The organism is Rathayibacter sp. VKM Ac-2926, assembly GCF_022815565.1.
In the GTDB taxonomy this organism is placed as follows: Bacteria; Actinomycetota; Actinomycetes; order Actinomycetales; family Microbacteriaceae; genus Rathayibacter; species Rathayibacter festucae.
Genome location: NZ_JALGRS010000020.1, coordinates 1 through 45,066, shown reverse-complemented (window position 1 = coordinate 45,066; position 45,066 = coordinate 1). Strand labels below are relative to the sequence as shown.

The window sequence follows — 45,066 nt, the reverse complement described above, 5'->3', positions numbered from 1 at the left end:
AGCCAGCCACAAGATCCTTTCCCCGCCCTGCACTGGCGCCGAAGGCGCCCCCTCCGCTCGATACGCCCGCTCCGCGGGCTACTCGATCAGCATGCCTTCACCCGAGCGATCCCGGCGACTCCAGGCCTGTTCCGCGAGCCGGACGGCGCCCGCCACCACCCCCGGCACGCGATCCGAACCCCGGCTCGCCATCCCACGCGAATCCAGCGAGCCCGGGCCCGTTCCGCGAGCCCGAGCTCACCCTCCGGCACGCGAACCGCCCCCCGGCCCACCGAGCTCAGAAGAATCTCGCAGCGCGGATGAACGCTCGCGGGGGCCGGGCAGTACCCCTCTTCGAGTCGCCGATCTGCGGCGACCGGAAGTCTCGAGGAGTTCATGATGAGCAGGACCTTGAAAGTCGGCATCACCGCTGTCGCCGTCGCGAGCGTGATGGCCGTCGCCCCCGTGCTGGCCGGCGCGAGCACTGTCGCTCCCGCCGCCGCGACCAGCGATGCCAGCAGCGCTCTGGTCAGCGCCGCCCGCTCGGTGGCCGCCAAGCTGCGCGTCGTCGGTCTCGCCGACGAGGGCACGGCGCTCGTGCAGTTCAACCCCCTCAAGCCCGGCACGGTCTCCGGCAGTGTCGCCGTCACCGGTCTGACCGGCGGCGACACCGCGCTCGTCGGCATCGACTACCGCGTCCAGGACGGCGAGCTCTACGGCGTCGGGAACACCGCGGCGAGCGCCGGCGTCTACTCCATCGACGCGACCACCGGCGTGGCCACCCCGGTCACCCGCCTCACCGTGGCGCTCAGCGGCACCACCTTCGGCGTCGACTTCAACCCGGCCGCGAACGCCCTCCGCGTGATCAGCGACACCGGCCAGAACCTCCGCCAGCCGTTCGCGACTCCGGGTGCCGCGACCGTGGCCGACGGCGCGCTCAGCTACGCCGCGCCCGCCGTCGCCACCGGCGTCAACGGAGCCGCGTACACGAACAACGATCTCGACCCGAACACGGCGACGACCCTGTTCGTCCTCGACACGGCGCTCGACCAGATCGCGATCCAGTCCCCCGCCAACGCCGGCACGCTGGCGCCGACCGGGAAGCTCGGCGTCGACGCCGCGGGTGTCACCGGCTTCGACATCTACTCCGTCCTGCGCAACGGCGGCTCGATCGGCTCGATCGGCCTGGCCGCGGTGAACGGCTCGCTCTACGAGGTGGGCGTGCTCAACGGCACGGCCACCCGCCTCGGCACGATCGGCGCGGACGTCACCGACATCGCGATCCCGCTCGTCCAGCGCTGACCCCACCGGTCAGGCACGGCACCGACGCCGGCCGGCGCTCCACGAGGAGTGCCGGCCGGCGTCCTGCTCGGCATCGACGTCACTGCTCCGAGGGGGCCGTGCGCGCCCGGAGGACGCCGAGGGCGACGAGCCCGGCGGCGAGGCCGGCCAGGGCGAGCCCGGCGACGCCGACCGCGCCGGAGAGCTGCTCGGCCCCGACCGTCGTCGCGCGGACGCTCGTGATGCTGCCGGCGACGAGCGCGCTGAGGATCGTGCCGCCGGCGGCGATGCCGACCGCGGTCGCGAGCTCGCTCGCCGTGTCCACGAGGGCCGCGCCGACGGAGGTGCGCTCGGCCGGGAGCCCGCGGAGCACGTTCGTCCCCGCGACGACGCCGACCACGCGCATCCCCGCCGCGACGAGCACGAGGGCGACCAGCACCCCGCCGTAGCCGAAGCGGCCGAGCAGCCCGAAGACGGCGAGCCCGGCGACCACGGCGCCCGCGCTCAGCGCGGCGGCGCGCTCGAGGCCGACGCGCGCGACGAAGGGGCCGACGAAGCGACCGCCGGCGAGGAGGACGACGACCTGCGGGAGCAGGCCGAGCGCCGCGGCGGCCGGACTCCAGCCCCAGGCGAGCTGCAGCTGGAGCGTGACCAGGTAGGACAGCCCGCCGACGGCGAGACCGGTCGCGGCCTTGAACGCCAGTCCGCTGGAGACGAGCGGCAGGGCCACGAGGCGCAGGTCCAGCAGCGGATGCCGGGCGGTGCGCTGGCGGAGCACGAAGCCGGTCCCCGCGAGGACCGCCGTCGCCACGGCCGCCCACGGCGCCCACGGTCCGATCCCGGTCCCGGCGCCGTCGGTGCCCGTGGATCCGGTGCCGACGAGCAGCGTCGGCGCGACGAGGGCGGCCGCGATCGTCACCGTGCCGAGCAGCGCGCCGACGACGTCGACCGGGTCGCGGTGCAGGTCGTCCGGGGCATCGGCCGGCACGCCCAGGCGGATGCCGATCAGCGCGAGCACCGCGATCGGCACGTTCGCGAGCAGGAGCACCTGCCACGGCGCGACCGCCAGCACGAGACCACCGGCGGTGGGGCCGACCGCGAGTCCGACGAGCCCGGCGGTCGAGACGACGGTCAGCGCCCGGACCCGGAGGTCGTCGGTCCCGAACAGGCGGAAGGCGAGCGCCATCGACCCGGGCGTGGTCATCGCCGCCGCGACCCCCATCACGGCCCGGACGGCGATGAGCTGCTCCGTCGTCGTCACGGCCGCGGTCGCCAGGCTCGCGGCGGCGAGCACCACCAGGCCGGCGAGCATCACCCTGCGGCGTCCGAAGCGGTCGGCGATCGCGCCGAAGAGAATCATGAGGCCGCCGAACGCGACCGAGTAGGCACCCGTCACCCACTGCAGGCCCGCCGTCGACGCGTGCAGCTCGCGACCGAGCGTCGGCAGGGCGACGTTCAGGACCGAGTTGTCGAGCATCTCGAACAGGAAGACGGCCGAGAGGCCGGCGAGGGCGATCCAGGCGTCGCGCAGGCGGCGGGGAGCCGTGTCTCGCGGGGCGGATCGGGGGGTGTCGAGCACCATGGGCGCACTCCTTCACAGGGAAGAAGTGGCGGATCTCTCGATGCCGCGTGCGCGTGCAGACCGGCGCGGCCTGCGTTTTACCTCAGATGCGACGACCGTACACCCGACACGGGGGTGCGCGCGACGAGCGCCCCGCGGCACCTTCTGCTGAGGACCGGAAGTCGCCCGGGCGGGGATACCGTCGTGAGCGGGCCGAGCGGGTGGCGCTCGGCGAGACGAGGAGCGAGCGCATGCTCACCAGACATCGGGACCGCGAGCCCGTGATCCATCCGACCGCGTCCGTCGCGTCGTCCGCCGTGATCGTCGGCGCCGTCCGCCTCGGGCCGGGCGCTCGCGTCCTCCACGGAGCGGTGCTCTCGGCGGAGGACGGCGAGATCGTCGTCGGCGAGGACACGATCGTGATGGAGAACGCTCTGATCCGCGCCCGGGCGGGCCACCCGGTGAGCATCGGGGCGGCCGTCATGATCGGCCCGCACGCGCACGTGAACGGCAGCACCGTCGAGGACGAGGCGTTCATCGCCACGGGCGCCTCCCTCTTCCCCGGCAGCCGCATCGGCGCCGGCGCCGAGGTCCGGATCAACGCGGTCGTGCAGGTGAACACCGTCGTCGAGCCGGGCGCCGTGGTCCCGATCGGCTGGGTCGCGGTGGGGACGCCGGCGACGACCCTCCCGCCGGAGCGCCACGACGAGATCTGGGCGATCCAGCGCGGGCTCGACTTCGTCGGGACCGTCTACGGCGTCGGCCCCGGAGTGTCGATGCGGGAGCTCATGCGGCAGCAGTCGGAGTTCTACGGCGCCCACCTCGGCGATCAGGAGATCGACGGCCGCGAGCGCTGAGGGCCCCGTCCTCCCGCGGGCGGATCTTCATACGCCCGCGGTGCGGGCTACTCGATCAGCATGAAGCGCAGCCGACCGGCCCCATGCTGGTCGAGCAGCCCCGCAGGGGCGTATCGAGACCCACCGTCGCCAGCACGGTTGCGGGAAGCGGCTCAGCGCTCGGGCAGGCGCGCGGTGGTCCAGGCCAGGGCGTCCGCGACGGCGGCGGAGTCCGGGCCGACGACGGTGCCGTGGTCGAGGCCGGGATAGGGGCGCGCCTCCAGGGCGGTGCCGTCGGCGGCGGCGGCCCAGCGCTCCAGCGAGGCGGGGGCGACGACGTCGTCGGCCTCGCCCCAGGCGACGAAGGTCGGGGTCCCGGGCGCGGTCGCGGCCGTGTTGTCCGCGAGGCGGCGCCGGAGCAGCGAGGCCGAGTCGCGGACGCCGACCGGGACCGTCCCCGCGGCGACCTGCTCCAGCCCGGCCGTGAGCTCGGCGGTCGGCGGGTCGCCGAGGCAGCCGGCCGCGACGGCCTCGAGGACGGGGGCGAGCGCCGGGTCGAAGCCCTTCGTCGCGGAGTCGTCGCCGTACCAAGCGTCGTAGCCCGCGGCGATCCAGCCGCCGAGCAGCGCGGCCGCGACCGGGGGTGCCATCGGCGCGATCAGCTCGCCGGGATCGACGGCGGGCGCGAAGGCGGCCACCGCGCGCACGGTCAGCTCGGGCGCGTACGACGCGACGGTGCTCGCCGTCCAGAGCGCCGCGTGCCCGCCCTGCGAGTGGCCCCAGACCGCGAAGCCGGCGTCGAGTGCGCCGCCGGACAGCTCTCGGGTCGCGCGCACGGCGTCGAGCGACGCGCGCGCCTCCCCCTCGCCGACCAGATAGGGCATCGGCCGGTCCGTGCGCGGATCCGCGAGGTCCGGCGCGACGACGGTCCACCCTCCGCGCAGGAGCTCGTCGAGCCCGGGCACAGCCCCGCCGGTGAGCCAGCCGGGGATCGCGCTCGGCGAGCAGCCGGCCTGCGCGCCGGTCGTCCCGTGCTCCCAGACGAGGATCCGCCCCGCGGCGGCGCCGGCGGTGGTCGGGCTGATCACCAGCGCGTGCGAGGAGACCGCGCGGTCCTGCACGTCGAGCGTGCGGAAGGTGACGCTCTGCACGACCGAGCCGGCCGGCGCCTCCCCCGCCCACGGCCCGACGTCGAGGACCGTCCCTGGCGGCGACGGGTCGGCGGACGACGGCGCGGGCTCCGGCGCCGCCACGCAGCCCGCGACGCCCAGGAGCACCCCGACGGCGAGCAGCGCGACGCCGAGCCCCCGCGCCCGCCCACCCGCGCGACCCGCCCTCACGCGTCGAGGGACCCCGAGACCAGCCCGGCCTTCCACGAGATCGTGCCGTGCTCGAAGTCCTGCACCGTCGTGCCCGCGGCGTTCACGTACTGGCCCGCCAGCGGGAAGCCGTAGGCCGGCCGCCATGCGGTCAGGATGTCGCCGAGCACGAGCCAGGTCCCCGTCGGCGGGTTCGAGAAGACGCGCACGCCGGTCGGGCCGTTCTGCATCCCGTCGGCGAACGGCCCCGACGGCGGCAGCGCGACCTGCCGCCAGAGCACGCCGGCGGCGACCGGCGAGCTCCACCAGCCGGTCGGCGTCTCGAAGCGGGTGCCGGACACGTGGTCGCGCCCGAGAGCGGTCGGCCCCACGGTGAAGACGGGGCTCACCGCCGCGCCGAGGGCGGAGTCGGCGTGCGCGTCGAATCGGACGACCTCGTCGCGCGCGGGGACGCCGTTCTGGAGCATCCACTGCACCGCGAAGGCCGCCTGCTTCGGCGCGTTCGCCGTGTCGAAGACGCCGAAGGTGTCGGAGGCCCCCTGGTCCTTCAGCTCGTGCAGGTACATCGGCCCGGCGAAGGACATCTCGGCCCACTGCGTCACACCCGACGACAGGAACCGCGCCTGCGGATCGGTGCCCAGGACGCTCGGGTAGCCGTACTCCGTCGCCCAGATCTGCGACGACCCCGCTCCGGCCGCCCGCAGCGACGCCGCGAAGCCGATCACCTGGCGCACCGGGGTGAGGTCCCAGCGGGCGCTCTCGGCGAGCGTGCCGTCCATGTCGTAGGGGTGGAAGGCGTAGTGGTCCACCTTCGTCGCGACGATGCCCGCGGCGATCATCCGGCGGAGGAACTCCGGCGCGAGCATGTCGCCCGCGGCGGTCGATCCCGGCCCGAGACCGCCGCAGACGGTCAGGGTCCCGGGGGCCGCCGCGCGGATCTCCTCGACGGCCGCCTTCACGAGCGAGGTGAAGAACACCGGATCCGGCCCGGGCCAGAAGTACTCCTTGCCGTTGGGCTCGTTCCAGATCTCGTAGGCGAAGATCCGCCCCTTGTAGCGGGTCGCTGCGGCCTTGACGAAGCGGCGCCAGGTGGGGAGCGAGGCGGGCCGGTTGTGCGGCTGCCCCTCCTTCTTCTGCGCCGCGGCCCAGTACGGGGCGCTGCCGAGCACGGCCAGCACCGACAGCCCCCGGGCGCGGGCGCCGTCGACGATCGGATCGAACAGCGACCAGTCGAAGGTGCCGCTCTTCTGCTCGGCGAAGAACCAGGAGAGGTCGAAGCGGAGGGAGTTCGCGCCCACCGCGACCATCCAGTCGAGGCTGCGGGTGCGCGACTCCGCCGTCTCCCAGAGGATCCCGGAGTTGACCGAGAAGCCCGCCCCCGAGCGGGGCGCGATCGCGCGGGGCGCGGCGGCGGCCGCGGCGCTCGGCAGCGCTCCCGCCGAGAGCGCGAGCGTGGACAGCCCCGCGGCGGAGATCAGTCCGCGGCGGGAGAATCGTGGTGCGTCGGACGGTCTGCTCGATGCCATGGCGCTGCTCCTCCACCGGTGCGCCGAGAGCTCTCCCCCGGCCGTGTCCCCCGATCATTCCCGCTCCCCGCGGATCCCGCCCCCGCGCGGATCCGGCCGCGCAGGGCGCTCCCGAGGGGCGCCGCCTCGGTAGCATCGATCCGGGTCGACGCGGGCGGACCCGTCGAGGGCCCGATGCGAGGAGGATCCGTGGCCGAGAGACCGGGAATCGACGCCGGCAGGCGCGAACGGCTCCCCGAAACACCTGTGCCGGCCGGCGCGACGCCCGCCGAGATTGGCGGATTCGGGCGCCGCCCTGTCGCAGCGGCACGCCCAGGCGCCGCCCGAAGGGCCGCTCGAGGAGCCGCCCGATGAGCGCCGCGGAGACCGCCGCCGAGCCGTCGCTCCGCCGCCGGCGCTCCCCGCGGATCCTGCTGGTCTGCGAGGGCAACATCTGCCGGTCGCCCGCGGCCGAGCTCCTCCTCGAGTCCCTGCTCGACGGCGTGCCGGTGCGGATCGCGAGCGCGGGGCTCGGCGCCGCGCTCGATCGGCCGATGCCCGAGCCGATGCGCGCGGCGATCGCGGACTGGGGCGTCGACGCGCACGCCCTCGACGAGCACCGCGGCCGGCAGCTCACCCCTGAGCTGCTCGAGCGCTCCGATCTGGTGCTCACCATGACCCGGGAGCAGCGCACCGCGGTCGTGCGCCTCGCCCCGGCCCTCCTCTCCCGCGCCTTCACCCTCGCCGAGCTCGCCCGCCTGGCCGACGGCGCCCGCCCCGGCGACTCGACCGACCCCGGCACCCGGCTCCGGCAGCTGCTCGCCAGCGTGCAGGCCCGGCGTCCGCTCGCCCAGGCGGCCGCCGCCGCCGAGGACATCGCCGACCCCTACCGCCGGTCCCACGACTCCTACGAGCAGGCGGCCACGGCGATCCGGGACGCGCTCGAGCGGGCCGCACCGGCGCTCCGGGCAGCGCTCACGCCGGGCGACGGCGTCCCAGCTTCCGCAGCCGCAGCGCCGGTCGCTCCACCCCCAGGAACACCACCGACGCCAGAGCGACGGTCGTAGCGAGCACGACAGCGGCACCGGTCACCAGCCCGACCGGGGTGTCCGGGAAGTCGACGCCGGCGCGGTCCAGGAAGAGGATCACCGGCATGTGCAGCAGGTAGATGCTGAGCGAGGTCTTGCCCAGCCAGAGCAGCACCGGGTTGTCGACGAGGTGCGAGACCCGCCAGACCGAGTGGCCGTCCTTGACCGGCAGCGCGAGCAGCAGGATCACCCCGAGCGACGCGATCGCCACGCCCGCGCTGATGAACCGCGGCACGAGCAGGTAGGCGGCCACCACCGCGACGAGCCCGACCGCGATCGCGATCCAGCCCGAGCGCCGGGCCGTGCGCAGCCCGCGCGGCCCGACCGCCTCGCGCTCGACGGCGATCCAGACGACGATCGCGATCATCCCCCAGCCGAAGCCGTCGGCCCAGACGGGCAGGCTGCGGCTGAAGACCGCGAGGGCGTTCGGCCCCCACTCCGAGGAGCCGTACTCGAGGCCCGACGCCTGCTGCCAGAGCGTGCCGGCGGTCTTCGAGACCAGGCCCACCGCGACGAGGACCGCTCCCGGTGCCGCCGCGACCGCGTAGCGACCGAGCCGCGGAGCGACCCGGCCGAGGACCAGGACGCAGACCGCCACCAGCGGCGGCAGCAGCAGGTAGTAGGCGAGCTCGATGGTCAGCGTCCAGGCGGGCGCGATGCCGGTCTGGATCTGGGAGGGGAGGTAGGACTGCTGGAGGCTGAGGTGCAGCAGCACGCGCCACGGGTCCTCGAAGCGGCCGATCGCGCTGTCGCCCGCACCGTCGCGGACGGCGTCGTAGGCGTTGGTGAGGTAGAGGGTGCCGCTGAGCCAGGCCACGACGAAGCCGACGGTCGCTCCCGGGAAGACGCGCAGCACCCGCGAGAGCGCGTAGTCGCCGAGCTTCCCGCGCATGCTCGTCCCGGCGACGACCGCCCGGGCGAACGGCCAGTAGATCAGGAAGCCGCTCAGCACGAAGAAGGAGACGACCGCCTGCGCGGTGACCTCGAGCCCCGTCCCGCGGAGGGCGCCGGGCGCCCAGTGCGAGCCGACGTGCGCGACGATGATGCAGATCGCCAGGCCGCCGCGGAAGCCGTCGAGGCCGATGACGCGCAGGGGGCGGCGGACGGGGGTCCGCTGAGTGGTGGCGGTCATGGCTGACGCTCCTGTCGGGGGGACGGCTGCGGAGTCGCGAGGGCGGCGGCGGTCCGCACTCCGGCCACCGGATCGGCGAGTGGCGGCGCGGGGGGAGCCACGCTGCAGAGCTGGGTCAGCAGCAGGCCGAAGGCGAGCGTCAGCGGGGTCATCGTGACGACCGGGAAGTCGACCTGGAAGGCGAAGAAGACCGTCCCGGCGTAGACCGCGAGGGCGAGGTCCGAGCCGGACCCCGAGCCCGCCCGCCGCGACCGCCGGACCGCGACGACCAGCACCACGAGCAGCAGCGCCACGAAGAGCAGCCCCGAGAGGATCCCCGCGCGCCAGACGATCAGCAGCGGCGTGTTGGCGACGTGGTTGAGCGAGTAGCCGTAGGCCGCGTCGGTGAACTCCCGCAGGTCCCAGCCCCGGCCGAACCACCAGTGCCCGGCCATCTGCCCGGGGTAGTTCGCCAGCGCGTCGACGCGGTCCGAGACGCCCGCGGTGCGCGAGTCGAAGGAGTCGACGAAGCGGTCGCGGAGCGCCGGCACCCAGTAGAGGCTCCCGAGCGCGAGGATCCCGCCCGCGACGGACGCGGCGCGGGCGCCCGCCGAGCGGTGCGAGACCACGAGCGTCACGGCGAGGCCGAGCACCAGCGCGCCCATCGCGCCGCGGGAGAACGTCCCGACGATCGCCGCGCCGAGCAGCGCGAGCACCAGGATCCGCGGCCGGCCGCGCAGCTGAGCGCCGGCGATCCCGAAGGCGAAGAGGAAGAACAGCCCCGCGACGTTCGGGTCGACGTAGAGCCCGCTGACCCGGGTGAGCGAGGAGCCGTCCACCGTCACGGTCCGCAGGTTGCCGACCGCCGAGGTGTCGCCGTAGCCGAAGAGGGCGAGCGAGTTGAGCAGCTGCCCGCCCGGATCGAGCACCACTATGACCAGCGCGGTCGCCGCGCCGATCACCGCGCCCGCGACGAAGGCCCGCAGCACCGTCCGCCGCATCCGCTCGTCGGCGACGAGCGCGAGGATCGTGATGCCGGCCGCGAGCGCCCAGCGGAGGTAGGTGAGCAGGGCCCCGATCCCGTCGAAGGTCACCACCATCGAGAAGGCCGAGACGATCAGGAAGGCCATCAGCACGCCGAGCACCGCGGTGCTCTGCGGGCTGGAGCGGGGCCGCAGGCAGAGCACGGTCACGGCGAACCAGACGGCGAGCGCCAGCACGGCGTAGGTCCCGGTGCCGGGGACGGTGGCGAACGGCGCCGCGCCGAGCACCCCGCCGAGGGCGACGGCCGAGAGCGCGGGGACGCGGACGGCGAGGTGGAGCAGCAGCGGCGCGCTGCAGAGCAGGATCGCCACCGCGGTCGTCGCGACGCCGCCGCGGACGACGGCGAGCAGCAGCGCCGCCAGCGCGACGAGCGCGTAGGCGACGGCCGCGAGCACCGGCAGCGGTCGCCGGCTCACGGCGCCAGCCAGTCCTGGACCGCCCGGAGCGGGCGCTCCTGCCGCCAGTGCTCGATGTTCTGCTCGTAGACGTCGTCGCCGAGGCGGCGGGCGAGCGCGGAGTCGAGGAGGAGCCGGCGCGCCTGCTCGATGAAGCCCTCCCTGGTCTTCTCCACCGGGAGATCGAAGAGGGAGTCCAGGCTCCCCACGGCGGCGGGCGTGCCGACGACCGGCATCCCGCGCGCGACGGCGTCGAGGATCTTCACCCGCACGCCTCCGCCCGTGGCGATCGAGGCGAGGATCCCGCGGCAGGACGCGAGCGTCGCGTCGAGGTCGTCGACGAAGCCGAGCTCGCGGACCCCCTCCGTCACGGGCAGCGGCCGCTCGCCGTGCCCGATGACGAGCAGCTCGGCGCCGGGGATGCCCGCGCGGATGGCGGGCCACCACTGCAGCAGCAGGCGCACGCCCTCCTCGTTCGGCGGCCAGCGGCGGTCGCCGACGAAGGCGACCCGCGGCGCGGCGAGGTCGCGCCGGTGGCGGGGCACCGGCGGGAGGGTGACGTCCAGCCAGCGCGTCCGCCGCACTCCCCGGCGGGCGAAGTCGTCCGCCTCGTCGGCGTCGTAGGTGGCGACCGCGACCGCCTCGCGCACCGCCCGCAGCTCGTCGCGGAGGATCATGCCGCTCTGCAGGCGCCCGAGGTTCCCGCGCGCCGCGCCCCAGACCAGCGACTCCGACACGACGGTGTTGATGTACAGCTTCTTCTGCACGCCGGAGCGGAAGTACGGCTCGGCGAGGTAGGTGTGGTCGGCGACGACCCGGTCGGCGTCGCTCGCGGTGATGGCGGCGCGCAGCTCGGGCAGGTCGAAGCGCTCGTGCACCAGGCTCCGCCCGCGCGCGAGCGCCCCGGCGACGAGGCGCACCGGCGACGGCGGCGACTTCTTCACGAGCGTGTTCCCGTTCCGCACGCCCGACTCGCGCGAGAGCGCGATGTAGCGGACGGGCCCGAGCTGCTGCGCGAGCGAGTAGACGAGCGAGAACATCATCATGTCCCCGGTGCGCTCGAGCTCGGGGTCCTTGGCGACGAGGAACTCGGTGACGCCGCTCATGCGGATCCCTCCCCTGTCGCGCCCGGGACGGGAGCCGCGGCCGGCGCGACCGCCGGCGGGTCGACGCGGGCGCCGTCGGCGTCCGGCGGCCCGCCCGCCCGCCGGTAGGAGTCGTGCACGACGACGGCGAAGGCGCCGACCAGGAGCACCTCGCCGACGACGGCCGCGAGCGCCGCGGCCGTCCCGCCGGCGACGCCCGCGAGCACCGCGATCGCCAGGCACGCGGCGCGCAGCAGCAGGGCCGCCCCCGCGCCGAGGATGCGGCGCCGGTCGGCGCCCAGCACGTACAGCGCGGTGACCCACGCGTTCGAGACGGAGCGCAGACCGGCGAACGGGGCCAGCACGAGCAGCAGCACGCCGACCTGCGCGGTCCGCTGGTCCAGGAGCAGGACGCCGCCCACTCCCGCGGTGCCGAGCGCCATCACCGCGCCCAGCCCCAGCACGAGCCCGAGCGGCGGACCGCCGTGCCGGCGCCCGCCCGCGTCCCGCAGCGACGCCGTGTACTGCTGGCCGAGCAGCTGCCCGACGATCGACGCCGCGAGCACCAGCTGCGAGGCGGTCGCGTAGGCGCCGACGACCTCGTCGCCGAGCAGGAGGCCGAGGAGGAGGATGTCGCCCTGCAGGTAGAGCGCCGTGACGACCGCGTCGACGACGAGCAGCAGCTGCCCGCGCGCGCCCCGCGGCCAGCGCGGCCGGACCCCGCGGATCCCGCGCACGGCGACGACCGCGACGACGAGGTAGGGCAGGACGTAGGCGAGCATCAGCAGCTCGAGCGGGAGACCCCGCCCCGCGAGCAGCCAGAGCCCGACCGCCGCCAGGATCGAGCCGACCTGCCGGGCGGCGTCCCAGCGGGTCGGCAGCATCGGCTCGCCGTCGCGCAGCGCCCGGCTCTTGACCGCGTTGAACAGCATCTCGCCGCCGGCGATCAGCAGGGCGAGCCCGGCGACGAACGACCAGGCGTAGACCATCGCGCCCAGCGCGAACAGGGCGAGGCCGAGCAGCGTGCGGGCGCTGCGCTCCGCCGCGTAGGTCGCCGCGTCCACGCGGACGCTGCGCACCAGGAAGATGTTCTCGGACGGAGCGGCGAGCACCGCTGCGGCGGCGAACGCCATCGCGTAGAGGCCGTAGTCGCCGAGGCCGACGGTCGCCACCAGGAACAGCATCCAGGCCAGCCCGGAGCCGCGGCCCAGCACCATCCAGCCGCTCGCGCCGGCGAGGGCGAGGATCCGCCGGCGCCCCTGCCCCGCGGCGGCCGTCCCGGTCACGAGCGGGCGCCCTCGAGCAGCGCGGACCAGCGACGGGCGAACACCGCGAAGGCCGCCGCGCTGGTGAGCCGCTCCGCGAGGCCGGCCGAGCGCTCCGCGAGCGCGCCGATCGCCGCGTCGTCGGGCACCACGGCGTTGACCCGCTCGGCCAGCTCGCGCACGCCGCCCTCGACCACCTCGGCCTCGTCGCTGAGACCCGGGTGGCCGAGGGCGATGATCGGCGTCCGGTAGGCGAGGGCCCGCGCGACGACGCTCGACGCGACGTGGATCGTGGGACCGTAGGCGCCGCGCCGGCCGTAGGGCAGCACGATCGCCCGGACGCCGGCGAAGAAGCGGTCCTCGTCCTCGCCCTCCACGCCGCCCAGCACCCGCACGCCCGGCACCGGCTCCAGCGCCTCGGTGCCGCGCCCCGCCACCACGATCTCGATGGCCGGATCGACGGCCTCGCGGAGCGCGGCGAGCTGGTCGAAGCCCTTGCCGCGGTAGACGTAGCCGAACAGCCCGATCGCGAGCGGGCGCTCCGCCGCCGGGGCGACGGCCGGCTTGACCGGGGCGGGCAGGAAGGCGACGTCGACGTCGCGGACGCGCAGCTCCTCCTCGATCGCCGCCGCCCCCGACGCGGTGAGGGCGAAGAGCGAGACGCCGCGCAGCACGCGCCGCTCGAGCAGGCGGTGCAGCCGCATCAGCGGGAAGTGGATCGCGTGGGTCGCGAAGTGGCTGCGGCCGACGAGCGCGGTGCAGAACGGCGTCCAGACCGCGAGCGGAGCGTCGTGCAGCGTGGCGGTGACGACGCTCGCCCGCGCGCGCACCCGACGGCTCGCGAGCAGCCAGAACGGCACGATCACGCCGCCGCTGTGCTCGGTGTGGACGATCACCGGACCGGTGGCCGCCGCGATCGCCCGCAGGACCTCGCGGCGGGCCCGGCGGACCTCGGCCACGCCGTCCGCCCCGGCCCCGCCGTGCCGCACCTCGACGACCGCGCCGGCCACCTCGCGGGCCCGGGCGATGAGGTCGTCGGCGTAGTCGCTCACTCCGCTGGAGCCGGTGCGCGGGGCGACGTAGACGAGGGTGACGTCCGACCAGCCCTCGGCGACCTCGTGCTCGCGGATCATCGCCGCCCTCTCGTGCATCAGTAGAACAGCCGTCGGAAGCGGGTCGAGTAGGCGAGCGAGGAGGTGCGCTGCCCGCGGACGACGGCGGGCACGCCCGCGACGATCGTCATCGCCGCCACGTCCGTGCGCACCAGCGAGCACGCACCGACGACGGCGCCGCGGCCGATCGAGACCCCCGCGACCACGGTCGTGCGCGAGGCCAGCCAGGCGTGGTCGCCGATGGTCACCGGCTCCTCGACGGCCTCGAAGGTGTCGGACTGCGGCAGGTGGTACGCGGTGATGATGTGGGTGTCGCTCGCGATCGCGACGTCGTCGCCGATCGTGATCCCGCCCCGCGCGTCGAAGAAGCAGCGGAAGCCGATCGAGCAGTTCTCGCCGATCACCAGGCGGTCGATGTCGAGGATCGAGGTGCCGCGGCCGATCGAGGTGCCTGCGCCGATCCTCGCGCCCCACAGCCGCAGCACGCCCAGGCGCACGAGGTGGGAGGGGACGTGCGTGGCGACGATGTTGAAGGCGGCGATCCCGAGCTGCCGCCAGGCGCGGCCGGCGATCCCGGTCACGAGGGCATCAGCTCCCGCTTCGAGTCGTCCGCACTGGCCGCGGGCTCCTCCGGGCGGACCTGCGCGATCGCCTCGACGTAGGCGCGGCTCTCGTAGCCGTAGGCGCGGCCGCGGTCGTCGGTCGCGGCGAGCAGATTCACCACGACGCCCACGAGCGGGGCGTGCACGCGCTGCAGGGCGTCCTTCGCGTTGGTGAGCTGCGGCCGCTTGACGAGCGACGAGCCGACGACGAAGAGCACCGCGTCAGCCGCCCGCGCGAGCACGAGCGAGTCGGCGACGGGGAGCACGGGCGGGGCGTCGAGGACCACGTAGTCGGCCTCGGCGTGCAGCTCCTGCAGGATGCGGTCGAAGGTCGGCGAGGCGAGCAGCTCCGCCGGGTTCGGCGGGGTGCGGCCGGACGCGAGCACGCGGAGCGAGCCGCTCTCGCCGACCGGCTGGAGGAGGTCCTTCGCGGCGGTCCGGCCCAGCAGCGCGTCGGTGAGGCCGACGCCGGTCTCGAGCCCCAGCCGCTCCGACAGCCGCGAGACCCGCAGGTCCGCGTCGACGAGGATCACGGACTTCCCGGCCGCGGCGAGGCTCGCGGCGAGGCTGAGCGAGATCGTCGACTTCCCCTCGCCGGGGATCGAGGAGGTGACCAGGATGATCCGCCGCGGCGACCCGCCGATGTCGACGAAGGTGAGGTTGGTGCGCAGCGCCCGGATCGCCTCGCCGAAGGAGGAGCGCAGCGCCGCCTCCTCGATCAGCGGGACGGTGCCGAGATTGCGGGTCCGCGGGATCGTCCCGAGCAGCGGCACGCCGAGCAGCGCCTCCGCCTGGGCCGCCTGCCGCACCCGCTGGTCGAGCGCGTTCAGGAGGAGAGCCAGCCCGACGCCGAGCAGGATCCCGGCGAGCCCGCCCGCGATGAGGACGAGCGGGATCGAGGGCCACGACGGCGCCGCGGGCGGTGCGGCCTCCTCCAGGGGCGTGACCGTGACGACGGGGTCGCGTCCGGCGAGCGGCCGCTCGAGCGTCTCGGTGATCGTCGAGGAGAGCGAGGACGCGACCGCGTTCACGAGGTCGGCGGCCTCCTCGGCCGACCCGGACTCCGCCGAGAGGTTGATGATCAGGCTGTCGAGCTCGACCGTGGAGGACACCCGCGTCGCCAGCTCCGCGGAGGTGGTCTGCAGCCCGAGGTCCTCGATGACCGCGTCGAGCACGATCGGCAGCGTCGCCACCGCGGCGTAGGACTCCACGCGGCTCTGCGTGTAGGTGGACCCCTGCAGCAGATCGGTCGCGGAGCCCGAGGCCTGGTTCGAGACGAACAGCCGCGCGGTCGCGGTGTACTGCGGCGCCGTGAGCAGCAGCGCCCCGCAGCCGGTCAGCAGGCCGACGGCGAGCACGCTCACCACGAGCGCCCAGTAGCGCTGCCAGATCTGCACGAGTTCTCGGAGGTTCATGGGGCTTCTCTCGTCGTGTCCCGGAGCACCGTGTCAGCCCTCGAGAGCGGCGCGGACGCGCTCGGAGACGATCGGTGCGATGGCGGTGGCGTAGTCGTCGGTGATGTGCTGCTCGTCCGCTCGGACGAGGGTGCCGCCGGCGAACGCCGGGCACAGGTCGGCGCTGGCGCAGAACAGGTCGCGGGTCTCCACCAGCCGGGCGGAGGGGGACGCCGCCACGGCCTCGGTGACGGCGTCGAGCTGCGAGAACCAGGTCTCGCTGACCGGCGCCGCGCAGTCGGACGGCGAGGCGACGCGGGTGTAGCAGGTCGCCACCGCCTGGCCTCGGGGCGGCGTCATCAGCACGACGGTCCGGGCGTCGCCGACCTCGGCGAGGCTCCGCTCGAGGCCCTCGGTCCAGCGCGCCTGCGCGGTCGAGCGGTCCTCCGGGATCAGCTGGAGCATCTCGACCTCGGCGTCCGAGACGATCACGGCGGCGGGCCGGAGCGCCGCGATGCGCTCCAGCGTCCAGCGGCGGTGGTCGTCGCAGGTCGCGGGGAAGCCGGGGGCCGGATCGGCGGTGACGGTCCCGGTGACCGGCAGGTCGGCGAACGGGCAGAGCGCTCCCGTCAGCAGCCGCACCCGGTAGCCCTGCTCGTTGAGCGAGCCCGCGAGCGCGGGCACCCAGGCGAGGGCGACGGAGTCGCCGACGACGACGGCGGTCCTCGGGAGCGACGCGTCGCCGATCACGCAGTCGTCCTCGTTCGCCGCGTCCACCGTGATGCAGGTCCGGGCGAGGGCGCCGCCGAAGGCCGCGTCCCCCGCGTCGATCGCCTCCGCGACCGGCTCCGGCCAGGAGACCGCCGACGAGGCGGCACCGAGCGCGGCGGTGACCTGATCGAGCCCGTCGAGCCCCTCGGGCACGGCCGGCGCGGCGCCCGGCTCGACGGCCGTCGACGCGGAGACCCCGGCGACGGCGACGCTGTCGCGCGGGAGCACGAGCACGACGGCGGTCGTCACGAGCGCCGCGGCAGCGAGGCCGAGCGCGACCCAGCGGGGCCAGCCCTCGCTCCCGCGCCGGTCGGTGCGGCGGGCCCGCGGCTCGAGCCATCGGCTGCGGCGCACGGGCTCCTCGATGCCGTAGTGGCTCGCGGTGGCGAGGACGAGGGCGAGCGGGATCGCTCCGGCGAGGTACCAGGGCGAGTCGTGGCCGACGAGCGCGGCGAGGAAGACGAAGACCGGCCAGTGCCAGAGGTAGAGCGAGTAGGAGATCCGTCCGAGGAACCGCGAGACCGGGTTGCTCAAGAGGACGACGTGGGAGGGTCCGCCCTCTCCGGCGACGATGATCGCCGCGGTCGCCAGGGTCGGCAGCAGCGCCGCGACGCCCGGGTACGGGGTCTGCGGAGTGAGCACGAACGACCCGGTGACGAGCACCGCGACGCCCAGCCAGCCGAGCACCGGGCGCAGCCGGTCCGGGATCCGGCGCCAGTGCGCCGCCCCGAGGAACAGGAGCGCCCCGAGGGCCAGCTCCCACGCGCGGGTCAGCGTCGAGAGGTAGGCGACCCCCGGCGACGACTCGGACTGCACGACGCCCCAGGCGAAGGAGGCCGCCGCGACGACGGCGACCAGCGCGACGACCGCGCGCGACGACGGCGGCCAGACCCACGGATCCGCCGGCCCGCGCCGGCGCCGGGCGACCGCGCGCGCGATCCCGAAGCCGACCAGGACCAGCAGCGGCCAGACGAGGTAGAACTGCTCCTCGACCGCCAGCGACCAGTAGTGCAGCAGCGGCGACTGCGGCGCCCAGGTGGCGAAGTAGTCGGTGCCGTTCAGGACGAAGTTCCAGTTCGCGCTGACCAGCGCCGCCCAGACCCCGTCGACGAGGATCGACTCCGCCCGGGCCCGGCCGAAGACCAGGAAGCCGGCCAGCACCGTCACCGCGATGACGACCGCGGCGGCCGGGGCGAGCCGACGGAACCGGCGGACGTAGAAGGTCGGCAGCGAGATCCGGCGCGAGCGGGTGTACTCCTTCACCAGGAGCCCCGTGATCAGGAATCCGGAGAGCACGAAGAACGCGTCGAGGGCGACGAAGCCGCCGATCGGCACCTCCGCGAAGTGGGTGAGGAGGATCAGCACGACGGCGAGCGCGCGGAGTCCCTCGAGGTCCGCGCGGTAGCTCGAGCCACCCGGCGAACGCGGCGCGGTGAAGGGTCTGGACACCGTGCACCTCGCGTTCTCGATGGGGTCGGGAAGGCATTCACGGCGCGCCGATACGACCGACGGAATGTCCTGTTTCTCGCTGTCGACGACGACTCGGCATCACTGTAGTGCGACGCCTTCTTCACGCCTACCATCGCATTCGCCCGGTATGCCCTCTCGAAGAGCGAAGAGGAGCGATCGGTGAATCCGCGGAGCAGACGGGTGACCATGACACGCCATTCCGACGACGAGCAGTCCGACCGGAGAGAACCTCTCGAGCGGGTGACGGTGCTCCATGTCTGCGAGCGCTTCGGCGGCGGTCTCGCCGACGCGATCTCGAGCTTCGCCGCGGCCGATGCGGGGATCCGCCACGTCCTGCTCTACGCCGCCAGTCCGGAGGTTCCGCTGCCGGTCTCGGCGCACGCGCTCTTCGACGAGGTCCTCGAGCTGCCGGCCGGCCACCTCGCCCGCGTGCTCGCCGTGCGCGGCGCCATCCGCCGCACCCGCGCCACGATCGTGCACTCCCACTCCGCATTCGCGGGTCTCTACGCCCGCCTCGCCGTCTCGCGGCACAGCACGGCCCAGGTGCACTCGCCGCACTGCTTCCCCTTCGAGCGGGCGGATCGCGGGCCGTCGGCGCTCCGTGCGTTCCACCTGATCGAGTGGGTCCTGGCGCGCAACACCAGCCTCTTCGTGACCTGCTCCGAGAACGAGCTGCGCCGCGCGCGGGCGCTCGGCGGCGCCCCCGCCACCTGGGTGGTGAACTGCGCCAACGGCGTCCCGGCCCAGTTCATTCGCGACAACATCAGTGATCCCTCACCGGGATCAGAAGATATCGGGCATGATTCCGCACGCATCGTCGGAGTGGGCCGAATAGCCCCGCAGAAGGGCCCGGACATCTTCGCGAAGACCGCGAGGACTATCGCCGGACAAGGAGTTCTGGCGCGATTCCACTGGGTCGGTCGCGGAAACTCGGACGACCTCACGAATGATCTCGAGGAATCGGGTGTCGAGGTGACCGGCTGGCTCTCCAAGGAGAGCGGTCTCTCCGTTCTCGCGGGCGCGAGCGTCTATCTGCACACGGCCCGCTGGGAGGGCTTCCCGGTGTCCCTGCTCGAAGCCGTGGCGCTCGGCGTGCCGGTCGTCGTCCTCCGCCGGCCGTACGCCGAGACGCTCCCCGAGGAGCTGCTCGCGGAGGAGCACGAGCTCGCCGACCGGATCGCCCGCCTCCTCGAGGACGCCGACCTGCGCCGGAGGAACGTCGCCCTGGCCCGCGACGCCCTCTGCTCGCACGTCCCCGGCCGCCAGCGGGAGCAGCTGCAGGACGCCTACCTCTCCCTGACGGCGTCGAAGGCGCGGCCGCGCACCGCGCCGGAGCCGGTCCCCGCCCTGCGCTTCCCCGCCGAGAAGGCCTCCTGACCCGTCGACTTGCGACGTCCTGAGCCCCGATCGGGGGCCGCCCTCTCCCCGGAGCGCCGACCTCCTTGGAAGAGGCGCCCGCCCCCCTGCTGGTCGAGTAGCCCCGCAGGGGCGTATCGAGACCCACCGCCGCCAACAGCCCAGGCCTGCAGCCCCTCGGGCGCCGGACGCGGCCGCGTCAGTGCGCCGCGTCGTACGCGGCCTGCACGTCCGCGGGCACCCGGCCGGAGCGCGGGACCTCGTAGCCGTGCCGCCGCGCCCAGTGCCGGATCGCGGCGAGCATCTCGGGGCTCTTGCGCCCGGCGCTCGCGGCGATCGAGGTCACCCGGGAGCGGGCCGGCGCCTCGGACAGCGGCCGGGCCGCGTCCACGAACGGCGCGAGCGCCCGGTGCAGGTGCCCGATGTTCGCCGCCGACAGGTCGATCTCGTACGCGTCGTCCCCGACGGAGAAGGACACCGTCCCGCCGCGCCCGGCGGCGATGGGCGCACCGGTGAGATCGTCCACGAGCACGACCTGGGAGACCACGGATCGACGACCTTTCACAGGAGGAGCAGTGCGACCGGACGGACGCACGCGCACGTCCATGGAACCAGATGCGGGCGCACGGCGGGGCCCGGCGCGCGTCGACGAGGGGACGGCGGCCGGCGGGAGAGCCGTCGAAAGCTACTAAGAACAGTTTCCGATTAGCACCTTTAGCGGTGTCCTGTGCGATTCGCCCGCGCCGCCGCCGGGTTGTCACGGCGCCCTCAGAAGCAGCGGCCGGGGCGAGCAGTGGCCGGGACGCACGAAGTCAACTAAGTTGACTTCACTGCTCGACCGCCTAGAAGGAGGACGCATGTCCACGACCGCCCCACTCACCGCCCAGAGCTCGATCGGGGAATGGCTGAACCACCCCGAGGGCTCCGCACTCATCCGCGACGTGCTCGGCGGCGCCGCCGGCGGCTTCGACGAGGCGAAGCTGGCGCCGGTTCGCTCGCTGCCGCTGCAGCAGCTGGTCGCGCTGAGTCAGGGGCAGCTCCCGCAGAGCGTCGTCGACGATCTGGTGCTGCGGGCGAACGGCGGCGTCATGCCCGAGGCCGTGGAGAGCACGGGCTGGCGCGAGAGCGTCACCGCCGGGCGCTTCGCCGGGAGGACCGTGATCGTCACCGGCGCGGCGTCCGGGATCGGCCGCGCCACCGCCTCCCGCATCGCCCGCGAGGGCGGCCGGGTCGTCGCCGTGGACATCTCGGCCGAGCGGCTCCAGGAGTTCGCGGCCTCGCTGCCGGACGCCGAGATCGTGCCCGTCGCCGGCGACATCACGAAGCAGGACGACATCGACGCGATCGTCGCGGCGGCCGGCGAGCGGATCGACGGCCTCGCCAACATCGCCGGCATCAACGACGACTTCTCCCCCGCCCACGAGACCTCGGACGCGGTGTGGGACCGGGTGATCGCCATCAACCTCACCGGCGGCTTCAAGCTCTCCCGAGCCGTGCTCCCCGCGATGCTCGCGGCCGCGGCCGGATCGATCGTCAACGTCGCCTCCGAGGCGGGACTGCGCGGCAACGCGTCCGGCAACGCCTACACGGTCTCCAAGCACGGCGTCGTCGGTCTCACCAGGAGCGCCGCGTTCATGTACGCGGGCAGCGGGATCCGCGTGAACGCCGTCGCGCCCGGCGGTGTCGCCACCGGCATCCCCTTCCCGCCGAACGTCTCCGAGGCCGGCAGCGCCCGGCTCGCCCCGTTCCAGAGCGCGATCCCCTCCGTCGCGTCGGCGGAGCAGCTGGCGGCGTCGATCACCTTCCTGCTCAGCGACGACGGCGTGAACATCAACGGGGCGATCCTGCCCAGCGACGGCGGCTGGTCCGTGCAGTAGTCAGGCGGACGCCGGCGGGCCGGACCGGTCCGCGGGAGTGAGCAGGCCCTGCAGCGCGTCGCCGTAGCGCTCGACGATCTGCTCGTGGTCGGTGGCGAGGAGCACCTCGTCGCCGACCACCCACATCGAGTGCAGCAGCCCGCCGACGAGCGCCGCGGCCAGCCGTGCGCGCAGGTCCGCGTCCGGCCCCGTCATGCGGGCCCGCAGCGGAGCCACGAACGCCTCCTCATGCACGGCGTGCAGCCGGGCGCCGATCGCGGGCTCGCTCCCCCCGCGCACCAGCGCGAGGAACACGGCCTGCGTGTCGCGCTCGTCCGCGAGCAGGGAGGCGACGAAGCTGCGCCCGAAGTCCCGCAGCGGCACGTCCAGCTCCGGGCGGTCCTGGATGCTCACCTGCATCACGTCGAGGAACAGCGCCTCCTTCGACCCGAACCGGCGGACGACGACGGCGGGATCCACCTGCGCCTCCGCCGCGATCTCGCGGACGGTGACCCGCGAGTAGCCGCGCTCCCGGAACAGCCGCTCCCCCGCCGCGCGGATGCTCGCGCTGAGGGCGGCAGGAGAACGGCGAGGCACGGTGGTCGATCGTATCCGAACGGCTGCACCGGCCCTCCGGCGATGACAGCCGCTCCCGCACGACTCCCCACTCCGGCGGAGCGAGGCGCCGGCCCTCCGCCGGAGCGCGACCCCGCTGGGGGCGCGACAGGCACGGACGACCCGGTGCCCGACTGCGGAGTCGGCGCGAGCCCGATGCTCGTCGTCGTCACGAGGACACCACCCCTGTTCCGACGACCACGGTCAGGAGGGCCGACGGTACCGGGCGCCTCCGGCTGGTCCAAGACGGCCTCTTTCCGAGCACCGCCCTGCCCGGCGGTCGATTCGGACGACAGCACGGCGAGGAAGGGACCGTCCGCGTCGATTCGGTCACCCGCTCAGGGAAGGGCGGGCCGGCGGGCGTGATGCAACCGAGACGGGCGACAGCTGAACGGCGGATGTGGAACAGCCCCCGGCGCTGATAGACATCAGCCAGATGCCCTGCGAGCCCGCAGTCGATGCCTCTCCTCCCGCTTCTCGGGACGGGGACAGGCGGCGGACGGCGGCTCGACGACCCGCATCGCGCCCGCCACCACCGATCGAAAGAGCACTGCGATGACGCCTTCCCTCTCCCGTCCCCTCGCCTCCGGCCTCGCCGCTCTGGCGCTGACCGGCGGCCTGCTCGCCGGCGCGGCTCCGGCCTTCGCCGCGAGCGCGCCGCCGGCGATGACGACCGCCTCCGAGGCCGCCGTCTACGAGCCCGCGAACCTCAGCCCCGGATCGCAGCTCGTCAAGGGACAGGGACTCCTCTCCGCGAACGGCGCCGTCCGCTTCGTGCTCCAGGACGACGGCAACGCGGTCGTCTACAACGCGGGCCGGGCGACCTGGAGCTCCGGCACCCAGGGCCGCGGCGAGCGCCTCGTCATGCAGACCGACGGCAACCTCGTCATCTACGACGCCGCCGGCCGCCCCGTCTGGTTCACCGGCACGAACGACTTCGGCTCCACCCTGTGGATCCAGGACGACGGCAACCTCGTCGTCTACCGCTACAGCGGCTCCCCCGCCTGGGCCAGCAGCGTCAACGGACGCATCGCCGCCCCGGACGACCCGATCCTCGAGTCCGGGCAGACCCTCTTCGCCGACCAGCAGCTGACCGCCGGACCCGAGAAGGCGGTGATGCAGGCCGACGGCAACTTCGTCCTCTACGGCCCGCAGGGAGCGCGCTGGTCCACCGGGACCAGCGGCGTCGGCAACCGCCTCGTCATGCAGACCGACGGCAACGCCGTGGTCTACGGCGACGGCGAATCGGTGAAGTGGGCGTCGGGCACCGCGGGGAACCCGGGGGCCGAGCTGTACCTCGGCGGCGACGGCCTCGTCATCGACGGCCCGCGCGGACCCGTCTGGACGAGCCTCAGCCAGACCCGCCGCGACACGCTGCGGGACGGCAGCGTGCTCGTCAGCGGCGACCAGCTGACCTCGACGAGCGGCTTCTGGCGCGCCGTGATGCAGGCCGACGGCAACTTCGTGGTCTACGGACCCCGCGGCGCCGACTGGTCCACGGGCACGTCGATCCGCGGCAGCTTCCTCACTCTGATCGGCGACGGCTTCCTCGTGATGAACGCGCCGGGCACCCAGGAGGGCGAGGGCCACTGGGGCAACGTCCCCGACGTCCTCTTCAGCACCGGCCCGTTCCGCCTCGTCATGCAGAACGACGGCAACCTCGTCGAGTACGACGCGACCGATCGCGTCATCTGGGCCAGCCGCCGCTGACCCCGGCGCTCCGCGCGAGCGCGAAGGCCCGCCTCCCGACCCGGGGGCGGGCCTTCGTGGCCTGCCGCGTCCCCCGGGCGCTGCGCCGCCCCCTGCTGACCGAGGAGCGACCGCAGGGCGCGCATCGAGATCCGGCGTCACCGCGAGGGGTGGGTCTCGAGACGCCGCTGCGCGGCTACTCGACCAGCATGCAGGGCCGCGCGTCGGCTGCGGGCGCCCGGGGAGGTCGGACGCCGCAGACCCGACGTCGACCGAAGTGGGCAGGGTCGCCTCAGCGCGCCAGCAGCCCGAACGACCCGATGACGACCGGCACCACCGCGACGGCCAGCAGGAGGTAGGACAGCACGAGCCCCACCGTCGACTCGCGGCGAGGACCCTCGCGTCGTCGCGCCACGTGGCCGACGACGACGCCGGCCAGCGGGAGGACGTACTGCAGCGTCGTCGCGATCCCGATCACCAGGGGATCGCCCCGCCACAGGTGAGCCACCGCCAGGTATCCGATCGCGTACGACGCGACGGCGAGAACGCCCAGCACGAGCGAGGCCCGCGTCCACCCGCGTCCGGTCCGCCGTGCGGTGCCCGTCTCCTTCATCACACTCATGCCTCCACTGTACGAAGCGACCCTCGCTGTCCACTGGCTCGGACCCGCACGAGGGCGAGGCGGAGGCGCGACGGCTCCCTCACTCGAGCCAGCCGGCGATAGCGCCGACCACGCGGTCGAGATCGGACTCGAGCAGGAAATGCCCGCCGTCGACGAGCTCGACCCGCGCGTGGGGTGCGTCGCGCGCGAAGGCCCGAGCACCGGCCGCGGCGAAGATCTCGTCGTTGCGCCCCCAGACGGCGAGGACGGGGACCCGGGACGTGCGGAGCCAGGCCTGCACGGCGGGGTACAGCTCGCGATTGGTGGCGTAGTCGCGGAAGAGGGCCAGCTGCACGTCGTCCTGCCCGGGGCGGGCGAGGAGCGCGAGGTCGTGCTCCCACGCGTCCGGGTCGACGGTGCCGGGGTCGGGGACCCCGTGGGTGTACTGCCACTCGACGGCCTCGCGGCCGAGGGCCGGCCGGAGGGCGTCGCGCGTCGCGTCGGTCCGCTCGTCGGCGTCGGCCCAGATCGGATCCCAGAAGCCGGGGACGAAACCCTCCTCGTAGGCGTTGCCGTTCTGCGAGATCACGCCGACGACCGCGGCGGGGTCGGCGAGGGCGAGGCGCCAGCCGACGGGGGCGCCGTAGTCCTGGACGTAGATCGTGTACCGGGACACCCCGATGGTCTCGAGGAAGCGGCCGGTCGTCTCGGCCAGAGCCGCGAAGGTGTAGTCGAAGTCGTCGACGGAGGGCGCGGACGAGCGTCCGAAGCCGATGAGGTCCGGGGCGATGACGCGGTAGCGCCCCGCGAGGGCGGGGATCAGGTGGCGGAACATGTGCGAGCTGCTCGGGTAGCCGTGCAGCAGCAGGAGGACGGGGGCGTCGACGGGCCCGGCCTCCCGCCAGAAGACGTCGAGCCCTCCCACGGAGACGGTGCGGTGATGGACGGTGACCATGACTAACCCTTTCAACTAGGTTTGCTGGTTAGCAGGACGCTAGCATAGAGGGACGGGCCACTCGGCGCGGGAGAGCGGGGAGCGATGGACCGGGACGAGGATCTGCTCCTGGCGGTGCTGAACAGCGCGCCCGTGGTCGACGGCCGGCCGACGGACGACCTCGTTGACGCGTCCGGGCCGGAGCTCGCGCGACGGTGGGGCGGCGTCGGCACCGAGCACGAGCTCGAGCGGCTGCGCGGTGCCCGCGACGCGCTCCAGGCCGTCGTGCGCTCGGGCGCACCCGCGGCCGTGGCGGAGCTCTCGGGCGTGATCGCCGACGCCGTGCGCACCCCGCGCGTCACCGCCGAGGGCGTCGAGTGGGAGCTGAGCGCTCCCGAGGCCGATCGCCTCGCGGTGGAGGCGGTCCTCGCCTGGTCGACCGTCAGCGCCCGGTTCCCGGGACGGCTGCGCGCGTGCGCGAACGACGAGTGCAACCTCTTCCTCCTCGACCGCAGCCGGCCCGGCACCGCGAAGTGGTGCTCGATGGCCACCTGCGGCAACCGGATGAAGGCCCGCGCCCACGCGAGCCGGTCGCGGGGCTGACGGCGCCCGCCCGAACCCCACCGGAAGCGGTCCGCACAGCACCGACCGGGCGGCCTCGCCCCTGCCGGTGACGGTGCCGGGGGTCGCCGACCGGAGGAGGCGGAACTTCCGGCCGGGCCTCCCGTCCGATCCCCCACCGGGACGGCGCCCGGCCCAGCGTCCTGGTGTGAGCATCGAGCACGACTCCCTCCCGCCGAGCGGTGAGCCGCCCGCGGAGACCAGGCCCCCGCTCGACGAGCGGCTGACCGAGGACGAGCTCCGCCGCTGGTACCGGCTCCGCGACGAGCTCGCCGCCTTCCCCGCGCCCGCGGGTCCTGGCCGGACGGCGCTGCGGTCGACCCGGAACGCGCTTGACTCTGACGCTGCGTCAACCCGTAGCGTCGCTTCCATCGCCCCGGGATCCGCCCGGGAGGCGGGAACGGAGGACGCGGTGGAGCACGAAGGGCCGGCGCAGGAGTGGTCCGCGCACGAGGTGGCGCGGCTGGCCGGCACGACCAGCCGGACGCTGCGGCACTACGGCGCCGAGGGGCTGCTGCCGCCGAGCCGGCTGGGCGCGAACGGGTACCGCTACTACGACGCGGCCGCGTTGGTGACGCTGCAGCGGATCCTGCTGCTGCGCGACCTCGGTGTCGGGCTGTCCGAGATCGGGCGGATCCTGCGTCGCGACACCGAGCCGGCGGTCGCCCTCGAGCGGCACCTCGACGTGCTGCGGGAGGAGCGGCGGCGGCTCGACCGCCGCATCCGCGCGGTCGCCGGGACCGTCGCGGCGATGAGAGAAGGGAACGGGCCGATGGCCGAGGAGATGTTCGACGGGTTCGACCACGCGGAGCACCGCGAGGAGGTGGAGCGCCGCTGGGGCGCGCCGGCCTACGCCGACGGCGACCGCTGGTGGCGCTCGATGACCGCGGAGGAGCGGGAGCAGTGGCTCCGGCGGCAGGCGGACCTCGCCGGCGCCTGGACCGCCGCCGCGGCGAGCGGCGCGGACCCGGCCGGCGAGGAGGCGCTCGCGCTCGCCGAGCGGCAGCGCGCGTGGCTCGCCGACGTGCCGGGCACGCCCCGCGACGCGTCCGGCACCCCGAGCGACGAGTACCTGCTCGGCCTCGGCGAGATGTACGTCGCCGACGAGCGCTTCGCCGCGCACTACGGCGGAGTGGCCGGCGCCCGCTTCGTCCGCGACGCGCTGCGGACGCTCGTCGAGCGGGAGGGCTGACGCGACGGCGCGTCCGGCGCCGCACCTCCGGCTCGCGGAACCCCCTCCGGCTCGTCGTTCCGGCCGTTTCCAGCGAGCCCGAGCGCACTCCACGAGCCGGAGCACACCCACCACCACCTCGGGCACGCGATCCGCCCTCCGGCACGTCGATCCGCGCGTTTCCAGCGAGCCTGGACCCGATCCGCGAGCCGGAGCGCGCCCGCCAGCTGATGCGGCGGCGGTCCGAGTCCTACGGCGCCCAATGCGCCGATCAGGTGATCGAGCGCTGACACGACCGATCCCCGTTCGGGACCGCGCGGCGCTACTGTTCGGGCATGATCTCCCCCGAGCACTTCCTGGCGTTCGCCCTCGCGTCGGTGGCCCTGATCGTGATCCCCGGGCCGAGCGTCCTCTTCACGATCAGCCGGTCGATCGCCTACGGACGCCGGGCGGGGGTGCTGAGCCTGCTCGGGAACGCGCTCGGGATCATGCCGGCCATCTTCGCCGTGGCCTTCGGTGTGGGCGCCGTCGTGGCGGCGTCGGTCGTCGCCTTCACCGTCCTCAAGCTCGCGGGAGCCGTCTACCTGGTGTGGCTCGGCGTGCAGGCGATCCGCCACCGCCACGCTCACGCCGGCACGGCCGCCACCGCCCCGGCGTCGTCGTGGACCCTCCTGCGCCAGGGCTTCGTCGTCGGCCTGACGAACCCCAAGACGGTCGCCTTCTTCGTCGCTGTCCTCCCCCAGTTCGTGGATCCGGCCGCCGGCCCCGTCTGGGCGCAGCTGCTGCTGCTCGGCTTCACCTTCCAGGCCCTCGCGCTGGTCTGCGACAGCGTCTGGGCGCTGGCCGCGGGTACCGCGCGCTCGTGGTTCGCGTCGTCGCCGAAGCGGATGTCGACCCTCACCGGCACCGGCGGCGTGATGATGATCGGCCTCGGCGGCACGCTGGCGCTGACGGGGTCCAAGAGCTGATCGGGTCCAAGAGCTGATCGGGTCCGCGGGCTGACCGGCGAGGTCCCGGGCAGCGCGAAGGCCCGCTCCCGGATCCGGGGGCGGGCCTTCGTGCTCGGGATCGTCCCGGGAAGCTACACGCCGCGGCTGGCCCAGACGGCGACGCCGAGTCCGTCGTACTCGACGAGGTTGCCGTCGTTCTGCATGACGAGGCGATAGGGCTCGCCGGTCTCACTCGGCTTCGGCGTGTTCTCCCAGTAGCCCTGGCCCTCGCCGGAGCCGGGGGCGTAGACGACGAGGTAGCCGATGTCCAGGCCGACGATGCTGCCGGGGATCGAGGTGCCGGTCGACCAGTCGGCGCCGCGGGCACCGTAGACGACGAAGTTGCCGTCGCGCTGCATCACGGCCCGCCAGGCGCCGTTCGCCGAGGTCAGCTGCTCGTTGCTCAGCAGGAGGTAGTTGTTCTGCAGCGTGTCGCGGCGGAGCTGTCCGGAGCTGCTCCAGAGCGGACCCCGATCGCTGGCACCGATGACGAGGTTCCCGTCGCCGCCGAGGGACATGGTGGCGCCCGGGTTGCCGGCGGTTCCGGAGGACCACTTCACAGAGCCGTCGGCGCCGTAGATCACGGCGTTGCCGTCGGTCTGCATGACGAGGCGGTTGCCGGCGCCGCTGGTGCCGGTGAACCACAGCGGGGTGCTGCCGGTGTAGACGACGAAGTTGCCGTCGGCCTGCATGATCGCGCGGCTCGGTCCGGCGGTCAGCTGCTGGTCCGCGGCGAGGGTCTGCCCGGACTCGAGCGTGAGGACGTCGGGCGCGGCGATGCGGTTGTTGACGAAGCTCGCCCAGGCGGGGGTGCCGGTGGCGCGGTAGACGACGAGGTTGCCGTCGTCCTGGATCGTGAGGGTGGAGCCGGGGTCGTTCGTCCCGGTGAACCAGACGGGACGGCCGGTGGCGTCGTAGATGACGACGTTGCCGTCGGCCTGCATGATCAGGCGGTCGCCGCGGCCCTGGGTGGCGGACTGCCAGACGACGCCGTAGGCGTTGTAGACGACCGCGTTCCCGTCGTCCTGGAAGGCCAGACGGACGGTGCCGTTCGGGGAGACGATCGACTGCCCCTTGGCGAGCTGCTGCCCGCTGCCGAGGACCGATCCGTCGGCGGCGGTGACGGCTGCGGCGGCGATCGACAGCGGCGCGCTCGCGGCGAGGGCCGGAGCCGCGCCGGCGAACAGGCTGCCGGTCAGCGCCAGGGCGGCGAGTCCGGAGACGAGGGGACGGGAGAGGGAAGGCGTCATCGCGATGCTCTTTCGGCTGGTGGTGAGTGGTGAGAGACGGGCGATCGAGCGCGGTCCGCGGGCTCGCAGCACATCTGACCGATGTCTATCAGCGCGGTGCCCGGGTGCACATCCGCCGTCCGGGGGGCGCCGATCTCGGTTGCATCACGACCGCGGGGCGGGGGGCGAGACCGCCCTTCCCAGCAGTCCCTGCTCGCCCCCCTCCGGAGTCAGCCGACCTCGACGCGGCTGCCGAGGAGCCGGCGCAGCCGGGACAGCCGGTTGCGGACCGAGCCGACCTGCACGTCGAGCTGCGCGGCCGCGTCGGCGTAGGAGAGGTCCTCGACCAGGCAGAGGCGGAAGATCTGCTGGTCGATCTCGGGCAGCCGCGAGACGGCCCGGGTGACGCCCTCGAGCACGAGACGGGCCTCGACGAGGCGCTCGGCGGAGAACGCGGTGCCGACGTAGGCGTCGGGCTGCTCGCGGGCGACCTGGCGGATCGCGGCGCGCAGGACGTTGTTGCACTCCAGCCGCGTGGCGACGAGCAGCCACGGCAGGGCCGAGGTGCCGACGAAGTGCGTGCTCGCGCGCTTCCGCCAGAGCGCGAAGAAGACGCTCTGCAGCACGTCCTCCGCGTCCTCCTCGCTGCGCAGCCGCGCGACGGCGTAGCGGTAGACGGCCAGCGCGTGACGGCGGTAGAGCACGCCGAACGCGGCACGGGAGCCTCCCGCCAGCTCGCTCAGCAGGGCGACGTCGTCCGCGGCGGCGCTCTCGCCGGTCATCGCGACTCGAGAGCGTCGAGGCCCAGACGGGCGCACCACTCGGCGTCGGGCTCGTCGCGCGCCGTCGGGAAGACGGCGGCGAGACCGTCGGGGCGGACGCAGACGGCGCTGACCGACTCGTCCGAGCCGCACATCGAGGTCGCGAGTGCGACGCGCTGCGTGATCTCGTCGGGCAGTCCCTCGACCATGATCGCCACCGCGAGATCGGGCTCGTTCAGGTCGGCTGTCGCATAGCAGGCGGCGCCGTCGCGGACGGTGCGGGAGGTGGCGGCCTCGAAGGTGGTGATCCCGGCCGCCACGCCCGCGGCCACGACACCGAGCCCCACGAGCACGCCGACGGTGCGCCGCTGCCGCGAGACTCGCGTCGCCCTGGTGATCCGCACCTCGAGGCGCTCCTCGACGCGCGCGAGCACCTCGTCGTCCCGAGTCGATGCCGTCATCAGTCCCCCCTCTGAACACTCTCACTCGGTAACGTCCGCGGCGCCGCTTTCGTCTCACCGGAATGCGACAGTCCTCGGGCGACTGCGGACGGAGTCGTAGGGTTCCCGCCATGGAGCAGCCCCCTTCTCACGACCGCCCGGTGGACCCGTATCGAGCGGGGAAGCCGCTTCGCGACACGGTGCTGAGGGAGAGGATGCTGCGGCCTCTCTTCATGCTGGTCGAGTAGCCCCGCAGGGGCGTATCGAGACCCACCGTCCCCAGCAGGGCGGGCTGCGGACTCGTCCTCATGACGCCGGTGGATCTCGATGCGCCCGCTGCGCGGGCTACTCGATCAGCAGGGGTCTCCCTCCTACCGACGAGGTGATCCTTCTCAGAACCCCGCCGCCTGAGAGGACGCGTTCTGGCGGCGGATCCGAGCGCGACACGAGGAGGACCAGCGCGCACGACTCCGCGGGGAGACGTGATCGCCGATCGAGGTGGAGTGTTGCGTGCCGCCGGACGACACTGGATCGATGACTCCTCCTTCGCACCGCACGCGACGCCCTCCTCGTCGTCGCGGTGAGACGAAGGCGCTGCGCGTCGTGGCGTCGGTCGTCGCTCTCGGCGTCTGGCTGTGGGTGCTCGCGCACGACGCCGAGGTGTGGCCCGAGGCAGCGCCCGCCGCTACGGCTCCCGCCGTCGAGCCGACGTTCTCGCCGGACGGCGCGGTCTACCGCCACGGCTACTGGGGCCCCATCGAGGATCCGACGTCGGCGCTGCCGATCCAGTGGCGGGACGACGGCCGCTCGTTCGTGATCACCACGGGAGGGAGCGGGCAGTGTCTGAACGAGCCGGTCCTGCTCGAGGTGCTCGCTCCGGACAGCTTGCGCGTCGAGACGAGGCTGCAGTCGGATCCGGAGGGGATCGGCTGCAGGGAGAGTCACGTCCTCGCGAGCTACGTCATCGACACGCCACCCGGGATCGACCCGACGCGGACCGTGGAAATCGAACGCACGAGCGCCGACCTGGCCGGCACCTCGAGCCTGTACCTCGACCCGCTCCCCTCAGGCTCGTAGGGCGCGATCCCGTCGTGATCCGCGAGTCCGGGGTCGTAGTCGGCGCACGGAGAAGGGGGCGAGACCGGGCCCGACCCCACCCCCGTGGAATCCAGGCGACGCAACCGGTCTGTGGCGGGTCGTGAGACCGGAGGGCGGATTCCACCTCTCGAGCGGCGCGTGCGCGCGTGCGCTCGAGAGTCGAAGGAGACGGGGGCCGGGTCTCACGATCGCCCCCAGTTTTCCGCACGGCCGCGGTCGTGTCCAGAGGGGCAGCCCGACGGCATCGCGGGCGCGACCACCCGGCCCCTAGGCTCGCGGAATGGCGAGGCGGAGGGTGTCGGAGCGCGCGCAGGCGCTGCTCCTCCGCCACCCCTGGACGCTGGCGGTGCTCAGCGGCGTGTTCGTGGCGATGATCGTCGTGCTCGCCGCGGACGTGGGCTGGGACCCGGCCGCGGTCGTCGGCGGGGGCCGCCGCCACGCTCCGCTGTGGCTGGTGGCGGGGATCGGGCTGCCGTTCTTCGGCACCGGAGTCGTCGTGGGAGTCGTCAAGCAGATCGGTCTCGCGCGGCGGCGGCGGCGCGCGCCCGTGTCGCCGAGCCCGGAGGTCGAGCGGCTGCGCCGGGAGGGCCCCGGCTGGCTGAGCCGCCGGGAGGACGAGGCGCGTGAGCGGGAGGAGTCCGCGGTCGTCTCGCCGGAAGCGGTCGGCCGGCGCGCAGGGCGAGCAGCCCGACGGAGGGGGCCGTCGTGAGCAGGCAGCAGCCGGCGGCGCTCGCCCAGCCTGCGGTCGCGACCCGCAGGGAGCGGACGGGAGCGGTCGACCAGCTGGACCGCCGGAACGCGCGCTCGTCGCTGACCGAGTAGCCCGCGGAGCGGGCACTGCATGCTGATCGAGCAGCCCGCCTCGCGGGCGTCTCGAGATCCACCGATTTCAGTACCTCGGTGGAGGCGCGCCTGCTCACCCGGGTCTCGATACGCGCTGCGCGCTACTCGACCAGCATGAACAGGCGCCCAGGAGAGGATCGGCGCTCCATGCTGACCGCGCAGCCCACGAAGCGGGCACTGCATGCCGCCTGCGCAGCCATGAAGCAACCGCATGCTGACCGCGCAGTCGCCGAAGCAGCACTGCATCCCGATCGAGCAGCCCGCATTGCGCGGCGCGTCGAGGCCACCCGTCAGAACGGTGCGGGCACGTCGACGAAGCGGGGCTCGGGTGGCGGGTCGGGCGGGCGCCCGGGCAGAGGCGGCGGCCGGTTGCTGATCCGCCGGCCGGTGGGGCTCGTCCAGACGATCGTCCCGCCGGAGTCGACCGGGTCGTAGCTCCACTGCTCTCCGTGCCGGACGTGGTGGTGGGAGGTGCAGAGCATGACGAGGTTCTCGAGGCAGGTCTCGCCGCCGTTGCGCCACTCGAGGGTGTGGTCGGCCTCGCTGGTACTGGCGGAGCGGGTGCAGCCGGGGAAGCGGCAGGTCTGATCCCGCAGCTGCAGGTGGAGGCGCATGCGGGCGGGCGGGAGGCGCTGGGTGCGTCCGACCGAGACGACGACACCGGTGTCCGGATCAGTGAGGACGCGGGTGAAGGAGGCCGCGGTGCGGATGAGCTCACGGGCGATCGGTGCGGGGACGGGGCCGTAGCCGTCGAGGTCAGCGGGCGCCTCGTCGAGGCCGACCGCTGTGGATGCGGCGAGCGTCAGCCGCACCTCGGCGCGGACGCCGGGGACGAAGGTCGGATCCGGCCGGTGCTCGGCGTTCGGCGTGGTCCCGGCGATGTCGCCGTCACAGAGCAGGTCGATCGCGGCGTCGGCGCTGAGCTGCTGCAGGGTGCGGGGGTCGCCCTCGTCGCGCAGCGTGCGGGCGATGCGGCGCAGCCGGTCGTGCGCGCCCACCACCGCGGGTGCCGGGCCGTGGATGCAGAGCGTGGCCATTCCGTCGATGTCGGGCGTGACCCAGGCGGCGCGGTCCTCGCGGGCGCGGGCGTGCCGGTGGGCGAGGGGATCCTCGTGCAGCTCCTCCCGCCAGCGGCGCAGGGCGCGGCGCAGCTGCGTGAGCGTCATCGACGTCGCCGCTTCGGCGGCACGCTCGTCGAGAGCGGCGCGGGAGGCCTCGGGGAGGCTTCCGGCGGTCGCGCAGATCGCCTCCCCTTCCTCCCAGTGCAGTCGCGCCTGCGCGAGCAGCGCCCGCGTGAGCGGCAGGTGCTCCATCAGCAGCTGCGCGTTCTCGAGGCGGCGCGCGATCACCTGCTCCGGCAGGCCCTCGGCGACGGCGAGCTCGGCGCGGATGGAGCGCTCGACGAGATCGCGGGTCTCGCCGGGGGTCGCACCGCGGGCGAAGACGTGCTGGTGGGCGAGGGCCGTTCGGTGGAAGTCGTAGAGGTCCTCGGCCTCGGTGAGGCGGCGCTGCGCCGCGGCGCGGGCGTTCGCGGCGGCCCGGGCGCTGAGCACGCGCAGGTGCTCGAGCGCCTCTTCCGTCGATCCGAACTCCGTCATACGAGTATTGAATCAGGGACCACCGACACTGGGGCCGGCTCGTGGGGGCAGCGGGACGATCGGCGGCTGAACCGGGGCTGTGGAGGAGGCACTGCGTCGGCGGGGCGGGTCTCGATACGCCCTTCGGGCTCCTCGACCGACAAGAACGGGGCCGCCCCGCCCCATGCTGATCGAGTAGCCCGCGCAGCGGGCGTATCGAGATCCACCGCCCCTCGGAGCCGGGTCTCGATACGCCCTTCGGGCTACTCGACCAGCATGGAGCGCCCCGCGGCCAGCTCGACCGGCAGGCAGCGCCCCGCCGCCTCCTCGACCAGCATGCAGCGCCCCGCCGCCTCCTCGACCAGCATGCAGCGGCCCGCGGCCACCTCGTCCGGCAGGCAGCGCCCCGCCGCCTCCGCGACCGGCAGGCAGCGCCCTGCGAGCTCCTCGACCCGGTCGACGCCCCGTGAGAGGCTCGCCCGATGGACGGCGGGGACGAACAGCGCGACGGCGCGGAGCCGAGCCCGGTCGAGTCGACCGAGCGGCTCCTGCTCCACAGACCCGCCGAGACGGACCTGGACGAGCTCTTCGCCCTCTACTCGGATCCCCGGCTGGCCGAGGGCGATCCCCTCCTCCTGCACCCCTCCCGCGCGCACACCCGGGCGGTGCTCGACCGGCGGCGGGAGCAGTGGGCGCGCGACGGCCTCAGCAGCTGGGTGGTCCGCGAAAGGAGCCCGCGCGGCGGACCCGGCCTGATCGGCGTCGGCGGCTGCTCGCTCCTCGCGGGCACGGCGTGGAACGTGGCGTTCACCCTCCACCCGGACCACTGGGGCAAGGGCTACGCGCAGGAGATCGCCAGCGCGGGCATCGACCGGGCCCGACTCCTCCGCCCGGAGCTGCCGATCACCGCGGTCGTCGCGGAGCAGAACCGGCGCTCCCACCGCGCCGTCGAGCGCCTCGGCCTCGTGCGGGCGTGGACGGGCCCCGACGCGCACAGCCCGGACCCGACGGCCCGAGTCGTCCTGTACGCCGACCGCCCGCTCTCGGCGGAGCGGATCGGCCTGCTGACGAGCTGACGCCTCCTGTGGTTGGGTTGCCGCACCGACCACACCTGGAGGACGACGATGCCCGACCACGACGAGACCTGCGCAGCCGAACTCCGGAGCCGAGCAGCGGCGGTCCCGGCATGAACGGCGTCGGCCCGATCGACGTCGCCTTCACCGCGCCGATCGGCGTCACCGTGAAGGGCGACCTCTGGTCGTGCGTGGAGGTGCCGGACTCCGCCGCGCTGTTCGGCACCGGCAAGTCCGTGAAGGTCGTCGCGACCGTCGACGGCGAGCCGCTCACCGCCGGCCTGATGCCCACCGGCGCCGGCGGCCACATGCTCTCGATCAGCGCCAAGCTCCGCAAGAAGCTCGGCAAGGACATCGGCGACGACGTCGCCGTCCACCTGACGGAGCGCCTGACCTGACGGCCGGACCGCGGGAGAACGGTGGATCTCGATACGCCCGCGGAGCGGGCTACTCGATCAGCATGGGACGGCTGCTCGGTCAGCACGCGGTCACGGCAGGACGCCGTCCGGGCTCCGCCACTCCGGGTGGCGGGCCTCGACGGCGTCGGTGGTGGCGTACTGGGTGTCCGTCGTCAGGGCGAACGGGCTTTGGACGTCGATCTGCACGTAGTCGAGGCGGTCCCGGACGGAGACGTGCCAGTCGCCCGGGGAGTCGCCGTCCCAGGTCGCGGTGCCCTCGGCGCCCGGCCGGGTGAACCACAGCTCGGCGCCCTCGCCGGTCTCCGCGGCGTCCTGCGTCAGCTCGTCCGCGACCCAGCCGTCGGCGAGCAGCTCGCCGCCGATCGCCTCCTGGATCTCCCGGCTCGCCTCGGGCCCCGCCCCCTGCGGCACCAGGCGCAGGAACAGCTCGACCCAGCGCTCGTCGTCGTGCCGAGCCGAGGGCTTGCCGCCCCGCACCGACACCCGGAGGTCCGCGCCGATCAGCACCGGATGCAGCGACTCCGCGGCACCCACCGCAGTGTCGCCGAGCTCCTCCGCGGCGAGGATCTGCTCGTCGACGCCCGCCGTCGGGCCCGTCGCGCAGCCGGTCAGCAGGCCGAGCAGCACGACGCCCGCGATCACCGCCGCCCGCCTCGATCCCATCGGTCCACCGTAGCCACAGGTGCGGTCCACGTCCGCGAGGGCTAAGATCCGCGAGACGCGACCCGACGCGGATGGACGGATCCTGGCCGGCCACGATCGTCGGTGCGCCCGGATCCGGAGACCCCTTGGACGCTCGACGACGCCTGCTGGTGGGGGCCGGAGCGGTCGCCCTAGTGCTGGTCGCGGGGGCCCTCGTGCTCGACGCGACCGCCGGTGGCCCCGGCGACAGCAGCCCGATCAGCGCGGGCGCGACCGGCTCCGCGGGCACCTCCTCCCCCGGCGCACCCTCCTCCGGCACCACCTCCTCCCCCGGCGCCGCCGCGACCCCGGGCGCGACCTCCGCCGCCACCGTCACCCCGCCCGACCCGTCGAACCCCGCCGCCGTCGCCGACCCCTCCGCCCCGCTCGAGGTCTCCGGCCCCGCCCCCGTCGACACCGGCCTGCCCGACTCCACCCCGCGCGCCGCCCTCGTCTCCCTCCCCCTGCCCGCCGCGGCGAGCGCCACCCGCGCGCTGGTCGCCGGCTACCCCTCCGCTGTGGTCGCCCCGCTGCCCGACTCGATCGTCGCCTCGAGCTCGGTCGAGCCCGCCGGCGACGCGCTGCGCTCGGGCCTCACCGCGACCGTCGCCCTCGACGCCGAGCAGATCGTCGAGAGCTACCGCCGCTCGCTCGCCGCGCAGGGCTTCACCTCCGCCGCCGTCGACGCGCCCGCCGACGGCGCCGCGATGGTCTTCACCGCGGGCGAGGACAGCGTGAGCCTCTCCGTCACGCCGACCGGCACCCCGCGGATGAGCTACTCGCTGATCGCAGTCCTGCACCCGAACGGCGGCTAGACGTGTACATCTCCCTGTCCGACCGACCCGAGGGCGCCGCGGAGCAGCCCGCGCGCAGCACCGGCCCGTCGCGCATCGCCCCCGCCGTCATCGCCCTCGGCATCGTCAGCCTCTTCACCGACATCTCCTCGGAGTCGACCGCCGCGATCCTCCCCTTCTACATCACCGCCGCGCTGGGCATGTCGACGCTCGCGTACGGCTTCCTCGACGGCCTCTATCAGGGCGTCAGCGCCTTCGTCCGGATCGGCGCCGGCTGGACCGCCGACCGCACCGACCGGCCCAAGCTCGTCGCCCTCGCCGGCTACGGGTTGTCGATGCTCGCGCGCCTGGGCCTGCTGGCCGGCAGCGGCCCGGCCGCGCTCACCGCCGTCGTCACCGTCGACCGCCTCGGCAAGGGCATCCGCACCGCGCCCCGCGACGCGATGATCTCCGCCTCGTCCGAGCCGGCGTCGCTCGCCCGCTCCTTCGGCGTGCACCGGATGCTCGACACCGTCGGCGCGACGATCGGGCCGCTCCTGGCCTTCGTCGTGCTGCTGCTCGTGCCGGACGGCTACTCGACGGTCTTCGTGCTGTCGGCCGCGTTCGCGACGCTCGGCGTGGTCGTGCTGCTGCTGTTCGTGCCGGACGTGCGGACGCGCATCGCCGGCGGCACGGCTCGAACGAAGCTGCCCTGGCGCCGCCTCTGGGACCGGCGTCCGCGCCGCCTCCTGCTCGCCGCCGGCCTGCTCGGGCTGCTCACGGTCGGCGACGGCTTCGTGTACCTGGTGCTGCAGAGCCGCAGCGGCTTCGCGGCGCAGTGGTTCCCGCTGCTGTACGTCGGAACGAACGCCGCCTACCTCGCCCTCGCGATCCCCTTCGGCCGCCTCGCCGACCGCTGGGGCCGCGCGCGGATGTTCGCGGCCGGCCATGTGCTGCTGCTCGCCGTCTACGTGCTCGCCGCATCGCCCGCCTCCGGGCTCGCGGTGACCATCGCCTGCCTGCTGCTGCTCGGCGCCTTCTACGCCGCGACCGACGGCGTGCTCGCGGCCGTCGCCGGGGCGAGCGTGCCCGCCGAGATCCGGGCGAGCGGGATCGCCGCGGCCCAGACCGTCGTCGCGGTCGCGCGGCTGTTCGCGTCGGTCGGCTTCGGAGCGCTGTGGCTGTGGCTCGGCCGGGAGGGCGCGATGATCGCCGTCGCCGTCGGCCTCGCAGCGGCCCTCCCCGTGGCGGCGCTGCTGCTGCGCGAGCGCTTCGCGGAGAAGAAGGGATGACGGCCGGTCAGGCGGGCCGCCTCTCGGACCGCGCGCGCTGGATCATCGCCGTGGTGGCCGCCGTCGCCCTGCTCGGCGGCGCGGCTGTGTACGGGGCCGGCGCCTGGGCGCGGTACCAGGCGCGCGCCTCCGCCGACTCGGCCGTCGCCGTCTCGACCGGCGCCCCCGCGAACGGCGACCGGATCGTCTTCCGCAACACCGCGAGCGGCCAGGGCTACGGACTGGTCGCCTCCGTACCGCTGGCCGACCCGGGTGCCGCGCGCACCCTCACCGACCGCGCCTGCGACCGCGTCGCCGCGACCGAGTCGATGGAGCTCTGCCTGCGCACCGACCGGGGCGTGCTGACCACCTTCGAGGCCGTGCTGACCGGCGCCGACGGCGAGACCCTGCAGACGTGGCCGCTGCCCGGCATCCCCAGCCGCGCCCGCATCGGCGACGGGATGCTGAGCACCACCGCGTTCGTGACCGGGCACTCGTATGCGCCGACCACCTTCTCCACGCAGACCGTGATCCGCTCCCTCGACCCGGCCGTGCCGGACCCGGGGGATCTGGAGTCCTTCGCGCTGAGCGTCGCCGGGGCTCCGCTGACGGCCGCGGACCGGAACCTGTGGGGGGTCACCTTCGCGGACGACGGAGACACCTTCTACGCGACCGCGGCGTCGGGGTCGCGGACGTGGCTGGTGCGCGGGAGCATGTCGGCGCGGACGATGACGGCGATCCATGACACGGCGGAGTGCCCGTCGCTCTCACCGGACGAGACGCGCGTCGCGTACAAGAAGGACGTCGGCGACGGGGTGCCGGACTGGCGGATCGCGGTGCTCGATCTGGCGTCGGGGGTGGAGACGGTGCTGCCGGAGGAGCGGAGTGTGGACGATCAGGTGGTGTGGCTCGACGACGACACCCTGCTTTACGGCCTCCCCCGCGAGGGCGCGGCGGGAGACACCGACATCTGGTCGATCCCTGCCGACGGCGAGGGCGACCCCGAGCTCTTCCTCGAGCACGCCTGGTCACCGTCGGTCGTCCGGGGCTGATTCGGAGAGCGATATGCGCTCGACGAGCTGCTGAGATCCGTTGCCCACACTTCGCGCGGCGCCCAGGTGCACTGAAGCGGTCTGCAGAAGGTCGTGATCACTAGAGCCCGTAGGAGATTCTTCTGGAATCACGCGAATCACTCCCTGCGCGTCGCCGAGATCTTCTTCACGAGATGCCTGAGTCCTGCACGGAACCCAATGGTGAATAGTGCGACGCCTTCGTCGACAACGGGGCAAGACGGGGGTACGAAAACAACGTCATCCCCTCTACGCTCAGGACATCGTGTCCCTCACGAGAGCCGCACCATCGGAAGCGTCACATGAGTCTTCATCGTCACCCCGTCCGTCGCCTCCGAGCGCTCCTGCTGGCATCCGCCGCGATCAGTGCTCTGGTCGTGTCGGGAATCGGAATAGCCCCGGCCACTGCTGCTGAAGAGCCAGTGGAGCCGACCATCAGGGGGACGATCACCGCGCCTGCGGACGTACCCGGGACGCACTTCTACAGCGTCACTGCCTGGGGCCCGTCCGAAGAGCCTGGCTACGCCTTCCAGATCGGAAACTACGCCGAAGTGACCGTGGAGAGCGGCAAGACTGCGGACTACGTGATCTCGGACGTCGGGTGCGATGACTGCGTCGTGCGTCTCGTCGAGGCGCCGTATGGAGAGGTCATCCCGTCCGTCGGTGATGAGTACTGGAACAACGCCAGCAACCTCGAAGCCGCGCAACCGATCAGCGCGGGAGAGCCGGGAGGTCGAGGGTTCGACTTCTCCCCGTCCGCCTACTCCTTCTCAAGTACCCGCGTAGAGGGATCGGATCGCTACGGCACCTCCGTCGCGGCGACGCAGACGTTCGGCGCCGGAGTGCCCGTGCTGTACATCGCCAGCGGCGCGAGCTGGGCCGACGCGCTGAGTGCCGCCCCTGCAGCCGCCAAGCAGGACGGAGCACTCCTGCTCACAGACCCGCTCGCGCTGCCCTCCGTCGTGGCGAACGAGATCCGCCGGCTCGCTCCCAAGAGGACCGTGATCGTCGGCAGCGACGCAACCGTCTCGAACGCCGTCTACTCGCAGATCGACGCGCTCGTCCGGAACATCGAGCGGATCGGCGGAACCGACCGCTACGACACGTCGCGCAAGATCGTCACGGACGGCTTCTCCTCCGACACGAACGGCTTCGACAAGGTGTACCTCGCCACCGGCAACAATTTCCCCGACGCTCTCTCCGTCGCGCCGGTCGCCGGAAGCATCGGGCACCCCGTCCTGCTCGTCGACGGCGCCCGAAACCAGCTCGACGGACCGACCAGAACACTTCTCAGCAGCCTGAACGCCGCCCGAGCCGTCGTGATCGGACAAACGCCCTCGATCTCGGCAGGGATCGAGAACGAACTGATCTCCTCCGGCGATTTCCGGTACACGGAGCGGATAGGCGGTGCCGACCGCTACGAGACGAGCTGGCTGATCAACGAGAGCTCCTGGTTCGGGAACCTCCTCGACACGACCTACCTGGCATCGGGTGAGGGTTTCGCGGACGCACTCTCGGGCTCGGTGGTCGCGGCGAGCCAGAATCGGCCGATCACCCTCAGCCGACCCACCTGCGTCCCCGCCGACACAGTCGTCTCGCTGAAGCGTCTCCACATCGACACCGCCAGGGTTCTCGGCAGTGAGCTGACCCTTTCCCGCGACGCCGGCAACATCACGCCCTGCTGACTCGGATCGACAGACCGAGGGCGTGAGTCCTCGGACACGATTGCCCCGCGGCAACACGGCGCAACGGTGATCGTCCGAGATCGAGGTGCAATCGCACGGGCCGCCCGCGCGGGCGAGCTTCGCTCAGCCGGAAGCTTTGGCCCGGGCAGGACTGCGAGCGCTCGATACTCCCGAGACGCCGGGAAACCCTGGCTCGATCGTGTAGCACCAGTACCAGCACCTGAGTTGGATTTTCCGCGACGCTCGGCGGGATCAGGAGTGATTCACGGAACGAGGTCTGCTCTGAAGCGTCATCGTGGCGCGAGCCCTGGCCGTCAGCGTTGACAGAATGAACCACACAATCAGGAACACCGCTACCGCAATCGCCGACGCCGCACCGACGCCGATCACCTGAGATCGGGCTTCTTCAGCGTCCGCACTCAGCGCCATCGCAGTGCCGAGGGTTGCCGCGTTGTCTTCGCGCACCTCGGCGAGGCGACGCTCAGCGGAGTCAGCGGCTTCTGTGGCAATGATGAACGGCTCTCGTGCCGCAATGTCCGCTGCGTCCATTTTCGCCTTCAGCTCCGCGTCGTAGCCGAAACTGGCTGGCCAAACGGGAGCTGGAATGCTTCCGTTCTCGACTCCGCGAGCGATCTCGAGATCGTATGTTTGGGCGTTCCTTTGGAGCGCCCCCTCCATGTCGTTCTGCGCGATGATCTCCGCGTTCTGAGCGCCTTTGAGCTTGCTTTCCGCGTCCGCAAGAACTGACGACGAGTCAGCGAGCGCGACATCAGCAGCGGCGGACTGAGCAGACAACTCTCCTGCGCGAACGGCAAGTGTTGACGTCAGAATGATTCCGGCAATCAGGACTAGGAGGACGACAGCAAATGCGACACGCGGGATCAGGGCTGACCGTTTCAAGTACCTGGCGACCGCGTCGTCCTGCGTTAGAGAGGATGACACCTCCATATTCTATGGCTGCTCATGCCGCGGAAGAGGGTTGACCGGGACTCGCTAGGCGCACCCTCTGCGGCCTCATGAATTTCGACCGTGTCTAGAAGCCGAGTGGAACCGTTCGAGTCGACTCGCCGACGACCGGAATGCGGCAACGACCGGGCCATCCGGAGCCAGCTCTCGCTCTGCCGATGGACCTCAGCCTGCAGCGAGCATGGCCGACTGGGGATCGATCGATGGGCTCGACGTCCTCGACAAAGGCGAGGACGCCGAGCCCATGTGGATCAGCCGATGGCCGCCGTCGCCGCGCTCGTCTTCGCGGTGGTGGTGTAGCCCGTCTTCGTCCCGGTCACCTTCACGGTGATGGTCTTCCCTTTGTCAGCGGTGACGAGTTTGTAGGTACCAGTCGTCGCGCCGCTGATCAGTGTGCCCGAGCGGTACCACTGGTAGCTCAGCGAGACAGGAGCCGGGCCCCAAGTGCCGGCGACGGCCGTCAGGGTGGAGCCGACCTTCTTCGTGCCCGTGACGGTCGGGGTCGGGGCGGCGAGCGTGCCCTTGGTGATCACCTTCGCTGCGCTGGACTTCGTGACACTCGTGTACCCCGTCTTGGATCCGGTGACGGCGACGGTCAGGCTCGCGCCGACGTCGGCCGCAGTCGCCGTGTACGTCGCTCCGGTCGCGCCGGAGATCACGGTCGTACCGCGCTTCCACTGGTAGGCGTAGGTCACGGGGCTCGGGCCCCACGCGCCCGGGGCTGCGGTGAGCGTCTGACCGGCGGCCGCCGTGCCCGAGATGGTCGGCGTCGCCGACGTCAGCGTGCCGGCGGCGATCGCGGCCGTCGTGGCGCTGGTCTTGGTCGCCGGCGAGTAGCCCGGCTTCGTCGACGTCACGGACACGGTGAGGGTAGCGCCGGCGTCACTGCCCTTGAGGACGTAGGTCTTCGCGGTCGCGCCGGTGATGTACGCGCCGCCGTTCTTCTTCCACTGATAGGTGAGCGTCGTCCCCGCGTCCCAGGTGCCCGTTTGGGCGGTGAGCGTCGCGCCGACGGTCTTGGTCCCGGTGATGGTCGGCGTCGGCATCAGCGTCTGCAGGGCAGCCTTGACGGTGACCGCCGCGCTCGTCTTCGTCACACTCGCGTAGCCACTCTTCGTCCCGATCACGGAGACGGTCACCGCTGCGCCGGAGTCCGCGGCGACCAGAGTGTAGGTCGAAGCGGTGGCCCCGGTGATGGCAACACCCGCGCGCTTCCACTGATACGCGAGGGTGACGGGAGCGGGGCTCCACGTCCCCGCGACGGCGGTCAGCTTCTGCCCGACCGTCGCGGTCCCTGTGATCGTCGGGGTCAGACCGGTGATCGCGGCAGCATTCGTGACGACCGCGGTGGTGGCACTGGTCTTCGTGGCAGGCGAGTAGCCCGCCTTGGTTCCCGTCACGGAAACGGTCAGCGTCGTGCCGGCGTCGGCCGGCTGGAGGACGTACGTCTTCGCCGTCGCCCCGGAGATGTAGCTGCCGCCGTTCTTCTTCCACTGATAGCTCAGGGTGACACCGGCATCCCAGGTACCCGGGTTCGCGGTGAGCGTCGAACCCACGGTGGTGGTGCCCGAAATCGTCGGGGTGGGCATGAGGGTGAGAAGCGGCGCCGCAACGGCGACCGGGGCGCTCGTGGTCGTCGCGGAGACGTAGCCGGTGCGGCTGCCCGTGACCGAGGCGGTGAGCTTGGTGCCCGCATCCTCGGCCGTCGGCCAGTAGGTGGCGTTGTTCGCGTAGTCGATGCGGGTGCCGTTGCGGAACCACTCGTACCGGTAGTAGCTGGGCTCGGGCGTCCACGCCGGTGCCTCGACCGTCAGTTCTCCCCCGACCGCTGCCGTGCCGGTGACGGTGGGAACCGAGGTCGCAAAGACCCCGGAGACGGCCGCGAGCTTCAACGTGTAGGCGCTGCCGCTCGAATGGCTGCTCGCAACCTGGATGAAGTACGTCCGGTTCGCCTCCGCCGTGAAGTGATCCAGAGCGGCGGTTCCACCCTCGTAGTCCGTCTCGCCGTTGGGCCGGGGGCAGGTCTCCACGTAGGTGGGGTTCGCGCCGTCGGAGTTGTAGACGATAAAGGCCTGCCCGGGCGCGCTCTGCCGCAGGTCGACCTGCACGTTCTGAGTCACCGGCGCCCGATAGCGGTACCAGACGCTGCCGCTCATCACTTCGATCTTCGAGCAGGAGTCGTAGGGGGTGTACCAGTTCGAATCGACTTGAGCGTTCGAGGCCGAGATGGACGCGGGCAATGAGGGGATGGCCGTCGCGGAAGCGACGGTGGTGCCTGCGACAGGAGGGCTCGCGGTGATGCTCAGGTGGACGAGGTCGCTCGGGGTGGCGGGGTCGGGATCTCCCGAGTACCAGCCGAAGGCGACACCGACCTGGAAGTAGTAGGTCTTCCCGGTCTCGACCTGCAGATAGTTGGTCTCGCGGAACTCGGTCTCCACGCAGGCGACGCGGTTGAGCTCCGCGAGCTCGCCGGCCGGGTAGGCGTTGACCGCCGAGTAGTTGTCGCCGACGTAGCCCTGAAGGGTCAGCGTCTGCCGGGCCGTCGCGGTGTAGCGGAACCACACGGACTCGGTGACGTCGGAGTAGTAGTCACTGTGGTCGGGATCTGTCGTCCGGCAGGACGTCGGTTCGTTCGCCTCGAGCGTGGCGCCGTAGTAGGGAGCGCTGGAGGTGACGAACGGAAGCGCCGGGATCACGGTCGCCGAGGCCATGCTGTCGTTCGCCGGAGGGCCGGCGGCGACTCGAGCCTGAGGCGACTCCGAGTTCACCTTCGGGACGGGTGGCCTTTTGACGGGCGGTCGGTCGTGCGGCGCCGGCTCGATGGACGAGTTGAGCGGGGCGGCCGTCTCAGCCACGGCGCTCGGCGCGACGGCGACCATTCCGCCGACCAGAAGCGCCGAGAGGGCGAGTGAGAACAGGCGGGCAGAGCGAGGCATGACTGTCTCCGTGCATTCCAGGGGCGCTGCAGAGCGCACCGCGCGGGAAGCATGGCAGTACTTTCAGTGATCGCGGAGGTTGACTTCTCGAAATGAGCAGAACTACGCAGGCTCGCTCAAGTCGCGCACGGTCGATTGGCCCCAGCCGCCTCGGCCGAGACAGAGATCGGCAACAGAGTCAGCGAATGCTTGCCCAGTACGCAGAACAAGGTTTCGGTCGTCTCCGGCCCCTCTACGCGCGGCTTCGCTGACCAACTTCAATGCGGTGCTGACCGGCGCCGACGGCGAGACCCCGCAGCAGTGGCCGCTGCCCGGCATCCCAAGCCGAACCCGCATCAGCGACGGAATGCTGACCACCACCGCCTTCGCCATCGGCCACTCCTACGCGCCGACCACCATCTCCACCCAGACCGTCATCCGCTCCCTCGACCCCACCGCCAAGACCCGAACGACCTGAAGTCCTTCGCGTTGAGCGTCGCCGGAGCGCCGCTGACCTCCGCCGACCGGAATCTCTAGGTGTAGTTCCTCGGGACGTTGTGAACGGGTGACGTAGAAGAAGACCTCCGGGACGATGTGGGTTACCACACACGCATC

40 protein-coding genes are annotated in these 45,066 nt (G+C 73.1%); 18 read left to right on the top strand and 22 right to left on the bottom strand.

Annotated features, from left to right (window positions below):
• Positions 1-378 precede the first annotated feature (378 nt).
• A complete protein-coding gene (locus tag MT351_RS19435; protein WP_207901615.1) occupies positions 379-1,281 on the top strand; it encodes a DUF4394 domain-containing protein in 903 nt (300 codons plus the stop codon).
• Positions 1,282-1,360: 79 nt separating this feature from the next.
• On the opposite strand, the gene MT351_RS19430 is transcribed toward MT351_RS19435, so the two are convergent.
• Positions 1,361-2,842, bottom strand: a complete 1,482-nt coding sequence (locus MT351_RS19430) for an MFS transporter (RefSeq protein WP_243583006.1) — start codon at positions 2,840-2,842, stop codon at positions 1,361-1,363.
• Positions 2,843-3,072: 230 nt separating this feature from the next.
• Between MT351_RS19430 and MT351_RS19425 the strand changes: the two genes are divergently transcribed.
• Positions 3,073-3,678, top strand: coding sequence for a gamma carbonic anhydrase family protein (locus MT351_RS19425; RefSeq protein WP_243583005.1), 606 nt, complete (start codon positions 3,073-3,075; stop codon positions 3,676-3,678).
• 152 nt (positions 3,679-3,830) lie between these two features.
• On the opposite strand, the gene MT351_RS19420 is transcribed toward MT351_RS19425, so the two are convergent.
• Together MT351_RS19420 and MT351_RS19415 are read right to left on the bottom strand one after the other, a co-directional pair.
• The gene (locus MT351_RS19420; RefSeq protein ID WP_243583004.1) at positions 3,831-4,997 is read right to left on the bottom strand and encodes a lipase family protein; all 1,167 of its coding nucleotides are present in this window, start codon (positions 4,995-4,997) and stop codon (positions 3,831-3,833) included.
• Positions 4,994-6,502, bottom strand: a complete 1,509-nt coding sequence (locus tag MT351_RS19415; RefSeq protein WP_243583003.1) for a cellulase family glycosylhydrolase — start codon at positions 6,500-6,502, stop codon at positions 4,994-4,996. Before MT351_RS19415 ends, MT351_RS19420 begins: the two co-directional genes overlap by 4 nt.
• A 350-nt stretch (positions 6,503-6,852) precedes the next feature.
• On the opposite strand from MT351_RS19415, the gene MT351_RS20175 reads away from it, so the two are divergent.
• Positions 6,853-7,548 (top strand): low molecular weight phosphatase family protein, encoded by a 696-nt coding sequence (locus tag MT351_RS20175; RefSeq protein WP_279398485.1) that lies wholly within the window; start codon positions 6,853-6,855, stop codon positions 7,546-7,548.
• On the opposite strand, the gene MT351_RS19405 is transcribed toward MT351_RS20175, so the two are convergent.
• From MT351_RS19405 to MT351_RS19370, 8 genes are read right to left on the bottom strand one after another with little or no spacing between them, the layout of a single operon-like run.
• Positions 7,457-8,701, bottom strand: a complete 1,245-nt coding sequence (locus tag MT351_RS19405) for an acyltransferase (RefSeq protein WP_243583002.1) — start codon at positions 8,699-8,701, stop codon at positions 7,457-7,459. The two genes, MT351_RS20175 and MT351_RS19405, sit on opposite strands and share 92 nt — an antisense overlap.
• Positions 8,698-10,140, bottom strand: a complete 1,443-nt coding sequence (locus tag MT351_RS19400) for a hypothetical protein (RefSeq protein WP_243583001.1) — start codon at positions 10,138-10,140, stop codon at positions 8,698-8,700. Before MT351_RS19400 ends, MT351_RS19405 begins: the two co-directional genes overlap by 4 nt.
• Entirely contained in the window at positions 10,137-11,225 is a 1,089-nt protein-coding gene (locus MT351_RS19395) for a glycosyltransferase (protein ID WP_243583000.1), read from the bottom strand. Before MT351_RS19395 ends, MT351_RS19400 begins: the two co-directional genes overlap by 4 nt.
• Positions 11,222-12,490, bottom strand: coding sequence for a hypothetical protein (locus MT351_RS19390; RefSeq protein ID WP_243582999.1), 1,269 nt, complete (start codon positions 12,488-12,490; stop codon positions 11,222-11,224). The genes MT351_RS19395 and MT351_RS19390 overlap by 4 nt, the downstream gene beginning before the upstream one ends.
• Positions 12,487-13,602 carry a hypothetical protein gene (locus MT351_RS19385; protein WP_243582998.1) on the bottom strand — a complete coding sequence of 372 codons (1,116 nt, stop codon included), beginning with the start codon at positions 13,600-13,602 and terminating at the stop codon, positions 12,487-12,489. The genes MT351_RS19390 and MT351_RS19385 overlap by 4 nt, the downstream gene beginning before the upstream one ends.
• Before the next feature lie 17 nt (positions 13,603-13,619).
• Entirely contained in the window at positions 13,620-14,162 is a 543-nt protein-coding gene (locus tag MT351_RS19380; protein WP_243582997.1) for a DapH/DapD/GlmU-related protein, read from the bottom strand.
• Positions 14,159-15,598 carry a polysaccharide biosynthesis tyrosine autokinase gene (locus MT351_RS19375; protein ID WP_243582996.1) on the bottom strand — a complete coding sequence of 480 codons (1,440 nt, stop codon included), beginning with the start codon at positions 15,596-15,598 and terminating at the stop codon, positions 14,159-14,161. The genes MT351_RS19380 and MT351_RS19375 overlap by 4 nt, the downstream gene beginning before the upstream one ends.
• Positions 15,599-15,631: 33 nt before the next feature.
• A complete protein-coding gene (locus tag MT351_RS19370) occupies positions 15,632-17,797 on the bottom strand; it encodes an acyltransferase family protein (RefSeq protein ID WP_243582995.1) in 2,166 nt (721 codons plus the stop codon).
• Positions 17,798-18,004: 207 nt separating this feature from the next.
• On the opposite strand from MT351_RS19370, the gene MT351_RS19365 reads away from it, so the two are divergent.
• The gene (locus tag MT351_RS19365; protein WP_243582994.1) at positions 18,005-19,195 is read left to right on the top strand and encodes a glycosyltransferase; all 1,191 of its coding nucleotides are present in this window, start codon (positions 18,005-18,007) and stop codon (positions 19,193-19,195) included.
• Positions 19,196-19,373: 178 nt separating this feature from the next.
• On the opposite strand, the gene MT351_RS19360 is transcribed toward MT351_RS19365, so the two are convergent.
• On the bottom strand, positions 19,374-19,721 hold the full coding sequence (locus tag MT351_RS19360) for an Lsr2 family protein (RefSeq protein ID WP_123447396.1): 348 nt from the start codon (positions 19,719-19,721) through the stop codon (positions 19,374-19,376).
• A 310-nt stretch (positions 19,722-20,031) separates the two neighbouring features.
• Here MT351_RS19360 and MT351_RS19355 point away from each other — a divergent pair, with 310 nt between their 5' ends.
• Complete coding sequence (locus MT351_RS19355) at positions 20,032-21,051, top strand: SDR family NAD(P)-dependent oxidoreductase (protein ID WP_243582992.1); 1,020 nt, start codon at positions 20,032-20,034, stop codon at positions 21,049-21,051.
• Here MT351_RS19355 and MT351_RS19350 read toward each other — a convergent pair whose 3' ends face one another.
• The gene (locus MT351_RS19350; RefSeq protein ID WP_123736028.1) at positions 21,052-21,627 is read right to left on the bottom strand and encodes a TetR/AcrR family transcriptional regulator; all 576 of its coding nucleotides are present in this window, start codon (positions 21,625-21,627) and stop codon (positions 21,052-21,054) included.
• Positions 21,628-22,200: 573 nt separating this feature from the next.
• On the opposite strand from MT351_RS19350, the gene MT351_RS19345 reads away from it, so the two are divergent.
• Entirely contained in the window at positions 22,201-23,355 is a 1,155-nt protein-coding gene (locus MT351_RS19345; protein ID WP_243582991.1) for a hypothetical protein, read from the top strand.
• Between the two features lie 271 nt (positions 23,356-23,626).
• On the opposite strand, the gene MT351_RS19340 is transcribed toward MT351_RS19345, so the two are convergent.
• Together MT351_RS19340 and MT351_RS19335 are read right to left on the bottom strand one after the other, a co-directional pair.
• On the bottom strand, positions 23,627-23,956 hold the full coding sequence (locus MT351_RS19340) for a hypothetical protein (protein ID WP_132435514.1): 330 nt from the start codon (positions 23,954-23,956) through the stop codon (positions 23,627-23,629).
• A 79-nt stretch (positions 23,957-24,035) separates the two neighbouring features.
• On the bottom strand, positions 24,036-24,890 hold the full coding sequence (locus MT351_RS19335) for an alpha/beta fold hydrolase (RefSeq protein ID WP_243582990.1): 855 nt from the start codon (positions 24,888-24,890) through the stop codon (positions 24,036-24,038).
• Between the two features lie 84 nt (positions 24,891-24,974).
• On the opposite strand from MT351_RS19335, the gene MT351_RS19330 reads away from it, so the two are divergent.
• The 3 genes from MT351_RS19330 to MT351_RS19320 all read left to right on the top strand — a co-directional run bounded on the left by MT351_RS19330 (position 24,975) and on the right by MT351_RS19320 (position 27,629).
• Positions 24,975-25,472, top strand: coding sequence for a CGNR zinc finger domain-containing protein (locus MT351_RS19330; protein WP_243582989.1), 498 nt, complete (start codon positions 24,975-24,977; stop codon positions 25,470-25,472).
• Positions 25,473-25,902: 430 nt separating this feature from the next.
• Complete coding sequence (locus tag MT351_RS19325; RefSeq protein ID WP_243582988.1) at positions 25,903-26,682, top strand: MerR family transcriptional regulator; 780 nt, start codon at positions 25,903-25,905, stop codon at positions 26,680-26,682.
• Between the two features lie 314 nt (positions 26,683-26,996).
• Positions 26,997-27,629 (top strand): LysE family translocator, encoded by a 633-nt coding sequence (locus MT351_RS19320; protein WP_243582987.1) that lies wholly within the window; start codon positions 26,997-26,999, stop codon positions 27,627-27,629.
• Between the two features lie 113 nt (positions 27,630-27,742).
• On the opposite strand, the gene MT351_RS19315 is transcribed toward MT351_RS19320, so the two are convergent.
• From MT351_RS19315 to MT351_RS19305, 3 genes are all read right to left on the bottom strand, one after another.
• Positions 27,743-28,900 carry a hypothetical protein gene (locus MT351_RS19315; RefSeq protein ID WP_243582986.1) on the bottom strand — a complete coding sequence of 386 codons (1,158 nt, stop codon included), beginning with the start codon at positions 28,898-28,900 and terminating at the stop codon, positions 27,743-27,745.
• A gap of 209 nt (positions 28,901-29,109) precedes the next feature.
• Entirely contained in the window at positions 29,110-29,661 is a 552-nt protein-coding gene (locus MT351_RS19310) for an RNA polymerase sigma factor (protein ID WP_243582985.1), read from the bottom strand.
• The gene (locus MT351_RS19305) at positions 29,658-30,101 is read right to left on the bottom strand and encodes a hypothetical protein (protein ID WP_132435529.1); all 444 of its coding nucleotides are present in this window, start codon (positions 30,099-30,101) and stop codon (positions 29,658-29,660) included. The genes MT351_RS19310 and MT351_RS19305 overlap by 4 nt, the downstream gene beginning before the upstream one ends.
• A gap of 513 nt (positions 30,102-30,614) precedes the next feature.
• Between MT351_RS19305 and MT351_RS19300 the strand changes: the two genes are divergently transcribed.
• On the top strand, positions 30,615-31,157 hold the full coding sequence (locus tag MT351_RS19300; protein ID WP_243582984.1) for a hypothetical protein: 543 nt from the start codon (positions 30,615-30,617) through the stop codon (positions 31,155-31,157).
• Positions 31,158-31,458: 301 nt separating this feature from the next.
• A complete protein-coding gene (locus MT351_RS19295; RefSeq protein WP_243582983.1) occupies positions 31,459-31,887 on the top strand; it encodes a hypothetical protein in 429 nt (142 codons plus the stop codon).
• 424 nt (positions 31,888-32,311) lie between these two features.
• Here MT351_RS19295 and MT351_RS19290 read toward each other — a convergent pair whose 3' ends face one another.
• Positions 32,312-33,619, bottom strand: coding sequence for an HNH endonuclease signature motif containing protein (locus MT351_RS19290; RefSeq protein WP_243582982.1), 1,308 nt, complete (start codon positions 33,617-33,619; stop codon positions 32,312-32,314).
• A 461-nt stretch (positions 33,620-34,080) separates the two neighbouring features.
• Here MT351_RS19290 and MT351_RS19285 point away from each other — a divergent pair, with 461 nt between their 5' ends.
• Both MT351_RS19285 and MT351_RS19280 read left to right on the top strand, forming a co-directional pair.
• Positions 34,081-34,674 (top strand): GNAT family N-acetyltransferase, encoded by a 594-nt coding sequence (locus MT351_RS19285; protein WP_243582981.1) that lies wholly within the window; start codon positions 34,081-34,083, stop codon positions 34,672-34,674.
• Positions 34,675-34,784: 110 nt separating this feature from the next.
• Positions 34,785-35,069, top strand: a complete 285-nt coding sequence (locus tag MT351_RS19280) for a DUF1905 domain-containing protein (RefSeq protein ID WP_132435539.1) — start codon at positions 34,785-34,787, stop codon at positions 35,067-35,069.
• A 90-nt stretch (positions 35,070-35,159) separates the two neighbouring features.
• Here MT351_RS19280 and MT351_RS19275 read toward each other — a convergent pair whose 3' ends face one another.
• A complete protein-coding gene (locus MT351_RS19275) occupies positions 35,160-35,753 on the bottom strand; it encodes a hypothetical protein (RefSeq protein WP_243582980.1) in 594 nt (197 codons plus the stop codon).
• Between the two features lie 125 nt (positions 35,754-35,878).
• On the opposite strand from MT351_RS19275, the gene MT351_RS19270 reads away from it, so the two are divergent.
• The 4 genes from MT351_RS19270 (at position 35,879) to MT351_RS19255 (ending at position 40,570) form a co-directional block, all read left to right on the top strand.
• Entirely contained in the window at positions 35,879-36,586 is a 708-nt protein-coding gene (locus tag MT351_RS19270) for a hypothetical protein (protein ID WP_243582979.1), read from the top strand.
• Between the two features lie 2 nt (positions 36,587-36,588).
• Positions 36,589-37,836, top strand: a complete 1,248-nt coding sequence (locus MT351_RS19265; RefSeq protein WP_374204794.1) for an MFS transporter — start codon at positions 36,589-36,591, stop codon at positions 37,834-37,836.
• Positions 37,833-38,867: a hypothetical protein gene (locus tag MT351_RS19260; RefSeq protein ID WP_243582978.1), complete on the top strand. Its 1,035-nt coding sequence runs from the start codon at positions 37,833-37,835 to the stop codon at positions 38,865-38,867. The genes MT351_RS19265 and MT351_RS19260 overlap by 4 nt, the downstream gene beginning before the upstream one ends.
• A 440-nt stretch (positions 38,868-39,307) precedes the next feature.
• On the top strand, positions 39,308-40,570 hold the full coding sequence (locus MT351_RS19255; RefSeq protein WP_243582977.1) for a cell wall-binding repeat-containing protein: 1,263 nt from the start codon (positions 39,308-39,310) through the stop codon (positions 40,568-40,570).
• A gap of 252 nt (positions 40,571-40,822) precedes the next feature.
• On the opposite strand, the gene MT351_RS19250 is transcribed toward MT351_RS19255, so the two are convergent.
• The gene (locus MT351_RS19250) at positions 40,823-41,512 is read right to left on the bottom strand and encodes a hypothetical protein (RefSeq protein ID WP_243582976.1); all 690 of its coding nucleotides are present in this window, start codon (positions 41,510-41,512) and stop codon (positions 40,823-40,825) included.
• Between the two features lie 275 nt (positions 41,513-41,787).
• Positions 41,788-44,247 carry a hypothetical protein gene (locus MT351_RS19245; protein WP_243582975.1) on the bottom strand — a complete coding sequence of 820 codons (2,460 nt, stop codon included), beginning with the start codon at positions 44,245-44,247 and terminating at the stop codon, positions 41,788-41,790.
• Between the two features lie 490 nt (positions 44,248-44,737).
• Between MT351_RS19245 and MT351_RS19240 the strand changes: the two genes are divergently transcribed.
• Positions 44,738-44,929, top strand: a complete 192-nt coding sequence (locus tag MT351_RS19240; protein ID WP_243582974.1) for a hypothetical protein — start codon at positions 44,738-44,740, stop codon at positions 44,927-44,929.
• The last annotated feature ends 137 nt before the right edge of the window (positions 44,930-45,066 follow it).

Coding starts and splice junctions, on each gene's coding strand:
- MT351_RS19435 (WP_207901615.1), top strand. CDS start 379: ATGAGCAGGACCTTGAAAGTCGGCATCACCGCTGTCGCCGTCGCGAGC.
- MT351_RS19430 (WP_243583006.1), bottom strand. CDS start 2,842: ATGGTGCTCGACACCCCCCGATCCGCCCCGCGAGACACGGCTCCCCGC.
- MT351_RS19425 (WP_243583005.1), top strand. CDS start 3,073: ATGCTCACCAGACATCGGGACCGCGAGCCCGTGATCCATCCGACCGCG.
- MT351_RS19415 (WP_243583003.1), bottom strand. CDS start 6,502: ATGGCATCGAGCAGACCGTCCGACGCACCACGATTCTCCCGCCGCGGA.
- MT351_RS20175 (WP_279398485.1), top strand. CDS start 6,853: ATGAGCGCCGCGGAGACCGCCGCCGAGCCGTCGCTCCGCCGCCGGCGC.
- MT351_RS19405 (WP_243583002.1), bottom strand. CDS start 8,701: ATGACCGCCACCACTCAGCGGACCCCCGTCCGCCGCCCCCTGCGCGTC.
- MT351_RS19395 (WP_243583000.1), bottom strand. CDS start 11,225: ATGAGCGGCGTCACCGAGTTCCTCGTCGCCAAGGACCCCGAGCTCGAG.
- MT351_RS19385 (WP_243582998.1), bottom strand. CDS start 13,602: ATGATCCGCGAGCACGAGGTCGCCGAGGGCTGGTCGGACGTCACCCTC.
- MT351_RS19375 (WP_243582996.1), bottom strand. CDS start 15,598: ATGAACCTCCGAGAACTCGTGCAGATCTGGCAGCGCTACTGGGCGCTC.
- MT351_RS19365 (WP_243582994.1), top strand. CDS start 18,005: ATGACACGCCATTCCGACGACGAGCAGTCCGACCGGAGAGAACCTCTC.
- MT351_RS19355 (WP_243582992.1), top strand. CDS start 20,032: ATGTCCACGACCGCCCCACTCACCGCCCAGAGCTCGATCGGGGAATGG.
- MT351_RS19345 (WP_243582991.1), top strand. CDS start 22,201: ATGACGCCTTCCCTCTCCCGTCCCCTCGCCTCCGGCCTCGCCGCTCTG.
- MT351_RS19340 (WP_132435514.1), bottom strand. CDS start 23,956: ATGAGTGTGATGAAGGAGACGGGCACCGCACGGCGGACCGGACGCGGG.
- MT351_RS19335 (WP_243582990.1), bottom strand. CDS start 24,890: ATGGTCACCGTCCATCACCGCACCGTCTCCGTGGGAGGGCTCGACGTC.
- MT351_RS19330 (WP_243582989.1), top strand. CDS start 24,975: ATGGACCGGGACGAGGATCTGCTCCTGGCGGTGCTGAACAGCGCGCCC.
- MT351_RS19320 (WP_243582987.1), top strand. CDS start 26,997: ATGATCTCCCCCGAGCACTTCCTGGCGTTCGCCCTCGCGTCGGTGGCC.
- MT351_RS19315 (WP_243582986.1), bottom strand. CDS start 28,900: ATGACGCCTTCCCTCTCCCGTCCCCTCGTCTCCGGACTCGCCGCCCTG.
- MT351_RS19310 (WP_243582985.1), bottom strand. CDS start 29,661: ATGACCGGCGAGAGCGCCGCCGCGGACGACGTCGCCCTGCTGAGCGAG.
- MT351_RS19305 (WP_132435529.1), bottom strand. CDS start 30,101: ATGACGGCATCGACTCGGGACGACGAGGTGCTCGCGCGCGTCGAGGAG.
- MT351_RS19300 (WP_243582984.1), top strand. CDS start 30,615: ATGACTCCTCCTTCGCACCGCACGCGACGCCCTCCTCGTCGTCGCGGT.
- MT351_RS19295 (WP_243582983.1), top strand. CDS start 31,459: ATGGCGAGGCGGAGGGTGTCGGAGCGCGCGCAGGCGCTGCTCCTCCGC.
- MT351_RS19290 (WP_243582982.1), bottom strand. CDS start 33,619: ATGACGGAGTTCGGATCGACGGAAGAGGCGCTCGAGCACCTGCGCGTG.
- MT351_RS19285 (WP_243582981.1), top strand. CDS start 34,081: ATGGACGGCGGGGACGAACAGCGCGACGGCGCGGAGCCGAGCCCGGTC.
- MT351_RS19280 (WP_132435539.1), top strand. CDS start 34,785: ATGAACGGCGTCGGCCCGATCGACGTCGCCTTCACCGCGCCGATCGGC.
- MT351_RS19275 (WP_243582980.1), bottom strand. CDS start 35,753: ATGGGATCGAGGCGGGCGGCGGTGATCGCGGGCGTCGTGCTGCTCGGC.
- MT351_RS19260 (WP_243582978.1), top strand. CDS start 37,833: ATGACGGCCGGTCAGGCGGGCCGCCTCTCGGACCGCGCGCGCTGGATC.
- MT351_RS19245 (WP_243582975.1), bottom strand. CDS start 44,247: ATGGCCTCGGCGACCGTGATCCCGGCGCTTCCGTTCGTCACCTCCAGC.